The sequence below is a fragment of the Bacillus cereus group sp. MYBK222-1 genome (assembly GCF_051916425.1).
Taxonomy (GTDB): domain Bacteria; phylum Bacillota; class Bacilli; order Bacillales; family Bacillaceae_G; genus Bacillus_A; species Bacillus_A paranthracis.
This window is the reverse complement of sequence record NZ_JBQAGP010000009.1, coordinates 1-55941: the sequence shown is the minus strand read 5'-3', so window position 1 is coordinate 55941 and position 55941 is coordinate 1. Positions and strand designations below refer to the sequence as shown.

The window sequence follows — 55941 nt, the reverse complement described above, 5'->3', positions numbered from 1 at the left end:
GCAAGAAACTCTACGGCTGGAAATAAATATTTCACTTGCGGACCAATTAAAACAACATCAGCATTTTTTATTTCCAGTTTCACAAGTTCTGAATCAACTGCTTTAATTTTATAATCCTTCCCTTGTTTCATTGCCTCTTCTTGCATTTTTCTTACAACCATACTCGTTGACATGCCTGCTGCACAACATAATAAAATGTACATCTTATACTGTCACTTTCTCTTCTATTCGTTTATGAAGAGTGATAAATTCTTCAGCAAGTTCTTTCACTGTAATGGCATTCATTAAATGATCTTGTGCATGCACTAACAGTAAACTGATTTCCGCATGATTTCCTCTTGCTTCTTCTTGAATTAAGTCTGTTTGAATACGATGAGCTGCTGAAATTTCTTCCCTAGCAAGTTTCATCTTTTCACTCGCATTCTCAAAATCTCCCTGTCTTGCAAAAGCAATTGCTTCAAGTGACGCGCTTCTCGCGTTGCCACCGTGTAAAATTAACGCAAATGGAGTTTGCATATCAGTCATTTTAAATTCCCCCAAGCCATCTTTTTTCTATATTGTTATCTTATTATGAAAACGCATACAATTAAACATAAAAAACTTCCGTTGTGTAACGGAAGTTTTTATATACTTTTCTTATAACGTTAATAATATCTCTTGAAAATCTTCAACCACTTCAGCCTGAGCTAATTTCTCTATCGTATTTTGATTAGACATAATATCATATAAAAAATCATAAAGCTTTTGTAAATCTTCATTATTATTGCGCTTTACACTAAATAAAATAATAACTTGTACTTTCTTATCTCCCCAATCAACAGCTTTTTCAAGTGTACAAAACATCAAAAATGTTTTCTCACTTAATAACTGCATCGGATGTGGAATCGCAACTAAATTTCCAACCGCTGTAGGAGATGTATTCTCTCTTTCCATAACAGAGTCATAAAAGTGTTCTGGTACATAGTTTTTCTCAGCAGCTTTCTCACATAAAAATCGGATAACCTCTTCCTTCGTAGAAGCATTGTGATTTAAAAAGATTAAATCTTCCTTCATATATTGCTGTACACTAGTATTCACATGCGTAAATAACTGCTGACCAATTGACTTAATCTCTTTATCATCAAATATTGAGTTTACTTTTATAACAGGCACAGGTAAACCACTTGGTATATGAATCGTACTAATAATACAATCTATCTTTTCTTTGTAGAGATCTTCTACTTTCAATTGATAATAACCGGTAATTCCCACAATCTCTAATTTATCTCGGAACTGTGATAGAATTTTATATTTCAATAGTTGGGCACTTCCTTGACCAGTTGCACAAACTAATAAACATCTTTTCTTTTGATTCTGTTCCTGTAAACGGCTCATCGCTCCGCCGAAGTGAATCGCAATATAACCAATTTCACTTTCCGGAATCGATTCTCCCGTATATTCACCAATTATATCTCCAACGAGAACCGCAATTTCAAAAGCATACGGATAATTCTTTTTCACTTCTGCCAAAAGAGGATTTCTCGTATTTAACTTATACTTCAAACGATTTAATAACGTTTTTAAATGAACACCAAACCCAAATAATAATTCTTCATCATAATAAAAAATAAGATTCCGTTCTTCCGCTACTTTAAAAAGAATATGTTGCATGAATGCATATAGATCTTTTCCTAATAGTTCTTCCACATTTTCATAACGATCTTTCGCTGTAACAGCAGTACTTAATAAATGCATCGTCACATATAAAACTTCTTCTTCTGGAAATGAAAGATGCAACTCTTTCTCTAAATCCCCTAAAATCTCTTTCGCAATTGTATATTCTTTCTTTATTATAAGTTCAGCTTGCTCTACATGTAGTCCTTTCATATAATGTTGATCTTCACAACGCTTTAATGCAATTGCAATATGAATGACTAAATTATCAATTTCTATATCTGATAAGTATATCGTTCCTCCTTCGATATACTTTAATATAATCGAACGGATAAGCGGTATATGAGGTAGCGATAAGTATGTATCATTCTGCTCAAATTGCTCATGAAACGGAGTATGGTCATAACGCGGTAAACCATATTGTGATAAACAAGAACGAATATGAAACTCCTCTCCGACAATACGTATACCATAATACGGTCTCTTTTCAATTTGTAATTGATAGCGACCACATATATCTGTCACATCTTTCATAATTAAATTTACAGTCGATTTACTTACATAAATCTCCTCTGCTAACTGTGAAAGCTTCACATACCCATCTGTCGTTAAAATACGTTGTAGAATGTAAGCTATCCTTTCTTCGTAAGAAATTGGGATCTTTTCCGTCTGTTTTTGAAATAGACTCACGCAAAACTCTTCAAACTTCTTCGCTTGTATAATTTCTAGTTCGTATCCAGTCCCTCTTTGCGATTCAATTTTCGCTCCATTTTCTTCTAATATATCATTTAATAATTTTATATCTTTTTGAATCGTCTTCGTTGATACATGTAAACGGCTCGCTAAAAAAGCTCGATTTAACATCGATTTCTCTTCTAAAAACTCCTCTAAAATAGAAACTAATCGCTGATGCACCTTTGTCATAGCTCTTCCTCTCGCAATTTATATATAAAAAGGAAAAAGCTGCTGAAATCAGTAGTTTTTCCCTTTTATTTTATCTATTTCTTTAATGTAAATCCGAATTTATCCCATGCTTGCAAATAATCTAATAAGAAAATCTCTTCTTCTACAATTCGACCAACTACATTTGTTTTTCCTGTATTCACCATATCTTTTAATGCAATTTGCAATTCACCTTTATATTGGCCATATTGCTCATTATCAATTAGAAGATCGCCGCGCTTAATTTCACGTGTATGATGAGGTTTAAACTCTTCTTTTTTATATTTCACACGGCTTTGTGTAGAGCGAATCATATATTCAGATACATCCCCGCGATAAAAATGAGGTTCGTCTAATACGATAATTTTTTCTAGTTCTGTCGTTGTATCATATAACTCTATATCAAATGTTTGTTTCTCTTTATTTAATGCACCTAGTGCTTGTAATTCTACTTCTGATGCATAAGCATTCGCAATAATAACATCATCAATTAATTCTGTTGCAAATAAATGCTTCGCTTGTGTTGTCATTGGTAATTCACGATGTTGCTCTAACGTACATAATCCTTCTGTTACTGGCCAAGGTCCATATGTTGCATCAAATGATGAAATAAAAGCAGCAGTTCTCATACCGTAATCTTTAAATTGTTTCGAGCATTTCATAAAATGATCATATGATAATCCGGAATAACGATGCGGATAAAAATTATGGCAACCAATTAAATTTTCGCGATTTGGTCTATGACTCATAATGTTATCTACATACTTCGTACCGTTACTCATATTGATCTCAATTTTTAAGCCATACGGATTGTACGTCATAATTGATTCTTCTAATCCTGAGAAACCAACATCTAAACGAATACCGTACGCACCTAGTTCATGGAAAAACGATAAATCGTTATATGAAATACCTAATTGCTCAAAAACAGCTGGACTAATATCAACTAACACTTGGAATCCTAATGCATTTGCATGAGAAATCGTTTCTTTAAACTCTTCTATAATTTTCTCTTTTTCACCATCTACAGATAATAAACATGTAAATACACGAGTAAATCCGTATTTACTTGCTAATGTTAAATACTCTTTATCTTTCTCTACTGTTGAATGTTCTGGATAAATAGAAATACCTAATCGTCTCATATGTACACGCCTCTTTCTTCATCATATTGTAAACCTTTTCAAATATATGTAGCGAAAAAGTATATATCCCCTTCTCATTCACTACTTTTTGAATCCGCTTTCTTTAAAGAAAAAACAATTTCTATCATTCATAACAACTACCAGTCTATACATCTATACTTTACATCTTTTTTTCATAGTTGTGTAGTCTTTCCACAAATTTGTCAGTTTTTTACCTCGAAAATTGTTGTACGTTTTCAAGGCACCTTCCTTGACTGTTACATTGACCAATACATATACTCGAAAGAAAAGAGAAATTTTTTATATAGGGGATGAATATATGGGAGAAGCAATACTCGTAAAACGAGAACCGTTATGGACGAAAGAATTTGTCGCGCTAATTCTAGCAAACTTATGTATGTTTTTAGGATTTCAAATGTTAATTCCGACTTTACCTGTTTATGTGAAAGAAATTGGAGGTACAAGTTCCAATATTGGATTTGTTGTCGGTATGTTTACTGTTGCGGCACTTTTTGTTAGACCGCTAACTGGAAATGCCTTGCAAAAATTCAGCAAAAAAATCATTTTAATGATTGGTACTGCTATTTGTTTACTCGCTATGGGTAGTTATCTTTTCGCTTCAACTGTTTTCCTATTGCTTGCCGTTCGAATTTTACACGGAGCTGGTTTTGGTATTACAACGACTACATATGGAACTGTCGTTTCCGATTTAATTCCGCAAGCTCGCCGCGGTGAAGGCATGGGATATTTCGGTCTTTCTGGAACGATTGCAATGGCGCTCGGTCCACTTATCGGACTTTGGCTTATGCAAACATATAACTTCACGATTCTTTTTTTATGTGCACTTTCCTGTACAATTGTTTCATTAATATTAACGAAACTACTTCAAATCAAAAAATCGCCGCAATCACCACAGCAAACATCTGGTACCTTTCTCGATGGATTTATTGAGCGCAAAGCTTTACTTCCTTCATTATTAATATTATGTATTACATTAATGTACGGGGGAATCGGAAGCTTTATTACGTTATTTGCTACGGAAGTCGGCATTGCTGATATAAGCCTCTTCTTCTTATTTAATGCACTTGCAATCGCTGTTACTCGTCCATTTTCCGGAAAGTTATATGATGCGAAAGGTCATTCTTTCGTAATTATTCCAGGAGTTATTATTACGTTTACAGGGATTATTTTATTGTCGTATACAACTACCATTCCAAGCTTAATTATTGCAGCAGCATGCTACGGAAGTGGTTTCGGAGCGATTCAACCTGCACTACAAGCGTGGATGATTGACCGAGTAGCACCGCACCGACGAGGAGTCGCAACAGCTACATTCTTCTCAGCATTTGACCTTGGAATTGGTGCTGGCGCGATTATTTTTGGATTCATTGCACATTTTACAAACTACGCAACTGTATATCGTTATTCCTCTCTACTACTTATTGCTTTCCTGTTCATTTACATTACAAGTGTAAAAAAACAAAAGCATGGTGATAAAAATACGGAAAAAGCTGCTGGATAATTCCAGTGGCTTTTTTACGTATTTTTGAGTTTATAAAACTACATGCATTTTCCTACATATTTTTTTACCTTTCATCAAAAAATATACGATGAACTCACAGACGCTTTCCTTCATATACAAATGAAAAACACTATTCTAAAGAGTGTGATTTCTTTACAAAAATACGATTTACAAAAGATAAAAACCAATAAAATACAGCTGTTTCTTTAAAGAATTGTAAACTTTTTATCCCTTTGTAAATTTAGTGTAAATTTTACTGATAAATCGTTTACAGTGGCTCACGGTTCAGTTAATAATTACATCGTACATGAAATTTAAGGAGTGGAATGCGTGGAATACAATGTTCAAGATATGATCTTCCAGTTCATTGGTGGATTAGGTATTTTCTTATTCGGAATTAAATACATGGGCGATGGACTGCAACAAGCTGCTGGAGATCGTCTTCGTGATATTCTAGATCGCTTTACAACAAACCCACTGATGGGTGTACTAGCAGGTATGTTAGTTACCGTATTAATCCAATCAAGTTCAGGAACAACCGCTTTAACAGTCGGACTTGTAAGTGCTGGGTTTATGACATTAAGACAAGCAATCGGTGTTATTATGGGTGCGAACATCGGTACGACAGTTACTGCATTTATTATTGGAATTAAAATCGGAGAATATGCTCTTCCAATTATGGCAGTTGGAGCTATCTTACTATTCTTCTTTAAAAATAAAAAAGTACATTCTTTAGGTCAAGTTATATTCGGTTTTGGTATGTTATTCTTCGGTTTAGAACTAATGAGCACAGGTATGAAGCCTCTTCGCTCTTTAGAATCATTCCAAGAATTAACGGTTAGCATGAGTGATAATCCAATTTTAGGTATTGTTGTTGGTACAGTCTTCACTTTAATTGTACAAAGCTCAAGTGCAACAATCGGTATTTTACAAGAACTATTCGGTCAAGGTGCAATCGATTTACAAGCTGCCCTTCCTGTATTGTTTGGTGATAACATCGGTACAACAATTACAGCTGTATTAGCAGCAATCGGTACTTCAATTGCTGCAAGACGCGCAGCATTAGTTCACGTTATCTTTAATATTGTCGGTACAATCATCTTTACAATTTTATTAATACCTTTTACAAATTTAATTCAATACTTCCAAACGTCATTAAACTTAAATCCAGAGATGACAATTGCATTTGCACACGGAACATTTAACGTAACGAATACAATTATTCAGTTCCCATTCATCGCTGTATTAGCATGGATTGTAACGAAAATTATTCGCGGGGAAGATGCTGCTATTGATTTCAAACCGCAACATTTAAATCCAATCTTTATTGAACAATCTCCAGCTATTGCTTTAACTGAAGCACAAAAAGAGATTATTCGTATGGCTGAGTTTTCATTACATGGATTAAAAGAAGCAAACCAATTTTTAAACACACAAGATAAAAAACACGCTGACATGGCTACTCAATTAGAAGGAGCTATTAACAACTTAGATAAAAAAATTACCGAGTATTTAGTTTTACTATCAGAAAAGCCGCTTTCACCTACAGATTCTGAAAAACATTCCGTTTTAGCAGGTGTCGTTGGCGATATTGAACGTGTCGGTGATCATGTAGAAAACCTTGTAGAACTTGTTGATTTCCAAATTTCAAACCGTGTTTCCCTATCAAACGAAGCACTAGCTGAATTAAATGAAATGCTTGAGTTAACGATTTCAACATTACAAGACGCAGTTGAAGCTTTAACAAACTTCGATACTGAACTAGCTCAAACAGTTATTGCAAAAGAACGTAAAATCGACCAAATGGAACGTGTTCTTCGTAAACGTCACGTATTACGTCTGAACGAACGTAGCTGTTCAGGTGATGCAAGTATCATCTTCGTTGATATGGTAAGTAACTTAGAGCGCATTGGCGATCACGCTGTAAATATCGCTGATGGTGTTTTAGGTGAACAAGGTAAAGTCCATTTAAAACAATCATTATAATAGGAAAGAGACGCTAACATGAGCGTCTCTTTTTTCATTTCATATTTACAACCGTTCTACCTTTTAACTTTCCTTGCAATATAAGTGTAAACTTCTCATCTAATTCTTCTAATGTACATTCTTCTGTATAAGATAGTAACTCTTTGTTTTCCCATTCATTTGCTAGGAGCGTCCACACATCCCTTCTCACATCGGCTGGACATTGCACAGAATCTACCCCTAACAGGCTTATGCCTCGCAAAATAAAAGGATATACCGTTGTTTGTAATTCCTGTCCTGCCACATTACCGCATGTCGTTACGCACCCGCCATACTTTACCGTTTTTAAAGCTGTTTCTAACATATGTCCACCTACAGTATCGATAACCCCGGCGTATATTCCTTTAAGCATTGGTCTTCCTGATCCATCATTCAATTCCGCACGATGAATCACTTTTTTCGCTCCTAGACGTAGTAGCATCTCTTCCTCTTCCATTTTCCCTGTCGCTCCTACTACGCTAAACCCTAACTTACTTAAAATACTAACAGCTACACTTCCTACGCCACCTGTAGCACCCGTTACTAGTACATCTCCCATACTTGGCGTTATACCTGCTCTAATAAGCTTATATACTGATAAGGCGGCTGTAAAACCTGCCGTCCCGTACATCATACTTTCCTTTAATGACATTCCCTCTGGTAAAGGGACAACCCAAGACGCCGGCACGCGAATATATTCTCCGAAACCACCAGAAGTATTCATCCCTAAATCATATCCCGTTACAATGACTTGATCTCCTGCCTTAATAGTAGCATCTTTACTACTCACAACCACTCCTGCTGCATCAATTCCTGGCGTATGAGGATATGTTCTCGTAACACCTTTATTACCAGTGGCTGAAAGAGCGTCTTTATAATTTAGTGAAGAATAATGAACCTGTATGAATACGTCCCCTTCAGGTAAACTACTTACTTCTCTCTCGACAACGTTTCTTACAAACTGCTTATTTTCTGTTTCGTTCACAACGATTGCTCGGAATGATGTATGATTCATTATGTTCTCTCCTTTATCCGTCAAATTCTTCTTTATTATATAGAAGAAACAAGTAGACCTATTCATTTCTTCTTGGCTATATTTCAACAAATCTTACTTCTCTATTACTTTCTCACAATACATATTTTCATTTCTACTAAAAAACCTTATACTTATTCTACATCTGAAAAATAAAATATAGAATATCTGACTTTTTATAAATAAATTGAATTTTTACGAAATGTAAATGATTTGTAATGTTTTTTTTCGCTAAATTTCATTATAATAAGTGGATATGAGTGTCGTATTTCAATCCAAATGAAGGAGTACAGGAAATGGAGCAAAACCCATCTTTGCAAGAAAATACACGCAGTAACCCGAAAAAAAATAAGAAAAAAATAAAAGTTATTATAAGCGCTATACTATTCGTTTTATTAATAGGCGGCGGTTATACTTGGTTTTTAGTAAATAAAGCATCTTCTGCTGTTCGAAATGCCGCACATGATTTAGCGCGCGGTGATAAATCTGATTTACGTGATAGAGCTGTAAAACCTATTACAAACAATGTCTCTGTCTTAGTAATGGGTGTTGATGAAAGCGATGTCCGAGGAAAAGAATATGGTGAAGCTATTAGAACAGATGCGCTGTTGCTTGCAACGTTTAATAAAGATAGCAAAACTGTAAAACTATTAAGTATCCCACGTGACACATATACTTATATTCCAATAGAAAAGAAAAAAGATAAAATTACACACGCTCATGCATTCGGTTCTGCTAAAAATGGAAAAAATGGTGGACCACAAGCAAGCATTGATGCAGTTGAAAAATTAATGAATGTTCCTGTCGATTATTTTGTGAAATTTAACTTTAAATCATTTATAAAAATCGTCGATGACTTGGGCGGTATTGAAGTTGATGTACCAGTTGAATTTACTGAGCAAGATAGCAATGATAATGCAGAGGCAATTCACCTAGAAAAAGGTGTTCAAAAGTTAAATGGCGAAGAAGCTCTTGCTCTTGCTAGGACAAGACACATCGATAGTGATGCAATGCGTGGACAACGTCAACAACTCGTTATCGAGGCTATTTTAAAGAAACTAACAAGTGTTGGTTCTGTAACAAAAGTTGGCAACATCATTGATGATATTAACGGACAATTCGTTACAAACTTAACATTTGATGATATGCTTTCATTCTATAAGTACGGATCGGATTCAGAAATCGAGAAATTACAAATTCAAGGTGACGACTGCTATATGGAAAAAGGGGACGATACATGTAGCAAATCCGCTGGTGGCGGCCGAACGTATTACTACAATCCAGATAAAAAAGAATTAGCAAAGGTTACAAACGATCTTCGTACTCATCTTGGATTACCTGCATATACAAAAACAGACTCTGATTCGAAAAAAACAAGTACAGAGAAAACAAAAGAATCTAAGTCTGAAAATACAAGTGAACGCGAATCAAGTAACAATGAAATGAAAAATAAAAATAGCAATGAAGATACAGAAACATCGTCTAACGACAATGAATAATAAAGAAGCAGTTCTCTATGGAGGTAGAGTACTGCTTCTTTTTATTCCGTCACAATTAAAAATCAGAACTTTCTAACTATCTTTTTTAATATTTTTAAATTATAATAAATAGTAGCAATCTATTCCAATTATCAGGGGGCTCATACATATGAAAGCTGCAGTAAAACATAACATCTCAGATTTTAAAGACTACTTAAAGTCAAACGATATATACATGGAAGAAAATATAGATGAAAATGATGGTTCTGTTCATTTTTCAGTAGGATTAGAGACAGAAGCTGGCGCAAAAATTCAACTTATCGCTGCTTTCCAAAACGAACATCCTACTGTAGATATATACTGCTTCAATGTTGCTCACGTACCTAATGAAGCAGCAACAAATGATGTTTTACATACCATTAATGAATTAAATACATCTTATCGATTTGCAAAATTCACATTAAACAAGCAAAATGCAATTGATATTTCAACATCTCTTGCATTCTCAGAGCCAAACTTTAATCCAGCACTTGTCTTTGAACATACGAGAATGCTATATAAATTAGCAAATGACGAATATAAAAACTTAATGAAAGTGATTTGGGCATAAATAAAAGGATGGGCTGCAAGCAGCGCCATCCTTTTATTTCAATATCATATCAATCCACATCTTAATAGCTGTACCTACAATCAAAATCGATAACATATATTGCAGTGCTTTTTGATTGATCTTTTTCCCTACTCGCGCTCCAAGCGGCGCTGCAAAGATACTTGCAATCGCAATAATAAGAGCTGGAATTACAACTACTTGTCCAGTTATTACTTTTCCAGTTGTAATCCCTACTGAAGAAATAAACGTAATAGCGATAGATGTTGCTATCGTTGTACGTATCGGCAATTTTAAAATAACTAGCATAATCGGAACTAAAAGGAACGAACCTCCAGCACCTATAATGCCTGATGCTCCGCCTACAATAAATGCTAACAAACTTGCTATCCATTTATTATATTTCAATTCATCACCATTATTTCGTTTCGGTACGAACATCATAATAGCAGCAATTGTTGCTAACGCTGCATAAACAACATTGACCGTATGTTCCTCTAATGCATTAGCACCAAAACTACCTATGAAACTTCCTATTAATATACTAGCTCCCATATACACAACGAGGGTTTTATCCATATCATTACTTTTCCGATAAGCCCATGCCCCTGCAAAAGTTGCAAAGAATACTTGCACCGCTGTAATACCACTCACTTCATGTGCAGTATAGCCAGTAAATCCTAGCAATACCGGAATGTATAAGATCATCGGATAATTAATAATCGCACCGCCAATTCCAACCATTCCTGATATAAACGATCCTATAAACCCAATTATAAAAAGTAATACGACTAAACTCACCTTATATCCCCCGCCTTCTAAAAAGAAGGTGATTTAAATGAATAAGTTTACATTCCCATCCGAAGCATCTGCTAAATAAGCTCCTACTCCTGCAAACTCTACCCCTTCCATAATCTCTTCCTCTTTTAACCCTAATAAATCTACTGTCATTTGACAAGCTACAAGTTTAATCCCCTGTTCTTTCGCCAAATCAATTAAATCTGGTAACGGCATCGCATTATGTTTTTTCATAATACCTTTAATCATCTTTGGTCCCATACCAGCAAAATTCATTTTAGATAATCCCATCTTATCAGCGCCGCGTGGCATCATCTTTCCAAACATTTTTTCTATGAAAGTTTTCTTTACCTCTACATGTTCATCTTTCCTTAAAGCATTTAATCCCCAGAAAGTATGAAAAATAGTTACCTCTTGATCATACGCCGCTGCACCATTTGCAATAATATAAGCAGCCATCGCTTTATCATAATCTCCGCTAAATAAAACGATTGTTGTTTTCTTCTGTTGTTCCATGTTGTTTTCCCTCCAATTACCTATAGGGGTATTTTTATTTTTATAAAAAATTGTTTCACCCTATTCTACTTTACCTTCCCACGCTAACATACCACCTACCATATTGATTGCTTGAAAACCGTAGCTCTCTAAAAATTGAACAGCTCGTGCACTTCTTCCGCCAGAACGACAAACGATAATATACTCTTTCTTTTTATCCAACTCATGCATACGAAACTCCAATAATCCTAGTGGAATGTTACACGCTTCTGGAATTTTCCCTTCAGCTACTTCTTCTACTTCACGTACATCTACGATATTTACTGCTTCTTTACGTACCAATTTTTCTTCTAATTCTTTTGCTGTCATTTCTTTCATTTACATTTCCTCCTCACAAACCATTCATACCGCCTGAAACATTGATAACGTGCTGAAATCCTAATTTTTTTAATACTTTTGCAGCCTGCTTACTTCTCATTCCACTTTGACAAAGAACAATAACTTCTTTCTGTTTATCTAATTGTTGCGCCTTATTAGCTAGTTCATTTAATGGGATATTCCGAAACCCTTTAATATTGTTCCCTCTATACTCACCAGCTGTTCGCACATCAATAAATTGTTTATTATTTTGTCCCATCATACGTTTTAATTCTTTTCCTGAAATGTTTTTTACTCCTCTAGCTGGTAAGAATCGAGAAATAATAAACCACGATACAAGTACAATTAAGATTATATTCAATATTGTCTTCACATCCATAAAGCTATTCAAACTCCTTCTATACTTTTTTCCTATCCAAATACATACTATAACTTTGAATATGGAACCCCTTCTTTCTTAAAAAGCGTATACTTAAATTCCGATCCACTTTATTATGAACAATAAGATGCAAAGGCTTATTTGGTATTTCATGATAATACCGTTTTAAATACGCATATGGTATACACATAATTCTAGAATTGTTATCACTGTCGCTCTCTGTATAATTTCGTACATCTACAATAACACTTTCAATTTTCCTTACTTGTTCTAACGAAATATATGCAACATTTAAAACGGGAATGTAACGTTTTACTAAACTTCCCAGCACCAATACTATTAGGGGTATAACTATATAGAACATATATGATTATCCTCTTTACTTTCAATAATAAGCAGATGATTTGCTCCTCCGCCTATTATTGAAATGCTATGCTTTCTTGATCCAGAACTTTAATTCACCATCTTCTTCCGTGTGTTTTAACACTTCATGACCGCCTGTTTGTGACCATGCTGGAATATCTTTAATCGCACCTTTATCTGTTACGTGTACTTCTAACACTTCTCCTGATTGTAATGCTTCCATTGCCTTCTTTGTTTTTACAATTGGCATTGGACACGCTAATCCTTTTACATCTAATACTTGCTTTACATTCATCTCATATACCTCCTGTTTTTATCATTAAGCCTTCTTAATCCAGAACTTTAATTCGCCTTTTTCTTCTGTATGCTTTAACACTTCATGACCGCCTGTTTGTGACCATGCTGGAATATCTTTAATCGCACCTTTATCTGTTACGTGTACTTCTAACACTTCTCCTGATTGTAATGCTTCCATTGCCTTCTTTGTTTTTACAATTGGCATTGGACACGCTAATCCTTTTACATCTAATACTTGCTTGGCATTCATTTCATATACCTCCTGTGTTTATTTCATTTGAAACCGAATTAATTATGAACAGCACAACGGTTTGGACCAATCTCCATTTCACGCTCTTCGTCTTCATTTGGATTTAATTGTCCCATATTTGTTTGACGAATTTCTTGATATGCATTCGGTTGAGGTGGTAAATTCTCTGTTACAACTTTACGGAACTCTCCCTCATCCTCAATATTTAAACCTGCATTATGCTCAAATAAATCTTTTAATTTTGCACTAACAATACCACTTTCGTCCATTTCACTTATTTTTGAATAATGAGCCGGTAACACAATTAAACTTTGAGATAGTTCTTTATATCGGCTATACAAAGTATTACGTAAATCACTTACCCAATCTTCAGCTTTCCCAGCAAGATCTGGACGCCCGATTGAATCTACAAATAAAATATCGCCTGATAATAAATAGGAATCATCTACAATAAATGACGTACTTCCAATCGTATGCCCTGGTGAGTATAATGCGTCAATTTCAATTTTAGTACCTCCCACCGTAATAACAGATCCTTCAACAAGCGGTTCGTATGAGAAAACAACTTCCTCCGCATCTTTTGGCGGTAACCAATACGTACCACCTACTTTTTCCGCTAACTTACGTCCTCCAGAAATATGGTCTGCATGTAAATGTGTATCCATTACATTCGTAATCGTAACAGCATGCTCTTTCGCAAATTCTTCATACGCTTCAACTGTTCTTACTGCATCAATAACTGCTGCTTCACCGTTTGAAACGACCATATAAGATAAACAGCCTTTTCCAAGACGGTTAAACTGATACATACTTCCGCCATTTTTTAAATCTCCAACTTTTACAGGCTTTACATATTCACTCCATGCCTTCATACCACCAGCTAAATAATAAATATTTTCTAATCCAGCCTCTGTTAATTGCTCTGCCACAAATATAGAAGACCCTTCTTTTGCGCATACTACTAAAACATCTTTATCTTTAGGTAATTCACTTACAATATGATCTACACCATCTAACAAATCAAAATACGGTTTATTTATAGATGAGATTTGTTTCCCTTCAATTTTCCAATCTTCATAATCCGTCTCATTACGAACATCTAAAATAAACAACTCTCCGAATAAAACTTTCTCTGCAACATCTTTTGCTTGTAATGATTTAACACTCATCTTTTTACCCCCTATGGTATATTTACATTTAAAAAAATTTAATTCTTTATATTCCCTTGCCACTCTAACATACCTGGAATGACATTTTTCACATTTTCATAACCTTTCTCTTTCAACATATGGCAAGCTACATCACTACGGTTACCAGTTCGGCAAACAACATAAATTTGTTTCGTCTGATCTAAAACTGCACTGTCTAACTCTCCTAACGGCACCGAAATGGCCGATGGAATATGACCAAAAGCGAATTCCGCTGCTTCTCGAACATCTAATACAATACACTCTTCATCGCTTAATAATATCTCTTCCAACTCCGTATTCGTAATTGTATGAGGATACTTTGCTACTTCGTTCACTTCATGCTCATGTGCTTTCCTAATGTAATGCATCAAAATATCGCCCTCTTGTTTCGTCCCGATATATTGATGCCCTACTTTATTTGCCCAGCTTTGTATATCTACTGTAGATCCTTTATCTGTTGCCTTAATTTCAATCACTTGTCCTGATGCCAATCCTTCTATCGCCTTCTTCGTTTTCACAATCGGCATCGGACAAGCTAACCCTTTACAATCTAAACTCATATCCACTTTTATACTCATAGTGATTCCTCCATAACTTATATACATATACCTGTAGGGGTATATTAAAATGTTTTTGAAAATCTGTCAACACTTACGTTTGACAGATTATCGGCTTTTTACAAGTAATTGAACAGCTTCTTTAATTAACTCTTCATTTGAACCATTACCACTTTCAAACTGTTCACGCAAGCATTGCTCTAAATTCGTTCCAACAACAAGTCCAATTGTACGATCAAGTGCAGAACGAGATGCCGTTAACTGTGTAATAACCTCTCGGCAATCTTTTCCTTCTTCCATCATACGAAGCACACCACGAACTTGCCCTTCAATACGTTTTAATCTATTTTTCATGTCTTGATTATATTCCATTGTATAATCACCTCATTACCATTATGTCACCATTTATAGCTTATGACAATATATTATACCCTGTAGGGTATTTTGTAAACCCCTATTTTAAACTTTTACCTTATACATTCACAAAATACAAAGCGAAACCTTCATCTATAGGCTTTCATCTTCCACCAAATTTTGAAGTGGAAGATGAAAAAATATCAATATACAATACGTTCTGGTAATACTGTTCCATACAATTTAAAACCACCATCTACATTCTTTACCTTATACCCTTTTTCCATTAACATGCGTGCTGCTACATACCCTCTCATACCAAGTTGACAAGTAATATATATTTCTTTATCTACCGGCACCTCATCCAAACGATCACGTAATTCATCTAACGGAATATTAATAGAACCTTTAATCATTCCTTGTTTTAGTTCATTAGGCTCTCGAACATCAATAAGATATCCACCATTTTCAACAATATGATCTATTTCATGCCATTGGACTGTTTCCACAAAACCATCTACTATATTACTTGCTGCATACCCTACCATGTTTACAGGGTCTTTTGCAGAAGAATATGGCGGGGCATATGATAATTCTAAATCTGGCAAATCAAGTACAGTTAAATTTGCTTTTATTGCCGTTGCGATAACATCCATACGCTTATCTACACCGTCACGTCCTAGAGCCTGTGCTCCGTAAATTTTCCCACTATCTTTATTAAAAATTAATTTTATTAGCACTGGCGTAGCATTCGGGTAGTATCCCGCATGCGAATTTGCCTGTACATGCACTACATCATAGGGTATATTTAATCGTTTTAATATTTTCTCATTTACTCCAGTCGAAGCAACTGTTAAATCAAAAACTTTAGCTACAGAAGTTCCGAGTGTACCTTTATATACAGAATCTGTATGACCATGAATAATATCTGCTAACATACGACCTTGACGATTAGCTGGCCACGCTAAAGGAATCATCGTTTCTATTTCTGTAACAAAATCTTTCACTTCTATCGCATCACCAATTGCATATATATGTGGGTCAGACGTTTGAAATTTCTCATTTACTTTTATCGTCCCTCTAACTCCTAATGCTAATCCTGCATCCTTCGCTAAACTACTCTCTGGTTGTACACCAATTGCTAAAATAATCATATCTGTTTTTATAACTGAGCCACTTTTTAAACGTACAACAGTCCCGTTCTCTTCTAATGCATCTACACCATCTTCAAAAACAAGCTCAACATTGTGCTTGTTCAAATGCTCATGCACATATGCCGCCATTTCATAATCGATTGGTGGCATCACTTGATTTGCCATCTCTACAAGAGTAACATCAATTCCACGTTCTCTTAAATTTTCAACCATCTCCACACCAATAAATCCGCCACCAATAACCGTCGCATGACGTGGTTTCTGCTCATCAACGTATGCTTTAATACGATCTGTATCAGGTACATTCCGTAACGTAAACAACGCCTTCGCTTCTTCAATACCCGGGATAGATGGAACAATTGGTTTCGCCCCTGGTGAAAGAATTAAAATATCATATTCCTCGCTATATGTTTCATTTGTCGTTACATTCTTTATCGTAATTGTTTTCTCTTCTTTATTAATCTTTACTACTTCACTCAATACACGTATATCTAAATTAAAACGCTTCGACATTCTTTCAACAGTTTGTACTAATAATTTTTGTCTTTCTGTAATGACACCGCCAATATAATATGGCAATCCACAGTTTGCGAATGAAATGTATTCACCGCGTTCAACCATAATAATTTCATCTTCCTCACTTAAACGACGAAGCCTTGCAGCTACTGATGCGCCGCCAGCAACTCCACCTACTACAACTATTTTTCTGGACATATTTTAAACCTCCATAGTATTTAATTTTCTCAAACCCCATATAAAACATATACCTGTATGGGTATATAATAAATTATAAAAAAGTTAATTTCAATCAATATGGCTTTCTTTCACAAATTTGAAACAAAAAAGAACTTAGATCTCTCTAAGTTCTTTTACGTATAGTTCTATAGCTTTCTGTACGATTACATCTGCTGTATTTTCCTCCGGTGGCATCAATAAATTTGTAACCGGCCCATACACAACAAGGCTTAATTCCACTTCATAACCACCATATGAAATTTCTTCCTTTGTCGGCAAGTAACCAATATATCCGTTCATATATCCACCAAAGAAAGCCAATTCATTTTGAAGATTCTCTTTCACTTCTAATGCCGTTTCCGAAAAAGGTTCCATCGGTATACCTGAAAACATACCATCATTCACTTGAAACAGTTGCACTTCTAAATCAAATGTAGCTTTTCGTTTCACTCAACATCAAAATATTACAATTTTAGATAGAGAAAGCATTTTCATTGTGATATTATGAATCCATATTATTGAAATTAACGGGAGGATACTATGAAAAATCGCTATTTAAATACTTTATTATTGGGGATTATTGCTGTACTCATCGCAATATTTGTTTTAGGCTATTTTAATATCATTTCTTTACCCCAAAAGAAGTCTGTTGTTGCAAAACCAATTAATACAACAAAAGAAACGAATCAACAAAATTCCAACAAGGAAAAGCAAGAATCCAAAAAGAACAATGAGTTGGATATAGATGAAACAAAAGTTTCTTTACTAACTAAGAATGGAAAAGGAGAAACTATACCACTAGGAAAATCAGATTTAGGCACAACACTTGACTACGAAATTTCGCCTAGCGGAGATAAAATAATTTTGAATAGCCGCGTATTGGCTGATGAGCCAGGTAAGTTATCCTTGTATGATTTTAAGGCAGACAAACAGACAGTAGTGAAAATAGATTCCAAATTAAATAACTCACAGACTTGTAAGAGCGTTACATGGATTGATAATAATCACTTATTGCTTGTAATAGGTGGAGCTGCAGGAAGTGCTAACCACGGTGGAGATTTATACACTTATAACGTACAAACAAAGGAATTCAAACTCTTTAAAAAACATCCTAAAAACATTAGTTATACAAAAGTAGTTGGGGATATGGAATCTTTCTATTTTATCGGTATTCAATACACAGATGACAATTATAATAAATATACTGGTTATGTTGAAACCGTTTCTACAAACGAAATCAAAAATTCTTTATAGTAAATGTGTGCAACAACTTGAATGTGAGTAAGGATTTTTAAGTTTATAGATTTACTAGTATTCTAGTTGTTGGTATAAAAAACACATAATGAAAAACAGATCAAAAAAGCCACTATATACATAGTGGCTTTCCTTATCACACATACTTCCGATGCACCATCTTCCCATCATAAGAAAACACAACACCCTTACTCTCCACAATCGACTCCATATGCACTGTTCTTCCCCACAACTGATGAAGATATGGTAATACCTTTTCTAAGTATTTTAAATCGAGCTCGATTCCTTCGTAGCTATGTTTAATATACAATTCTCCGTTCTTTAAGTAGTCCCCGTCTTCTACTACTAAGTACGGGAAGCCACCATTTGTACGCATATTTACGAGTTGATCACGTACATGTTCCCACTCTTTATCTATTACTTTATATTCTTTTCCTTGGCGCTGGAATAAGTACATATCTTCTCGCATAACAAGATCTTTATTTAAATAGTTTCTTAGGAACGATACATCCCATTCGATTTCGCGTACTTCAAAGATTTTGTCTCGACCAGATCCTGGTTTTACGCCGCGTCGTTTCATTTCTTCAGTAGGGTTATTGTAGCGCTCCTCTATATCTTCAAACATTTTAATACCGAGGTAGTATGGATTAATGCTTGTTTTTGATGGCTGAACGACGCCCGCATTTAATTTCGCAAATTCAATTGCTTCATCAGATGTTAAATCCATTTCGCGAAGTATGCGTTGATGCCAGAAGGATGCCCAGCCTTCGTTCATGATCTTCGTTTCAAGCTGTGGCCAGAAATATAACATTTCCTCACGCATCATCGTTAATATGTCCCGCTGCCAATCTTCTAGCTCACGGCTATATTCTTCAATAAAGAGGAGTAAGTCTTTCTCTGGTTGTGGTGGGATTTTCTTCTTTTTACGTACATTGGAGCGTTCCCTCTTTTTATTGCGATCATCTAAATTCCATAAATCATCGTATTGCGATACCTTTTTCTTTTCTACTTCTTCCTCTTCTAAATCATCAATACTCCACGCAAGTTTTGGACGCATAAGCGACGGATCAATATGCTCTTGAATGGCAAGTACGGCATCTAAAAATGTTTCTACCTCTTCTTTTCCGTACTTATGCTCATATGCTTTCACCCGTTCAGCTGTCGCTGACATACTTTCTACCATATCCCGCTTCGTATTTGAAAAACGAATATTATTTTTAAAGAAATCACAGTGCGCTAACACATGCGCTACGATTAATTTATTTTGAATTAACGAGTTCGTATCTAATAAAAAGGCATAACATGGATCAGAGTTAATAACGAGTTCGTATATTTTACTAAGACCTAAATCGTATTGTAATTTCATTCTGAAAAACTGTTTTCCAAAACTCCAATGTGAAAACCGTGTCGGCATCCCATATGCACCAAATGTATAAATAATTTCCGCTGGACATATTTCATAACGCATCGGATAAAAATCAAGCCCAAATCCAGTCGCAATTTCCGTAATTTCCGCAATTGCATATTGCAGTGCTTTATCGTCACTTGCTCTCATTATTTTCCCTCCTTACACTTTCCCTTAAGAAAGTGTATGATTGAGAACAAGCTTTCATGAGGATTGATTGCATAATAAAAAGACACCCTCATAAAAACGAGAATGTCTCATCTATTAACCTTCAATAATCTCCATCTTCTCCGTAATCGGTGTACGAGCTTTTCCTTCTGGTGCTTTATCGAAATAGCCAAGGTGAAGAATTCCAACGATGCGTTGACCTCTAGTTAAACCAAGTCCTTCTATAAATAATGGATTGTAGTTTAATCCACCTGATTTCCAAACACAACCTAAACCGCGTTCCCAAGCAAGAAGTTGGAAGTTTTGCATAAATGCACATGTTGCAGCGTAATCTTCGTCACGTTGAATTTGACGTGGATCTTCATTTATGTAAACAACAATTTGTGCTGGCGTGCTTAAGAAACGATCCGATAAAATTTTACCGCGTTTCGCTCTTTCTTCTTCTGTGAAAGAGTTTAATACTGCGTCTACTAATTTCTGACGACCTTCTCCAATGTATAATTTACAATTCCATGGTTCACGATGTTTATGATTCGGTGCCCACGTTGCGTCGTTTAATAGTTCAATTAATAACTCTTTGTCTACTGCTTTATCTGTAAATGTACGAACAGAACGTCTTTCTTTAATCACATTTGCGATGGAAGTATATGTAGTCATATTTTTCTCTCCCTTATTTTTATCTATATGTATACGTTTATTGTTGATATTGATTTTCAATTTCGATTATACCTTAGTTTTTTACTATTAATCAATGTTTTATGTTGGAAAACTTCCAAAAACTTCAGTTCATACTGTGAATAAAAAAACTTGATTTGTTCACAAGTATTTCACATTTTATGGAAATGATATGTGTACAGTTTTTCACATTATCCATCTAGGAGGAGTTTACATGTACAAAAAAATCGCAGTAAGTATGACTATGGCAGCATTATTATTCGGTGCAACCGTCTTCCCCACTTTCGCTGCTACGCCAAAAGAAGTCACATTGCATCATCATAAACCAATTTCAGAAGAAGAAATGCAGTCGCTCGAAAAACTCGGCTATAACAAACATGAAATTTGGAAAGCTGCCCACATTGCAAAAATGAGTAAAAAAGAAATTAAGGACGTTTTAGCTTACTATAAGCAAAATAATTCTTGGGAGAAAACAGCAGAGCATTTCGGGGTAGACCCAAGTAAGTTAAAAAAGCATCATATGAATAAAGAAACGAAAAAGGCACTACTGCAAGAATTAGCAAATATGCAAAAATCTACACCAGACGGGCTAAAACAAAAAATGAAAGAATATAATATCGGATTACGTCAGCTCACGGTATTAACAATCATCTCTCAAAAAAGTAATACTCCCCTTGATGATGTACTAAAAATGAAAAAAGACGGAATGGATATGAAACAAATTGCAGAAAAATTAAATGTAAAAAAAGAAGATATACGAGCAGAAATGATTAAATTAGTGAAGTCTATTAAGGAAAAGAAAACAAATTAATATGCCAAAAAGGAAGAGTTTTTCAATACTCTTCCTTTTCTTTATGAACTTTCAATTTTTAAGTATAAATTCCCGTCTTTCCCAAAAACTAACACAAGTAAATGATATATGTTAGGGGGTGGGAAAATGTTTCGTTTATCATCTAAAAAGAAAAAACAAACCTTCTGTTCTATTCCAGATTTTATCCATACGATGAAAAAATCAAGCGACTTTTCTTCTTATAACATTATAGAAGATGGGACATTATGTTTGTTTTATTATAAATCTACAGTAGAATCACTTATTATTAAGCGATTCATTTTAGCACCTATAAAAAATAAATTAGAGGAGATTCAACATATTGATGACATCTTAAATGTCGTATCTATTGAAGACATCCTCATCAATCCGTCCATTGATGATATTCGTGAGAAATTATTAGGTGGATACGTATTATTACAACTAAAAAAAGGTTCAGGGCAAGCAGCGTATGCACTTCTACGCGCCGAGAGTACCGTTTTAGGAACTCGTTTAGTAAATGACACGGAAAATGAATATAGTGTTATTGGCCCTAAAGTTGGTTTTGTTGAAAATGTTGATATAAATATACATTTATTACGCCGAAATATCGTAACCGAGCAATTAATCTTCAAAGAAGTTAGCGTTGGTTCTATGTCAAAAACCAAAATCGTAGTTGCTTACATCGAAGGCATTACAAATGAACAGCATATTAACACCGCAACGCAACGTCTACAAGATATTGATTTTGATTACCCTTTTGATGCAACTATGATTGAACAATTCATTAGTGATAATAGTAACTCTCCATTCCCTGTTTTACTACCTACAGAGCGTTTAGATCGTTCTGTTTATGCATTACTAAACGGAGGAATTGTCATTTTAACAGACGGTTCACCATATGCATTAGCTGGACCAGCAACATTACTCGATTTTTTCGTCTCTCCAGAAGACTATTATTTACCATGGATGGCAGGGTCATTTCTTAGATTAGTTCGCTTTTTTGGAGCGGCATTCTCTCTATTTTCATCAGCTATTTATACAGCTGTATTAACGTATCACTATCAAATGATTCCAGCAGATTTACTCGGCCCTATTATTTATTCCAGAGCCAACGTACCATTTCCACCTGTTTTGGAGGCACTTTTTTTAGAAATCACAATCGAATTACTGCGCGAAGCTGGGGCGCGTTTACCGACTAAAGTTGGTCAAACGATTGGTATTGTTGGTGGTATTGTAATTGGGCAAGCATCAGTTGAGGCTGCTTTAACGAGCACCATCTTACTAATTGCTGTTGCGCTGTCTGCACTAGCTTCTTTTACAACACCGACAGTAAAAATGTCTTCTACTATCCGGATATTACGCTTCCCTCTTATTATTTTAGCCGGAGCATTTGGAGGTGTAGGTCTTATCGTCGGATTTGTATTCATATTGGCTCATTTAATTCGCTTAAAATCACTTGGATCACCTTATTTATTACCTTTATACCCATTTCGCGGTTTAGGTACAGCTGAAGGACTCCTTCGTCTTCCATTTAGTCAAACTGCGGGACGAGCTTCTTTTTTAAGGCCCAAAAAGAAATGGCGCTATGATCCAAACAAAGCGAAAGAAAAACGTGACGGTGAGGAAAAATGAAAAATATTTTTTTATGCTTTTTCATTATCATTTTAATTTTCCAATCTGGTTGTACAGAAGCTCATATAGTTGATACGCAGCGAATGATTCACGTAGGTGGATTCGATATAACAAAAAACAAAAAATTTCGCGGAACAATTTTATATCCGGATTACACAAAAGGCGTACAATCTAAACCAGAAACTCAATCCACTCATGCAGGTACAATTGAAACAATCTCTTCCCTTCTAAACGCCAAATCTCCACATACGATTGCTGTAGGTCAAATGCGTGTTGTCCTATTTGGAAAAGCATTTGGCGAACATGGACTTGGGGATGTTATTAACAACTTACAACGTGACCCTAACATTGGCCGTGATGTACAACTAGCACTTGTGGATGGTTCAACAGAAGAATTACTTAAACATGTGAAAACAAATGGATCGCTATATCTATCTGAATTACTGGAACAAAATATAAAAAACGAGACAATCCCTCGGACAGCTTTAAATATTTTTTTATATAACTTCTATTCATCTGGATGCGATGCATTTCTTCCTTACATTCAAGTATCAGAAGACAAATCTGCTTCCATTAAAGGACTCGCTTTTTTAAAAAAGGATAAAGTGGCTATGTATACAGACAGGAAAAGGTCTTTTTTATTTAAATTACTAATTAATCCAACGAAAAATGGGCGTTACGAAGTTCCGATACGTCAAGGTAAACATAAAGGAGTAATTGCTACTCAAAACTTATCTGGAAATAGTGAGTGCTCTCTTTCGCCAAACGGTGATATTCCGAAAGTTAACATACACTTGAAGTTAAATGGACTCGTAAAAAATGCTCCCAGATGGCTGGATTTATCAAAGAGTAAAAATGTAACTTACGTAAAAAGACATATAGAAAAAATGCTTGAAAAGGATTTAAACGAATTAATAAAACAATTCCAAGAAAATAAAATCGATCCAATAGGAATACGTGAAGAAATTCGTAGTCATTCAAGAAAATGGAGCATGAAACAAATTCAAGATATGTATCCTAACGTAGACATTGCTGTTAATGTGAAAATTAATGTCGTACAATCTGGTATCGGTGAATAGTGAGGTGCTATCATGACTGGACAAGATAAAACACATACTGTTTCCCCTTATTTCACATTCCTTCTATTACACTCCCTTCAAATTGGAGTAGGAGTGTTAGGATACCAAAGGATAATTGCGCAATTTGCCGGTTATGATGCTTGGATTTCTCTTATTATTGCAGGTATTGCAACTCATATCGTTTTATTTTGTATGCTTAAAATGTTAGAAAAAGATAATGATTTAATGAATATTCATACGACATGTTTCGGAAAATGGATTGGGAAAATTTTTTCCGTATGCTTTGCCGCATACCTTTTATTATTTTGTCTTACTGTTCTTCGTACGTATATTGAAGTTATTCAAGTTTGGGTCTTTCCTACAATTAAACCGTGGAAATTAACTTTCCTATTTTTACTTGTAGCCTATTACATAATTAGAGGCGGCTTTCGTTCTGTAACTGGAATTTGTTTTTGGGGCGTTATTATACCGATTTTCGTCCTGTTATTCTTAGTTTTTCCAATGAAATATGCGCATGTCCGTAACATTTTCCCAATTCTAAATCATTCACCTTTAGAAATTCTAACTGCAACCAAAGCATCTGCATTAGAATTTCTTGGATTTGAAGCAATCCTTGTTTTTTATCCATTTATTAAAAAAGGAAAATCGTTAAACAAATGGGCACATGGTGGTATTATTTTTACAACAATTCTATACGTAATACTAGCCATCGTTTCCCTTATGTACTATAGCCCAGGGCAACTACATCATACCATTTGGCCAACATTAACGATGCTAAAAATCATTAAAGTTCCTTTTATCCAAAGGTTTGAGTACATTATTATTTTCCTATGGTATCTTATTATTTTACCTAATCTTTGTTTAACCATTTGGTCTTCTTGTTGCATTAGTAAAAAATCTTTTCACATACCATTTAAAATTACATTGCCACTTTTTATCGCAGTCATATTTATTTCATCCTTATTTTTCACAAACCGTGAAAGTATCAACACATTAAATACAGTACTATCTCAAGCTGGCTTATATATTGTATACGCTTATATCCCGATTTTATTTCTATTCCATTCACTACGATGGCATTTCAAAAATCGGTCAAAAAAATCTTCACCCGACACACCGTAATCTCTGATACAATTTGATTAATACATTTGTAAAGGGGACAAGCGAATGAAAAAGTATGTATTTTCTTTACTTGCAGTACTGAGTTTAATTCTTGCTGGATGCGGAAGTACTAGTACAAATGACCAAAAATCTTCTGAATCAAAAAAAGAAGAACATGACCACGCATCGCACACTCAGCAAGCTGACATTCAAGAGAAAACAAAAGGAGTCGACACACTTCCTACCTTCCTAGACAAGCTTGATCCACAAATGAAAGATATCTACACTGTCGCTGGACAAAATGCAGAACTATTAGATTGGATTCCATGTTACTGCGGTTGCGGTGAAAGTGTAGGACATAAAAATAATAAAAATTGTTTTATTCGTGAACTTAAAAAGAATGGTGAAGTTGTTTGGGATTCTCATGCAACGACTTGCGTCAATTGCCTAGAAATCGCAGTTGAATCTGCTTCGATGAAACAAAAAGGAAAATCAACGCTTGAAATTCGTAACTATATCGATAATAAATACAAAGAAGGCTATGGCAAACCAACACCTACGCCAATGCCAAAAGCTTAAAAAACGAGGACATACCTCGTTTTTTTCATTCACTTTTTTTCTTAACAAATTCTTTCAAGTGTATTTCTCCTTACTTATCACACACTATATATAACTCTCGGTAAGGAGGGTACACAGTGCAAACATATAACGACTATGATAAAGCTCTCTATTACACGTATTGCTGTAATTGGGATAAATTACTCGTTCTCATGGTTCAAACGAACGATCAATTATTTTCTAAGCGTATTGAGCATTTTTTACACGCTTATCAATACAGTAAAGAACTGCCAGAAGTTGATAAACAATTGCAGCTCCTATTTCAATATATTGACCACGCATCCCAAAAGTCACATATAGAAGAAGTAGAGCAAATTCAAATGTAAACTATAGCGCTATTCTCTTCTGGAGAATAGCGCTTTTTTAAAATGTTCATATCAATAAAAGTTTCCCCGTATAAAACTTTTATTGATAAACATATTTTTTCTTTCTTTTCTGTACCACTTCATACTATAATTTAGTATGTAACTATTATAAGAGAGGTATAAAATATGGGACGAGAAAAAAAGCAAGAATATGCTTTATTTACCGCGTGGGGAGCTTCGTTTATTGCTACACTAGGAAGTCTATACTTTTCCGAAATCATGAAATTTGAGCCTTGTGTCCTTTGTTGGTATCAACGCATTTTCATGTATCCATTCGTTTTATGGCTCGGTATCGCTGTAGTAAAAAAAGATTATCGCATCGCAAGTTATTCTTTACCGATCGCAAGTATTGGTGCTTGTATTTCTTTATATCACTATGCAATTCAAAAAGTCGCAGCATTTTCGGCTGCAGGGGCAGCTTGCGGCCGTGTACCATGTACGGGAGAATACATAAACTGGTTCGGCTTTGTGACAATCCCGTTTTTAGCACTTATCGGCTTTATTACAATCGCTGTTTGTAGCTTTATTGTCATCAAAAACAAATAAGGAGATGAAAGAATGAAAAAAATGCTTATATTTGGCGGTATTATTATCGTCTTATTTGCGGCAATCTTTGCTGTAACTCAAATGGAAAAGAAAAACGCATCGACAGATGAAAAAGGTTACTACTCAAATAAAATTTCTCTTGAAGATCTCAATAAAAATATAGAAGATAAAAAAGAACAAACGATTTACTTTTATCAAACCTCTTGCGTTCATTGTCAAAAGGTCTCTCCTATTGTTGTACCTTTAGCGAAAGATTTAAATGTTGATATGAAAGTAATTGATATTGAAAATTTAAACGAGCCTTGGGATAAGTACGATATTAAAGGAACGCCAACGATTATTCATTTTAAAGATGGTAAAGAAGTAAGCCGTATTAGCGGAGAACAATCAAAAGAAAAGTTTAAAGAATGGTTTGAACAAACGAAAAAATAACGAGAAAAGGAAACTCCTTCTACACATGAAATGGACGTAAAATTCCAAACTAATGTATAAGGAGGGGGTTTTATGCCAGAAGTAAGATGCTCTGTTTCCAATTGTTCATTTTGGGGACAAGGTAACTTTTGTCAAGCAAGTGCGATTATCGTTCAGCCAGATGCGGATGAAACTGGTCAAACTGAAAATGAATCGTATACAAGTGCTGTTTTAACGAACGAGACGCTAGAAAGTTCTGTAGCAACAAGTGTAGAGACTTGTTGTCATACATTTAAGCCAAAATATTAAACATAAAAAGCATACGACTAATCGTATGCTTTTTTACATTCCCCTCCAAAAATCATGCATAATAAAAAAGTACAAAATAACGAGAACGGCTGTCCCGCATAACGTAATACGCCGATATATACTTTTCTCCCCTTCCCTTGCCTTAACAAATGCCCAAATAAATCCGAAGAACAATATTAAATCAACGTATGGAACATAAAACGAAAAGACGAGAAACGCATACAAATACACGATAAATAAACAGGTCGTTACTAAGAAAACTTTAAACGCAAATTCACTTTTCATAATGTAACCGCCCCCTATCTGTACTGTATTATATTCAGCAAAGTACAATAGTTGCAGTTAAACTGGAAGTAGAAATAAGCTACCGTCTATAATACGGTAGCCTATTACGGAACTTTATATTTTCGTTTATATATATTACTTAAAATCGAAGAAGGAATTTGCTCATAACGAATTTTTTCTCCTGTTTCATCCACAATATACAAATTGTTTCCTATATAATATATTCCATCTTTTCGTTTTGAGTACACTGCATATCTTTCGTTTGGCAATACCATTTTCACTTTCGTTAGCTGTCCATTCGGTTCTTGCCAATATATATCCACGCGATCTACTAACGTAAGCATACCAATTTGCTCTTCTTCTACTTTACGACCATTCCAGCTTACAACACGATAACCAAGCTTATTCGCTTCATATTCCGGGCTCGTATGAAACCGAGAAATGATTACTTTCGTCTGTAATTGAACTCGGTCATATAACCACTGTATATCCCTGTCATGCATACGAATACAGCCATTTGATTCCCTACTTCCAATTGTCCATTCCCGATTTGTCCCATGAATCGCATATTCATTTTTATCTAGTCCAAGCCATCTCGTACCAAGAGGGTTATTTGGTGCACCACCAGCTATTTTTTTTCGATGGTATTCTTTATTTTTATATTTAGTTATAATACAAAAATTACCTTCAGGCGTAGGTGTACGATCTCTTCCAGTTGTTACGGGGAATGTTTTTGTATAATTTCCATTTTCAAAAAAAGACAACTGGTTTGTCGTAAGATTCACTAATATTAAATGATCTGTACTAGCAAAAGCACTAACCGGTAGAATGAAAAATAATAGTATGACGAAACATAGCTTTTTCATCTATCCCCCCCCTAGCGCTCACTATAATAAGTGGAATTAACTTTACTTTGCTCTTATAAATGAAAACTATCCATTTACAATAACGCCCCCATTTACATGTATCATTTGCCCGGTAACATAGGATGAATCATCAGACGCTAAATATACGTATGCTGGCGCTAATTCATATGGTTGACCAGGTCTTTGCATTGGAACATTGCTTCCAAACTGTGATACTTTTTTCTCATCAAAGCTCGATGGAATAAGTGGTGTCCAAATTGGTCCTGGCGCAACACCATTTACACGAATCCCTTTTTGCACTAATGACTGAGAAAGTGATCTTGTGAAAGCAACGATTGCCCCTTTCGTTGCGGAATAATCAATTAATGTTTCATTTCCTTCGTATGCAACGATAGACGCGGTATTTATAATGACATCCCCTTGCTTTAAATGAGAAAGTGCGGCTTTCGCAACGTGAAAATAAGAAAAAATATTAATACGAAAAGTCTTTTCTAGCTGTTCTGCTGTAATATACTCTAGTCCTTGCTGCGGATATTGCTGCGCAACATTATTTACTAAAACCTGTAAACTACCTAGCTGCTGGACGGTCTCTTGAACAACATCTTTACAATGCTGTTCATCACTTAAATCACCCGGCAACAATACACACTTTACACCTTCTTTCTCAACATACTGCTTCGTCTCATTAGCATCTTCTTCCTCATCTAAATAAGCAATCGCAATATTTGCTCCCTCTTTCGCAAAAGCGATGGAAACAGCTCGTCCAATCCCACTATCTCCCCCTGTAATTAATACATTCTTTCCTTTTAACTTTTCGCTACCTTTATAATTTGGATCTTCAAACTGTGGTAGAGGATTCATTAATGATTCAATACCAGGTTGTTTATTTTGATGTTGCGCTGGCATTGTTACAAAGTTTTTTTGCTGCGGCATAATTTCTTTCAACTCCTTTTTCTTATAATGTGCATAATAAAAACTGAAATTCGCACATCATATTACGATTAATATTCGAATTTAAGACACAAAATATGAATTGTTGTAAACTTTTTATGCAAAACTATTGCAAAATAGATAAAAAACGAATATTATATATAACTGTTGTGAAAATTATTCGTAAACAGAAAGGATGTTTATATGTTTAACCTTTCAAAACATAAAACTTCTATTAAAACTGAAATTATGGCAGGTATTATTACCTTCTTAACAATGGCATATATCATTGTCGTAAACCCAGTTATCCTTGGGGATGCAGGTGTTCCATTTGAACAAGCATTTACAGCAACCATTATCGCTGCTGTTGTCGGAACATTATTTATGGCGATCTTTACAAACTTACCAATCGCAATTGCACCAGGTATGGGATTAAATGCTTACTTCTCTTACTCTGTTGTAAAGGCTCATGAAGGCATGACTTTCGCAATTGCATTCTCTGCTGTATTCGTAGCAGGTATGATTTTAATTTTGTTATCATTCACATCTTTCCGTACAAAATTAATGGAAGCAATTCCTGAAAACTTAAAACATGCAATTACTGCTGGTATCGGTCTTTTCATCGCCTTTATCGGTTTACGTTTAACAGGTATCGTTACAAAAAATGAAGCAAACTTAGTTGGACTTGGTGATCTTCACTCTGCTCCAGTACTACTAGCATTAGCTGGACTTGGAATTACGATTGTTCTTATGTCTTTAAATGTAAATGGCGCACTATTTATCGGTATGTTATTAACTGGTATTATCGCTTTCTTCACGGGACAATTATCATTCTCAAACGGTGTTACATCAATGCCTGGATTACCAGAAGGAATTATCGTTTCAAATCCAATTACTGCTGTATCTGACGTAATTAACTACGGATTATACGGCGTTGTATTCTCATTCTTCCTTGTTACATTATTCGATACAACAGGTACATTACTTGGCGTTGCTCAACAAGGTGGATTTATGAAAGATGGAAAACTTCCAAAAGCTGGACGAGCTCTTCTATCTGACTCATTCTCAGCAACAATCGGTTCTATGTTCGGAACAACACCATCAACAGCTTACATTGAATCTTCTGCTGGTGTTGCAGCTGGTGGTCGTACTGGTTTAACAACTGTTACAGTAGCTGTTCTATTCGCACTAGCAGCATTCTTCGGACCATTAGTAAGTGCCGTTTCTGGTGTATCAGCTATTACTGCACCATCATTAATTATCGTTGGTAGTCTTATGATGGGTTCAGTTCGCCACATCGATTGGGACGCATTTGATGAAGCATTCCCAGCATTCTTAGTAATCTTAAGCATGCCACTTACATCAAGTATCGCAACAGGTATTGCACTTGGATTTATTTCATATCCACTTATGAAAGTGGCAAAAGGTAAATTCCGTGCTGTTCACCCACTTGTATATGTATTTGGAATTTTGTTTGCTTATCAATTGATATTCTTACCACATTAAAAAAGTAGAGCATCGGATTTCGATGCTCTACTTTTCTTTTATAACAATCATTCAAACTATAACGGTCCCTCCAAAATATGAAGGAGCTTATAATCTTTTAATATTTCTCTTCTACCTGTAATTCTTTACTATACTTTTGAATGAAAACTGACGAAACAACCATTACCATTCCTACACTAAATCCAATAAGCTGATCCAGTAGCATTTCATCATGAATGAACCAGCGCAGTAAAAATACCCCACCAAAAATCAGCATCATAATAAATCCAGTATGTCTAAGCCCTTTATATACATTTTCCATATGTATCACCTCTCCACATACTTTTATCCATATTATACCATAATCTAAAAACGTGTATAACCAACATTCAGCATTGAAACCAATAATAAAAAGACTGCAGAGAATTTCTTCTCCACAGCCTAATACTTATTTTTGCAAGAACGCTTTTAAATCTGCAAACTGTCTCTTTGCATCTTCATAGCCTTGCTCATATAGATTTTGTAGTTTTGCTGTATCTTTTTCCATACGATCTACTTGAAGCGGTACTTCTGGACGAATAACAAATAAATTACCCGCTTGTTCTTCTTTTTCAATGTAGTGAAGTGTTTCATTATACACTTCATAGCGATTTAGCATCGTGTTAACAAGATTCGGATATTTTTTATAAGCTTTCGCAGCAATCCACCCAAATCTTGATTTTTTCTTTGCGTAACCGTGATTTCTTGTTAAAATTACGACTGATTTTTTAAATCCATCTTCCTGTGCTTTACGAACTGGAATTGGATCTGAAATCCCGCCATCTAATAATTGCTTACCACGATAATTTACTACTGGTGCAATGAAAGGTAATGAACTAGAAGCTTGTAATAAATTTAGTGCATCGTCATTCGTTCCCTCTTTTTCAAAATAAACAGACTGTCCTGTTTCACAATCCGTCGTTCCTACAAGGAAACGCTCTGGGCTATTAAAGTATGTTTCAAAATCAAACGGCACATGCTTTTCTGGAATTTCATGAAAAATAAAATCCATATCAAATAGCTGACGTTTTCTCCATAAGTTTTTATACGATAAATATTTCGGATGTGATGCATAATCAATATTTACTGTTTTATTTCTATTTCTTTGTCTGGAAAGATACGACGCTGCATGACAAGCACCAGCTGATACACCGATTACATATGGAAAATATAAATCTTGTTCCATAAAGTATTCTAATATCCCGCCCGTATATACACCACGCATACCGCCGCCTTCTAATACTAACCCTGTATTTTCAAGCATGTTACTCTCTCCTCTATATATATTGACTCTTTAATTATTCACCATGTTAAGTATCTGTTTCTATTATATATGAGTTCTTTCAGAAATTATATTTAAAAGACTTGAGAAAACGGAATTTTTTCTTCCAATTATATTTCCAAATGATCAGAGACATCCTTTATAAACCTTTGAATAAAACCTTGTTCTTCTTTCGTATATCTATCTAAGAGTAACAGCCACTTTTCTTCAGCTTGTTTATGCAATTTATCATGAGCTTTATATATTTCATTTCCGCTTTCCGTTAAGCGAAAGAAAATTTCTTTTTGATTGTCTAACATTTGCATCTTCTCAACGAATTTCTTTTGGAACAACTTTGTACAAACTTTAGAGATTGCGCCCTTCGTCATTCCCATTTCTATCGTAATTGCCGTTACATTCATCAGACCATTTTTCCCGATACACTCGATTACATGTAACTCAGATAAAGACATACCACTTACACCTGTCTCACGAAGAAACTTCTCATTTTGTCCTTTCAAATGTTCTTCTCTTTTATGCAAAAGTGTACGAATGTCCGAAAGTATTTCCATTTGTTTCGTTACATAATCCAATCCGTTCGCCCCCTAAGTTTCCAAAGAAACAATTTAACTATATACCATTTTAAAATCATTTTTTCATATTTACAAGTGAGAAAAACATGTTAAAATAAATTTAGTTTCCAAGGAAACTAAAAAAGAGGAGGTTAACATAATGAAAAAATCCAAACTACATTCCATTTTATATGTTGTCTGTATTAGTGCCCTACTCGGTTCCTTCGCTCAAAATATTTACACACCTATCTTACCGATGATTCAAAATTCTTTTCACACTTCTCTTTATCTTGTAAATGTAACAGTTTCACTTTTCACGTTCATTCTTGCAATTATGCAGCTCGTATATGGACCTTTCATTGATACAAAAGGGAGAAAATCTGTCCTTATCCCTAGTTTAGTCATTAGTACAATTGGTTCAATCGGATGTGCTTTTTCGGCAAACATTTATTTATTTCTCTTTTTTAGAGCTGTTCAAGCTATAGGAATAGCGGCTATACCTGTAGTTTCAGCAACGATTATCGGCGATTTATTTGAAGGAAAAGAACGCGGAGAAGCGATGAGCCTATACCAAATGTTACTTGCCCTCGCACCTGCGATTGGTCCTCTCATTGGTGGTTATCTCGGCAGTATAAATGGCCACTTATCTGTATTTCTATTTTTATCTATACTTGGCATTCTTTTATTAATGATAAACCTTTCACTACTTCCAGAAACAAAACCTACTGTAATGAAGCAACCGCAAGCAAAAAAGAATTACTGGTTTATCTTAAAAAATAAAACTGGATTTTCTATTACTCTTATTGGCTTCATTCAATTTTGTATTTACTTTTGCTTTCTCGTTTTTTTACCGAGTATTTTAACAAATTCATTTCATTTAACTGTAAAGGAAATTGGTCTTATGTTTGTACCAATGTCTCTTTCTATCATGCTGGGAAGTTTTTGCTACAAGTTTTTGCAAAAACGCCTCACAACAAAGCAAACTTTATTTATTACGAGTTTCTTCAATATTATATGTGTCGTTTTATTCTCTTTCACATATAGCATTAATATCCCATTCATCATTATCGTTACATCTTTGTACGGTTTTAGTATGGGACTTTCTATGCCAACTCACACTACTTTGTTAACGGAAGAATTCGTACAAGAACGCGCAACAGCTATCGGTATGTACAACTTCATCCGCTATCTTGGTATGGGCACAGGCCCACTTATAGGTGGATTTCTTTTATTTAACCAAAATTACTTTTGGATTTTCTTCCTAGGCGCAATTATATTTTTACTTGTAATCTTATATGCAATGAAAATGCTACGCTTCCCTGCCACACAAAAAGCAAAATAGAGACCTACAGATGGTCTCTATTTTAAACTCTTTGATCCGCAACAATATGAATATCAATATGTTTCGTCTGTCTCATAATTTCATTTACAATAGAACCTTTTTGAATTTCTTCCCACCGCGTTCTCGCTGATTGCCCAAGTAAAATTTGCGTTACTTGCAATCTTTTCGCGACTTCAATAATAACATCCGCAGGCTTTCTCCCTTTTGCTTCTTCTAATACAAAACTTGCATCAAATTGATTCGTGAGCGACTTCCACTCTTCAATTGTTTGTTTTTTACTAGCTGAAAGAGAGTCTATATTTTCTCTTTCAACATTTAATACATACAATTCAGCGTTTAAGCGATCAGCCATGCGCCAGCCCCGTCTTATTAATTTCTCTGCTGTTGAACTGTACTGTACACAAACGAGAATTTTTTCTTTCACTCCGATTGGTTCTATCACTGTTTGACTAATCTTTTCGTCCATATCGTCAGCGACTTCCCGAAGTGATAATTCTCTTAGTGCTCCTAAATTATTAAGCGTAAAGAAATTTTGTAAGCTTTGCTGAATTTTTTCTTCTTTATATATCTTTCCATCTATTAACCTCTTCCGAAGTACTTCCGGCGTTGCATCAACGAGCTGAATTTCATTTGCTTTTTGTAAAATAAAATCTGGAATTCGTTCTCTTACTTTTACATTTGTAATTTGAGCTACAATGTCATGAACGCTTTCTAAATGTTGAATATTAAACGCTGACAATACGGATATACCAGCCTCTAACAATTCTTGTACATCCATATAACGCTTCTTATTTTTAGAGCTGGGAATATTACTATGTGCAAGTTCATCCACTACAACGACTTGCGGCGCACGTTTTATAATGCCTTCCACATCAAGTTCATAAAACACTTTCCCTTTATACTCTATTTCTTTTAAAGGAATCTTTTCTAAATCAGCAATTGCGTCTTCTGTCTCTTTTCTCCCGTGCGTTTCAATTAAACCAATTACAATATCCATACCGTCCTTTTTCATCTCTCTAGCATCATAGAGCATTTTATAACTTTTCCCTACTCCTGGAGCAGCCCCTACATATAGCTTTAACTTCCCACGATTTTGCTGACGAATATATTCTAAATATTCCTCTGGCGTTCGCCTTTGAAACGTCGGTTTATAATCATCTGCATACAAAACACACACAACCTTTCTTTTGAAACAACGCTACCTCAATCCGTTAGATTGAGGTAGCACTGTTACTATTTCAGTAGTTTCTGTAATTCTAAATTTAACTTTAAGACGTTTACGCGGGTCTCTCCAAATAAACCAAGTGCCGCACCTTCTGTTTGATCTTTAATCAATTGCTCTAGCGTTTCTTTCGGAATTTTCGTTAATTTTGAGATACGCTCTACCTGTACGGAAGCTGCCTTCGGACTAATATCAGGATCAAGCCCTGAACCTGAATTTGTCACTAAATCGATTGGTACTTCTGTAACTGGAACGCTCGGATTTTGTTTCTTCCACTCTTCAATACTTTTCTCTACTCGTTTCTCTAAATCTGGATTAGACGGTGCATAGTTATTTGAACCAGACGCTTCTGCTTTATATTCAATACTAGAAACACGCCCATGAAAATAACGTGGATCTGTGAAATTTTGACCGATTAATTTAGAACCAATCACTTCATTTTTATCATTATATATTAGACTTCCATCCGCATTATCCTTCATTACTGCTTGTGCAATACCAGTAATAATAAGCGGATATACAAGTCCACACAACACTAAAAATGTAAAAGTAATCCGGATGATTGGTGATAGTATACTTTGTTTCTTCGCCATCTCTTTCCCCTCTTCCTTATATGAACAAGCCGACAATCATATCAATTACTTTAATTCCAATGAACGGTACAATCACTCCACCAAGTCCATAAATAAGTAGGTTTCGGCCCAGTAGTGCATTCGAACTCATCGGTTTATATGCGATACCTTTCATCGCCAATGGAATGAGTAATGGAATAATAACTGCATTAAATAGTAATGCTGATAAAATCGCTGACAGTGGTGATGTTAGTTTCATAATGTTCAATGCTTCCATTTGCGGAATCGCAAGTGTAAACATTGCTGGAATGATTGCAAAATATTTTGCGATATCATTTGCAATACTAAATGTCGTTAACGCACCGCGTGTCATTAACAATTGCTTACCGATTCCTACTACCTCAATAATCTTCGTTGGATTCGAATCTAAATCAATCATATTCGCTGCTTCTTTCGCAGCTGTCGTACCACTATTCATCGCCAATCCAACGTCAGCCTGCGCTAATGCCGGTGCATCATTTGTACCATCACCTGTCATCGCTACAAGTTTCCCTTTATCCTGCTCTGCTTTAATAACTGCAATTTTATCTTCTGGTTTGCACTCAGCAACAAACTCATCTACTCCTGCTTCTTTTGCAATGGTTGCTGCTGTTAATGGGTTATCCCCTGTACACATAACCGTTTTAATCCCCATTTGACGTAACTGTTCAAAACGTTCACGCATACCAGGTTTTACTGTATCTTTTAAATAGAGTAAACCGTAAATACGATTATTCACTGCAACTACAAGTGGTGTTCCGCCCTCTTTTGAAATGAAATCTGCTTTTTGATTTACATCTTTCGGAATTGTTCCACCTTGTGACTGAACCCATTCAATCACGCTACCGACAGCACCTTTTCTCACTTTCGTTCCGTCCTGTAAATCAACACCACTCATTCTCGTTTCTGCTTTAAATGGAACAAACTCACCTTGTTCCGCAAGTTCTCTATTATATGATATAGATTTCGCTTGCACATACTCGATAACAGATCGACCTTCTGGTGTTTCATCTAAAACTGAGCTAATCGCAGCCCACTTTCCAACTTGCTCAATCGTTTCATTTCCTACAGGTAATAATGTATGAGCCATTCTGTTCCCGAAAGTAATCGTACCCGTTTTATCTAAAATAATTGTATTAATATCGCCAGCAGCTTCTACTGCTTTACCCGACATTGCTAACACATTAAACTTTGTCACACGGTCCATCCCGGCAATACCAATCGCTGATAATAATCCACCAATTGTCGTTGGAATTAAACAAACTAACAATGCTACAAGTACAGCTGTATCAATTTGAAACCCTAAATAATTTGTGAAAATCGGCAGCGTCACAACAACGATTAAGAAAATAAGCGTTAAACTCGTTAATACTGTATTTAAAGCAATTTCATTCGGTGTTTTTTGGCGAGCAGCCCCTTCTACTAAAGAGATCATTTTATCAATAAATGATTCACCAGGATTACTCGTAATGATAATCGTAATCTCATCACTTACAACCATCGTACCGCCTGTTACGGAACAAAAATCACCGCCAGCTTCTTTTATTACAGGAGCTGATTCCCCTGTAATCGCAGATTCATCAACAGATGCTAATCCTTTTATGACTTCCCCATCACTTGGAATCATTTCTCCTTGTTTTACAATAACAACATCACCTTTTCTTAGATCCGTTGCTGAAACTTGAACAATGTTCCCATTTTCTTTTACAACATTGGCAAACACATCTTTCTTCGACTGTTTTAAAGAATCGGCTTGCGCTTTCCCCCGTCCTTCCGCTAATGCTTCTGCAAAATTAGCAAATAAAACTGTAAATAAGAGAATGAAAGAAACTGTTATATTAAACCATCCTGGTACACTACTAGAATGACTTGGAAGAAACGATAAAATGAACGTAATGATAAATCCAATTTCTACAACAAACATAATCGGATTCTTTATCATGACTTTTGGATTCAATTTCGCAAAGGACTGTTTCATCGCATTTGTTACGATATCACGATCCATCGTTTTCGCTTGTCTAACTTCATCTTCTACAACATGCATTTGTGACTCATTTACTCTTTTTTCTTTTACTACTACCGGTCTCATCATTTACCCTCCATTACTTCAATGTAAGAAATTCTGCAATTGGACCGAGTACCAACATTGGGAAGAATGTTAATGCACCGACAATTACAATTGTTCCGATGAAAATGCCGCCAAATAAACTATTATCCGTACGGAACGTTCCGACTGTTTCTGGCACAACCGTCTTCTCTTTCAATGAAGCTGCAACAGCTAGCATCGTAATTAAACTGAAATAGCGTCCTAAAAACATAACTAAACCAGTTGTAATATTCCAAAACGGTGTATTATCTGCTAACCCTTCAAATCCAGATCCGTTATTCGCAGCTGATGACGTATACTCATAAACAACTTGTGTTAAACCGTGGAAGCCCGAGTTAGAAATCGCTTCTGTTCCTAAATGTGTAGAAAGAGCTAATGCCGAAAATCCTAAAATGAGCAATGGATGAAATAGTATCGTTACCGCAATTAATTTCATTTCCTTACCTTCAATTTTCTTACCTAAAAACTCTGGTGTCCGTCCAACCATTAATCCAGATATAAAAACTGCGATGATCGCATACATAATAATGTTCACAAAGCCTGCTCCAACGCCGCCGTATACTGTATTTAACATCATATTTACGAGCGGAACTAGACCGCCAATTGGTGTTAACGTATCATGCATCGTATTCACCGCTCCAGTTTCAGCAGCTGTCGTTACTGTTGCGTATAGTGAAGAAAATACTGTTCCGAACCTTACTTCTTTTCCTTCTGTACTTCCTTGTACATGTTCAATACCCATTTCATTTAGTGCTGGATTCCCGTTTAGTTCAGATGTCGTAATTGTTATAAATCCTAGTAAAAACACCATGAATAGTGAAACGAAAAGGATGCGACCTTGTTTTTTATTTCCTACCATTCGTCCGTACGTAAATGGAAGTGCTGTTGGCAACAACATCATAAGCATCATTTGCAAAATATTACTCATTTGCCCTGGATTTTCAAAAGGATGTGTAGAGTTAGCTCCGAAAAATCCACCGCCGTTATTTCCAAGTTCCTTAATGGAAACGAATGATGCAACTGGCCCGCGTAATATACTTTGCTTCGCGCCATCAATTGTTTGTGCTGTAATGGCACCGTCTAACGTTTGTGGTACGCCAAGTGCAACAAACACTAGTGCCGCCATAAATGCGATAGGAAGAAATACTCTCGTTAGTGCTCTCGTAAAATCAACAAAAAAGTTACCGAGTTCTTTTCCAGCAAGCGCTCTTATAAATGCCATAACGAGCGCTAAAGTCGTTGCCGGTGCTGCAAACATTAAGAATGTAATTCCGATTAATTGTGATAAATAAGATAAACCATTTTCACCGCTATAATGCTGTAAGTTCGTATCAGCCATAAAACTAATTGCTGTATTAAAAGCGAGCGTAGGCTCCATTCCTTCAATGTGTGCTGGATTTAATGGCAATACTCCTTGTAGTCTGAAAATGAAATATACGACAACAATCATAAATCCATTTAATAAAACTAATGATAATGCGTACTGTTTCCACGTTTGATTGTATGCTTTTACACCCGTAATTTTAAAAATAAGTTTTTCAAAAGGCCCGAATACTTTATCTAGCTTTTTACTACCTTGAAAGGCTTTCTCTAAATAAATTCCCGTTGGCTTTGCCACAAGAATAAACAATAGCATTGTAATAACGACTGCAACCCAGATCATAATGAATAACTCCCCCTAATTAAAACTTTTCCGGATTTAATAATGCATACACTAAGTACACCGTAATTGCTGCAACAATAACTGATAAAACAATCATCATGATTGCTTCCCTTCTTTCACAACTTTATCTGACCAACTTGCAAGGCTTATCATCGATGCAACTAACACAACAAAAATCCCGATCATTACAACATCTAACATGGCTATTCCTCATTTCTATTTGTTAAAATTTACCATTAAAATATTAAAAAAGAACACTGAGCTCTACTCAGTGTTCAAAAAATGAACAACAAAAAGTAAACCTCCTCTCTAAACGCTTACGAGGTTAGCTGTCGGATTCGGGCCTAAAGAGTAGCCCTACTTTCAAAACTGAAAGATTCACCCCAAGTGACGATGCACAAAATTGGTTCCCCCGCTCCATTTCCGGAACTCAGCGATTTTAGGTTTTTTTGGAAATTTTATGAATGATTTATGAGAGTAAATATACTCCTCTATATTTCACTTGTAAAGAGCTAAATTACTGAAAATAAGAAAATATCTATCTATTTAAACGCTTACATTAAGTATTATTAATATTATTCCATCTATTTTCTCGTCTTTTCTTACTTTTTCATAGAAATGATATTTTAAATACGAAATAAAAAGAGCGAATGACATGAAGTGCATCGCTTATTGCACTTAGCATTCGCTCTTTTTTATTCACTATTTATTCTCCTCGTAAAAAAGTACGTAAATTTCTCCCGCGAATATAAACTTGTGACAATTCTGCATGTAGTTGCTCATATTCGATCACATCTGTTTTTAAGTATAAAGCGTCTTTCGATGGCAATATGATATAAGGCCTCGGAAAAATAGGATCGAGCACCACCAATTCTTGAACTCGCTCTACCGATACCGCCCAACGATTCGCTATATCTCCTAGTAACAACACTTTCATCTTCTTCTCCCCCGCCCTATTCAAAAAATAAAAAAGTAATATTATCACAATTCGTAAACACGACAAATGTAGCTCCAATTGTTTCATAGAGCCTCGCTGGATATCGTTTATTCCTTGTAACAACAGTAATAGGTGCCTGAAAAGAAAAGCGAATGTGTTCTGTGAAAAAACTAACGATTGGAAGCTCATCCCCTAGTAAAATTACCTTCTTAATACACTCACAAATACTAGTAAAATCCTGCTCCTTACTACAACTATACGTCCAATCAAATCCACAATTCCTCACTTCAGCTGCTATCTCTTCATTTGCTGTAAAAATAATTAACTCATGTTGAAATGCTACTAAATTTCTTAAACTATTTACCTTGCTTTCTTCTCCAACACAAATAAGTGTTAGTTCCATGTACCTCATCCTCCTTAGCATAAAAGAACTCAAACATAGATTGATATTCCCCTATACTAATCAGATCGATGAAGTGATGTATCCATCATGGCACCGTCCTCTCTCAAGACGCTTACGAAGTTAGCTGTCGGATTCGGACTTTGAGAGTAGCCCTACTTTCAAAATTGAAAGATTCACCCCTAGTGACGCTGCACAAATTGGTTCCTCCGCTCCATATAATTGGACTCAGCGTATTACAAAAAATATATTCTGGCTGATATATTACTCCTGCATTTAGAAAAAGTAAACAGAAAAAAAAGCCAGTTATACAACTGACTTTTGTCTACTTATACATGTGCTTTATTCAATTTATATGCAAAATGATTCGTCGGTCCATGACCACTTCCAATATGTAGCGGTTCTTCAATTGCTATACTAATAAATTGTTTTGCTTCTTGAACTGCCTCTTCAATTGAGTATCCTTTCGCAAGTCCAGCTGTAACCGCTGAAGCAAATGTACACCCGCTTCCATGCGTTTGCTTTGAAGGAATTCGTTCACTTCTAAATTCAATAAACTTTTCTCCATCAAAAAGTAAATCAATTACTTCATTACCTTGATATTCTGCATGTCCGCCCTTCATAAGTACATATTTCGCCCCTAATTCATGCAATACTTTTGCAGCCTCTTTACTATCTTCAACGTTATGAATTTCTAGCCCCGTTAACACTTCTGCCTCAGGAACATTCGGCGTTACAACTGTTGCTACTGGCAATAAATATTCTTTTAACGCTTGTACTGCTTCTTGCTGTAATAATGATGCACCGCCCTTAGCAATCATAACAGGATCTAGTACAATATTATTCCAGCCAAATTTATTAATATGTTCTGCTACAATTTGAATAATTTCGCTGCTAAATAACATTCCTAATTTCACAGCATCTGGTGTTAAATCCGTACCAATTGAATTCAACTGTTCCGTAATACCTTCTAACGAAACTGGATATACCCCTTGAACGCCAAGCGTGTTTTGAGCAGTAATTGCCGTAATAGCCGTCATCCCATACACACCAAGCTCTTGGAATGTTTTTAAATCTGCTTGAATGCCGGCACCGCCACCGCTATCAGATCCTGCAATTGTTAAAGCTTTATTTACTTTCATCCCACTCATCCTTTTCTATCCAAAATAACGATGATAAACTGTTTTTGCTTCACTTATATCTTTCGTTCCATGTACAAGTACACGACCATCTTTAAAAGCAACTAATCTCTTTTCTTCCACAGAAAATGATAATAAATATGGATTTACATTTAAATCATTTACACGATCATGCAGCAGCTCTTTGTATCGTTCAAAATCCATTTCCTCTTTATGAGGTGGTCTAATTTGAACTGTATTTCTCCCGCATAAAACTGCTGTTTTCGATGTATTTTCTTTGTTTAAATAAGGATATAATGCATTCTCTCCGCACGAAGGGCAATTATGTTTACGAAGCTTTTGCACATTCATACATGAATATTCATTCTTCCATACATCAAACGATACAAGTCCATCTCGAAGTGATTCGTAATCTTCCACTAACAGTTTAAGAGCTTCCGTTACTTGATGAGAAACGACGAGAGATACAGCAGGTGATATAATCCCCGCTGTATCACATGTCGCTCCGCCAAGCGGAATCGATTGTAATAAACAAGATAAACATGGCGTTTTACTAGGAAGGATTGTGTAAGAAAGACCATAACTTCCTACACATGCTCCGTAAATCCATGGAATAGCATATTTTTGTGCCATATCATTCACAATGAAACGCGTTTCGAAATTATCAGTTGCATCAATCATTACATTAACGTTTGTAACGAGTTCTTCTAACTCCTCAGCTGTTACATCTTGAACGAGCGCTTCTACTCTTACTTCACTATTAATCTCTTCTAGACGCTTCTTCGCTGCTACAGCTTTCGGAAGATTATTTTTCACATCACTCTCTGCATACAATTGCTGCCTTTGTAAATTACTCCAATCGACATAATCCCGGTCAACAATCGTTACTGTACCAACACCAGCTCTTACAAACATTTCTGCATTTGCACTACCTAGTGCGCCTGCACCGATAATAAGCACATGCTTTTCCCTTATCTTTTGCTGTCCTTCTTCTCCAATTGGAGAAAATAGTTCTTGGCGAGAATATCGATTATTCAACTACGCTCATTCCTTCTAAAGGACTACTTGCCGTTGCACAACGTTTACGTGCAATACGACCTGCTTCAAAGCCTAAACGGCCTGCCTCAATACTTAATTTCATTGCTTGTGCCATTTTAATAGGATCTTTTGCTCCTGATACAGCTGTATTTAATAACACACCATCTGCTCCTAATTCCATCGCAAATGCCGCATCAGCCGGGCTACCGATACCAGCATCAACGATAACTGGTACTGTCGCTTGTTCAATAATAAAGCTCAAATTCAATGGATTTACAATACCAAGTCCTGATCCAATTGGAGATGCTCCTGGCATAATCGCATGCACGCCAAGTTCTTGTAATTTACGTGCTAATACAACATCATCAGATGTGTACGGAAGTACGATAAATCCTTCTTCTAGTAACATTTCAGATGCCTTTAACGTCTCTACCGGATCAGGTAATAACGTTCTATCATCACCAATAACTTCTACCTTTATCATGTCGCAAAGCCCTGAAGCTTTTGCTAATTTTGCAATACGAACAGCTTCTTCAGCATTTTTTGCTCCGGCTGTATTCGGTAATAACGTATATTTTTTTACATCAAGTCTCTCTAATAAATTAGGCTGCTTTGCATCAAATATATCCATACGACGTACTGCGAACGTTAAAATTTCTGCCTCAGATACATCAATTGCCTTTTGCTGCACATCAAAATCAGGGAATTTTCCTGTTCCTAATAAAAGTCTAGAATGAAATGAAAATGGTCCAATGTTTAACATAATCAACCGCCTCCTACGAAAGTTACAATCTCAATTTGGTCTCCATCAAAAACAGATGTATCTGTATGATCATCTTTTTGTAAAATATCTTTATTACGCTCTACTACAACAATTCTGTTATCTAACTCTAAATGTGTAAGTAGCTCAGCTACTGTTTTCACACTCTCTGGCACTTCAATTTGATTACCATTAATTTTTAAATTCAAACTTCCATCCCCTTTCTAAACTGTTTTAGAAAGCAATGAATCTAGCAAGTGATTCTCCTGCTTTCCTTCTATTAAATCAGCCATATATTGACCAGAAACAGGACTTAATAAAATGCCGTTTCGATAATGGCCTGTGCAAGCATATAAACCTTTTATTTCTTCATGCTCTCCCATATAAGGAGCTTCATGATTCGACTGTGGTCTTAATCCTGCCCATGCGCTTTCCCATTCCGCTTCTTTTAATGCTGGCAATATTGTATACGCGCGCTCTAATATAGAAGTAATACTCTCTGGTTGCACAGTTTTATTGAATGTACGGGGCTTCATCGTTGCTCCAATTACGTAACGTCCGCCACGCTTTGGTGCAATGTAAAATCTTTCTTGGAAAATAGGCGCCTTTAAAAGTGGTTTTCTACTTCTGACCGCTACTACTTCTCCTTTAACTGGATATGTACCCCATTCGCGGTGAAAATAACCTAGTAACTTCGTGCTCCATGAGCCACCCGCAATAACAACTTTTTCGCAAGTGATCATACCTTCGCTTGTCACAATTCCAGTCACTTTATTATTTTCAATACGGATATCAAATACTTCTGTTTGCTCATATATATCAGCACCCGAGAATGATGCGGAATGTGCGAATGCTTTCGTAAGCTCTGGTGCAATAACATGACCATCTTTCGGATAATATACAGCCCCTATAATTGACTCAGATAGATACGGCTCTTTCTCTCGCAAACGATCTCCCGCTAGGAAATAAGAATCTTCACCGGTTTTCTGCTGCCAATCCATAATGTGAAGAATTCTTTCCTTCTCATCTTCATTTTGAGCAATGCGATAAATGCCTTTCTCTTCATACCCAATATCGATGCCTGTTTTTTCGCGTAAAACTTCTGCAAGTTGTGGAAATATAGCACGGCTTTCTCTCGCAAGTTCAAATAGCGGGTCATATTCATCCCATTCTGCCTGTACCCCAAGTAAACCAGCGGCTGCTTTCGAGGCTTCAGATGCAATCTGTTGCTTCTCTACAATCGCTACTTTATGGCCTCTTTCTGCTAGAAAATGTGCAACTGAACTACCAATTACACCACCGCCAATTATCGCTACATCATACTTCTTACACATGTTTTTCCGCCCACTTTCTTATTGATTCCTTATAAGATTTCGCTTTGCTATACGGGTTACTACTACTTATAATCCCAGACATAACAGCAATACCACTGACGCCGTTAGTAAGAACATCTCCAGTGTTTTCCGGAGTGATTCCTCCAATTGCTGTAATCGGTATGGATAAACACCTTGCAATGTCTGAAATTTCTTCAAGCCCTCTCGCTGGCACACCTTTTTTACAATCTGTCGGAAATACATGACCATAGACGAGTGAATCCGCGCCATTCTTAAATGCATCAATCGCCTCTTCTAAAGAATGCACAGAATAACCGACATGCAAATAAGAAAACTTTTCTTTCACTGACCTTACATCTGCGCTTCGATATCCTAGCTGCACGCGCGGAATATTTAATAAAATAGCAATATCAATTCGATCATTTATCACTATTTTCGATGCTGGAAAGCCCTTCTTCAAAAGACTTTCCACACCTTCATACAATTCCTTCGTACTTTTCTCACGCTCACGAATATGCAAATAATCAATTTCACTTTCAATTTGCATCGCTACATTCACTAACTCTTCGAATGACATGTGACCATTTGAGATTACATGAAGCTCATTTTTCATATTCATTCGCCTACTTTAAAATGTTTTCGAATAACTCATCGGCCGGAACGATTTCTTTCGTCATTCCTTTATCTTTCAACCATTTATTTTGTTTCTCCCATGACTCTTTTGAATCTGATAAAAATGGCTCATCTTTCGTTTCCATCTTCTCTAATAAAATTTTCATACTTTCCTTTTCAACTTCTGGCACAAGTGGGAAGTTTTCTTTTTCTTGATGATTTAATAAAATATTCAATGCTTCATCTGGGTTTTTCTTCATAAAATCATAGCCTTTTTTCGTACCACGCAAGAAAGCTTGCAAAGCTTCTTTATCTTTTTTCAATGTTTTATCACCTGTTACAAATACGAGCTCATGATAATTCGGTACACCATAATCTGCTGGATTAAAGTATGCTGGTTCATGACCTTCATGACGCATAACAGGTACTTCGTGGTTAATATATGCTCCTGTTACCGCATCCACTTTTTTCGTAATTAATGCTGGTACTAAATCAAAACCAACATCGACTACTTTCACTGTATCTGGATTACCACCAGCTTCTTTTACCATCGTTTTTAAATACATCTCACTTAAAGGTGTTCCAGAATACCCAACTGTTTTACCCTCTAAATCTTTTGGCGATTGAATGCCTGCAGACTTCAGCGATACAACATGATTTAATGGTGAACGTACGACAGCTCCAATTGATTTCACTGGAATTTGTTCATTTGCTTTTGCCATGACAACATCTGGCTGATAATATAAGCCAACTGTTACTTTTCCTGCAGCTGCTAACGTTAATGGGTCAGTCGGATTAGAAGGGAATTTAATATTTACCTTTACTCCTTCTTCTTTAAAGTAACCTTTTTCAATTGCCGCATAAATAAAGCTATGTACCGCATTTGGGTACCAATCAAGCATGACCGTTATTTCTTTTTCTTTTTTACTCTTATCCGATGCTGAATTACTAGAACATCCAGCAACTATTGCAATTAATAATGTAAACACAAAGATGCGTTTAAAAAATTTCATGAATGCTTCCTCCAACTAATGAATTTCTTTTCTAATACCGAAATAAGTATGACGAAGAAAATAGCTAATAATGATAACAATACAATGGGTGCAAATACACCTGCCCCGTCTAATTGCGTCATCATTCTCTTACTGAAATATCCTAGCCCCGCTTGTGCACCTAGCCATTCACCAATTGCCGCCCCAATTACACTAAGCGGTACTGCAATTTTTAAAGCTGAGAAAAAATAAGGAAGAGCAGACGGCAATTTTAATTTAAAAAAAACATCTTTTTTCGTTGCCCCATACGTAACTAAAAGCTCTTCCCATTCTTTTTTCGTACTGCGCAGTCCATCATACGTATTAACCGCAATTGGGAAAAACGTAATTAAAACCGTAACAACAACCTTACTCCAGATCGTATATCCAAACCATAAAACGAAAAGCGGAGCAAGCGCTGTAATAGGAATCGTTTGTGAGGCAACTAATAATGGATAAAATGCTCTCTCCATCCAATCACTCGCATTCATTAACATCGCTAGCCCTACCCCAAGTACGATAGAAATAGCCACCCCTATTAAAACGACATATAATGTTGCTGGCAAATGAACCGTAAATAATATGTCTTTTAGTTTCCATATCTTCATTACAATTGCAGACGGTGACGGTAAAATGTACATTTCATCTACAATTCTTGCGCCTACTTCCCAAAGAGCAAGTAAAATACTAGAAAGTGTAAGAGCAGGTAATAGCTCCTTCAACCGGTTCATCATACGAGTACCTGCCTTTGCAACATACTAAGAAGCTCATCTTTCAGCGCTAATACTTCCGGTTTATATAAATCTTTTCTTGTCCGATTATGATCAAGCGGTACAATCCTCTCGGTTAAAGTAGTTATCGGTTGCTGCTCTACCACTAAAATTCGATTAGAAAGAAACAATGCTTCTTCCACATCATGAGTGATAAATAAAATTGTTTTTTTCCACTCTTTCCATTGTTCAAACAACCATTCCTGCAAAGATGCCTTCGTTAAAGCATCCAACGCGCTAAACGGTTCATCTAAGAGCAATATCTCTCCGCCTGTTAATAAAGTTCGAATGAAAGATACGCGTTGCCTCATACCACCAGATAAATCTTTTGGATATTTTGTCTCATATCCCTGTAAACCAAATTTCTGTAACAGTTCCTTTGCCTTTATTTGTGCTTCTTTCTTCTGTACACCTTGGCACTCTAGCGGCAGGGCCGCATTCTCAATAATCGTTCTCCATGGCAGGAGCATATCTTTTTGGGGCATATACCCTACAGGATGGCTCTTTGTTTCTGTTAGTTCTATCTGTCCCGTACTCGCTTCTTCTAAACCTGTAATAAGGCGAAATAAAGTACTTTTCCCGCATCCACTCGGTCCGATAATGCTTACAAACTCTTTATCTTGTATAGAAGCATTTAATTCATTAATGATTGGCTTCTCATCATAATGAAAAGAAACATTATGAAACTGTAGTATGTTCTTGCTCCTCAAATCCCCACATCTCCTTACGATAGGACATATCCCAGAATAAATATTCAAATCGACTGGAATATAGGAAAATCTCCTCTAATCGGTCTAGCTCTTTTTCAGACTTTCCAACTGCCATTTCATTTAATAAATCGATTAACCAAATACAGAGGTTGCCGTACTCTTCAGAACTATATCCTTGAATCCACTCACCAAAAAATTCATGGTCCCTTGCTCCAGGAATATCATTTAAACGCTTTCCAATTTCCCAGTAGCTCCACATACACGGAAGAAGTGCTGCTATTAATTCTGCAAGTGTGCCATTTTGAGATACAGACATCATGTAATTTGTATAAGCTAAATTTTTAGCAGATGGCTTTGCAGACTCTATCTCCTCTATAGAAATTCCAAGTCTTTTTGCATACTGTTTATGAATTGTCATTTCTCCATTTAATATCCCATCAATTTGTTCAGCAAATTTCCCCATAACTTGTGGATTTGTTGCCTTTACAACACCGATCGCATATAACTTTGCATAATCTAACAAGTATAAATAATCTTGAATAATATAATACTGAAACTTATCTTTTTCTAACGTACCATCCCCCATACCTACAACAAATGGATGATTATGACTCATCTCCCAAACTGGTTGTACAGTTTCTAATAATCTATCGCAAAATTTCATTTCTCTATCCCCTTTCAATTTATATATCTAAATAAAAAACCACTTCTAAATAAGAAGTGGTTACAGCAAATAAAATTATAATTTATTCGTTGCTCCACTTCCCTTCGCTAGTATTATCTAGATCAGGTCTGTAAGGGTTAAGGATTATTCCTCTCTCAGCACAACAAGCACCCCTAGTGGTTTCAATATGAAATTTTCAAATAAAAAAGCCCCGTTTCTATACGCAAAGAAACGGGGACTCATTATTAGTGTCCGAATTGCTTCCCTACGCTAGCATAATCTAGATCAGGTAATAAAAAGGATCAAAGACTTAAGGTCTTACTCTCAGCTGGCAACACCAGCTCTCCTAGCAAACTATAAAATTATCACTGTCAGTATAACACCGTAATAAGACATCATCAACTGTTTTAATTTTCCCAATTGTCAACAAAATAACAAAACCATATAATACTTATATTCTATCTTAGAAATTATTATCCTAATGAATTGGATAAAAAGGAATCATTATCCTCGAAAAATTTATTTTTATATTGATTTCATATTACATTTATGTGAATACACCCACTATATTATATCTTTATACTATAATAAAATTACAACTATACAACTAGAGGAGGTCTCTATTATATGAATATGAAAGCTACTGCTTTAACAGCAACTACTGTCGCAATTGCTTCTTTACTTCCTTCTATGGGAGAAACAAATGTACAAACAGCCAACGCTGAACAATTATCTAATGTGAAAACTGGATATGTCAAAGTCGATCAAGTAGCCTTACATACAAAAGATAACACAAATAGCTCAGCAATTGATACAATTCGCTTTAATACGAAAGTGAATATACTTGAAACAACTAATGACTGGTATAAAGTATCTGTTGATAATAAAGTAGGTTATGTACAAAAAGATTCTATTCTACTAAAAAACAAACTTCAATCTAATAATCAATATATCGTCAATGCCAATGCATTAAACGTTCGTTCTGAACCTGATTTAGAATCTTCAATTTTAGATGTATTACCAAATGGAAAATTCGTTACTATTCAAGAAGAACAAGGCGAGTGGTATAAAATTTTACATAATGGCAAAACAGGTTACGTACAAAAAGCATTCGTATCTAATGGTTCACAGCCTTTAGTAAAAGGCATCACAGTTCAAAATAATACGAAATACACAGTTGCAACACCTAAGCTTAATGTACGTAGCAACGCTAGTACAAGTAGCGCACTACTTGGTTCATTGCAAAATGGTACACAATTACAAGTAGTGGAAACTGTAGGAACTTGGTATAAAATTCGTTTTGGCACAGGATACGGATATGTGGCAAAGCATTATGTGGTGCAAAATCAAACGCAATCACAAGCTCAAACGACTCAACCTACTTCCATTCCAGCAGTTTTCAAATTCCCTACTCAAGGAAGAATTAGCTCAACCTTTGATATACGCTGGGAACAAATGCATTATGGTATAGATATTGCAGCTCAGGGTAATGTCTCTATCCAGGCTGCTGCGGCAGGTAAAGTCGTGAAATCATATTATTCAGCTAGCTATGGCAATGTTGTGTTCATCGCCCATCAAATAAACGGGAAATTATATACAACAGTCTATGCTCACATGAAAGATCGCACTGTACAAGCTGGTGATCAAGTACAAGCTGGACAATTAGTAGGTCATATGGGAAACACAGGTCATTCATACGGGCAACATCTTCATTTTGAATTACACAATGGAGAATGGAATTTTGAAAAAACAAATGCAGTAAACCCACTGCCATATTTAGTTAGGTAAATTGTATGCCACGCAATATCAATATACCTCTCTTAATTGAATACTTAGCCTTTTTAGGCTTAATCTGTTGCTTAGTAATTTATAATACAAATACTGTATTTTTATCTATTATCATTGCTTTTGTTGCTTTAGAAATTATGATGGAAGCTTTTCAAGTTCAACTAAAACAAAAAATTGCCCATATTTATAATGCCATTTTTCTATTAAGTGCTTTAATAACAAATATTATTAGTAATGGTTTTTATTTATCTACCGTATTTCCCGTATTTTTTATGGCTGTTTTATTATTCATAGCTAGATACATTCATGTCCCTAATAACAAAAAACACGAACAAGAAGCTTAGAAAGAGGAGACACCGTGTACCAATCTTTCAAAGATAATCCGATAAAATATATATTGAATTTATACAAAAAAACAAATACTTTTTTTGGTATACAAGGAAGCTATACGGCACAATTTCTCCTTTATGGAATGTTATTTCTCGTCTTAATTACATTCTCCTTGCTTTACTAATAAAAAAAGGATCTCACAATTGAGATCCTTTTTAATTTATATAGAAAGTGCCCTTTATCCACAAGCATATTTTTCATAAATAAAGCTAAGATTATATTTTTTCTCTAAGCTCATTCTTTGTTCATCATCACACCAATAGAACAGAATATCATGAATCGTTGCATAACGCTTATTTTTAAGAAACAGTTTAAAGAAAGATGGTAAACAGTCATGTAATTGTATAAATATATAATTGCGTAATATTTCTTCTTTATATTTAATGCCCTTACAAATATACAATAATTCTTCACAATAATATGCATGTTGTGGAACTTGGATCATTTCAAAAAATGGCACATATGATAATAACTTTCCAATAAAATGATCATATCGATCCATTATCCCTATCGTCATATGCTCCATCATATCTTTCATTACATATAAATAATCATCTACATGAGTAGTCTTGAGTGGGTCTAATCGATCTGAAATTTGAGAAAGTACAGCCCTTTGGCAAGCTAACACCGCTTGACTAGGTCCATAATATGATAGAAAGTCTGTACACTTACGATACTTTCGTAATAAATCATATGTATATAAGTCATAAACAAAAGTATTACAATACATCGCTAAACTCATCATATCACTATTTAATTGCTCTTTTGATAGTGACTTAGCTCTCTTACACATATAAAAAAATGTAAATTCTAATACTTCTTTATGGGATAATAAATATTTACAGTCTGTTATACATTTCTCATTAAATTTAACTCTATCCCAAATTTCTACATCTCCATCAGTTAATTCACCAATACGATATTTAATTATTAAATAGTTTAAAGCAACCGCCTGCGTCAAAAGATCCCACGTTTCATATTCCAATGAAGTATGAACAAACTCAGCTAGCCCTTGAGTTACCATAAAAGTATTCGCTTCTTCATACCAACCAATTTCTTGGCATAAGCGAAGAATACGTACTAAAGTTGGAATTTCGTCTTTATGAAATTGCGGTAAATTCTTTGCTTTATTCATTCCATATACGATAAATGCCGCTAAATTTTCTTCTTTATAAAATTCTTTTTCTTTCCACACTAATATAGTTCGTTCTTTCCCTTCACCTTTTGGATGACAAGGTACAAGCAAAGAAAATAATTCAGCGAAATTATTTGGTTCTATATATGTATCTGTAACCAAATTCCAATTTGGATCGCGCTGTACAGCCTTCATATAATTCCCCTTCCCTTTTATCTACATAGGAAATATTAATCCATTATCACATCATTAACAATAAATATTGTTATATTCGAAATCAATCATAATACTTATATCTATCAGTATATCATTTTTTCTCTTATTTATAATTAGGAATGACAAATTTAAATAAACTGTCGAAATTACTAACTGTATACTTATTATATAATGGCTCAGATACATCATGCTAACATATTAGCTTAACCCTATATACTAGAATAATGTATCTGATTTTTATACGTAACGTATTACACTAATTAAAGTCTCACTTCATTCCGTATGCTCTGATATTTCACTTAAAGCAAATCCCGCTTGATCATCTGCCGATTCTTTTATAGCTAAATCTCCTAGTGCTAACATCCCAACGAGTTGACCACTCTCAACTACTGGCAATCGTCTAATTTGATACTGTGCCATTAACTCTGTAGCCTTTTCAATAGGATCATCTGGAGAAACTGAAACAATGTTTTTTGTCATTACATTTGTAATTTTATTAGATCCAGGATGTTTTTCAGCAATCCCTCGAACAACTAAATCTCGGTCCGTAACAAGACCAACAACTTGTTCATTTTCAACAACCGGGATCAATCCAATCGATTCTTCTTTCATCTTTACAGCAGCTTCATATACATTGTCTAACGGTGTACACTGTACAATATGAGTGCTCATCAAGTCTCTCACTCGTGTCATTTGTATCTCCTCCTTTTTATACATACCATAGCTTTTCCTAAATCCCTTTATTTATTTCAGGAAAATCAGTTGATAAAGGAGAATGAACGCACAATAAAAAAGAGTCAGCATATTGCTGACTCTTTTTTTATGACCCGTACGGGATTCGAACCCGTGTTACCGCCGTGAAAGGGCGGTGTCTTAACCACTTGACCAACGGGCCATGGCTCCGCAGGTAGGACTCGAACCTACGACCGATCGGTTAACAGCCGATAGCTCTACCACTGAGCTACTGCGGAATAATATATGGTGGGCCTAAATGGACTCGAACCATCGACCTCACGCTTATCAGGCGTGCGCTCTAACCAGCTGAGCTATAGGCCCATATACTTTACAGGGGCAGTAGGAATCGAACCCACACTGGAGGTTTTGGAGACCTCAGTTCTACCTTTAAACTATGCCCCTAAAGGATGCCGACTAGAGGACTTGAACCCCCAACCTACTGATTACAAGTCAGTTGCTCTACCAATTGAGCTAAGTCGGCATAAAAAAATGGTGGCTCGGGACGGAATCGAACCGCCGACACGAGGATTTTCAGTCCTCTGCTCTACCGACTGAGCTACCGAGCCAAACATAAATGGCGGTCCCGACCGGGGTCGAACCGGCGATCTCCTGCGTGACAGGCAGGCATGTTAACCACTACACCACGGGACCATTTGGTTGCGGGGACAGGATTTGAACCTGCGACCTTCGGGTTATGAGCCCGACGAGCTACCGTGCTGCTCCACCCCGCGATGATAAAATATTTACTTTATAAAAAATGGAGGAGGTAGAGGGATTCGAACCCCCGCGCGACTCTCGCCGCCTGTCGGTTTTCAAGACCGATCCCTTCAGCCGAACTTGGGTATACCTCCATGAAGGAAAAAATATTTTATTATTTATGTCTAAACCATTTTAAAAGAAAATGGAGGAGGTAGAGGGATTCGAACCCCCGCGCGATTCTCACCGCCTGTCGGTTTTCAAGACCGATCCCTTCAGCCGAACTTGGGTATACCTCCGAGACATATAATAAATAAAGTGGAGCCTAGCGGGATCGAACCGCTGACCTCCTGCGTGCAAGGCAGGCGCTCTCCCAGCTGAGCTAAGGCCCCATGTTTTTGGGAATATCGGGAAGACAGGATTTGAACCTGCGACCCCCTGGTCCCAAACCAGGTGCTCTACCAAGCTGAGCCACTTCCCGTTATTAAAAGCGCGCCCGAGAGGAGTCGAACCCCTAACCTCTTGATCCGTAGTCAAACGCTCTATCCAATTGAGCTACGGGCGCATATGGTGCCGAGGGCGGGGGTCGAACCCGCACGGTGGTCACCCACCGCAGGATTTTAAGTCCTGTGCGTCTGCCTGTTCCGCCACCCCGGCATGTCATATTGAAAATTGGAGCGGAAGACGGGATTCGAACCCGCGACCCCAACCTTGGCAAGGTTGTATTCTACCACTGAACTACTTCCGCAAGACATGTATGAGTTATTTTATTAAAAGTGCGGGTGAAGGGAGTCGAACCCCCACGCCAAAGGCGCTAGATCCTAAGTCTAGTGCGTCTGCCAATTCCGCCACACCCGCATATTTTGTTAAAATGGTGAGCCATGAAGGACTCGAACCTTCGACCCTCTGATTAAAAGTCAGATGCTCTACCAACTGAGCTAATGGCTCTTAATGGCTGGGCTAGCTGGATTCGAACCAGCGCATGACGGAGTCAAAGTCCGTTGCCTTACCGCTTGGCTATAGCCCATTAATTAAGAATGGTGGAGGGGGGCAGATTCGAACTGCCGAACCCGAAGGAGCGGATTTACAGTCCGCCGCGTTTAGCCACTTCGCTACCCCTCCGACATATATGGTGGAGGATGACGGGATCGAACCGCCGACCCCCTGCTTGTAAGGCAGGTGCTCTCCCAGCTGAGCTAATCCTCCATTTTGCCTGGCAACGTCCTACTCTCACAGGGACAAGGCCCCAACTACCATCGGCGCTAGAGAGCTTAACTTCCGTGTTCGGTATGGGAACGGGTGTGACCTCTCTGCCATCATTACCAGACTGTATTCATTTAAGACAAGAATCATTATAACTTATTTAACTTTAAAAGTCAATAAGTTTTTTATATTCTTTCAAAACTAGATAACATTGCTTCATATTATATGGTTAAGTCCTCGATCTATTAGTATTCGTCAGCTCCACATGTCACCATGCTTCCACCTCGAACCT

At 36.0% G+C, this 55941-nt stretch carries 62 protein-coding genes, 20 tRNA genes, 1 rRNA gene, 1 pseudogene and 4 riboswitches (1 of these 88 only partly in view); of the genes and pseudogenes, 18 read left to right on the top strand and 66 right to left on the bottom strand.

Annotation, left to right across the window (positions count from 1 at the left end; genetic code table 11):
* The 4 genes from ACTFR9_RS24995 to ACTFR9_RS24980 all read right to left on the bottom strand — a co-directional run.
* Positions 1–203 carry the 5' portion of a PTS sugar transporter subunit IIB gene (locus ACTFR9_RS24995; protein WP_000275647.1) on the bottom strand. Its footprint begins 103 nt before the window's first position, so only the first 203 of its 306 coding nucleotides appear in the window; its start codon is at positions 201–203; its stop codon lies beyond the left edge, outside the window.
* 1 nt (position 204) lies between these two features.
* On the bottom strand, positions 205–525 hold the full coding sequence (locus ACTFR9_RS24990; protein WP_000131335.1) for a PTS lactose/cellobiose transporter subunit IIA: 321 nt from the start codon (positions 523–525) through the stop codon (positions 205–207).
* 111 nt (positions 526–636) lie between these two features.
* A complete protein-coding gene (locus ACTFR9_RS24985) occupies positions 637–2577 on the bottom strand; it encodes a BglG family transcription antiterminator (RefSeq protein WP_193635849.1) in 1941 nt (646 codons plus the stop codon).
* Between the two features lie 74 nt (positions 2578–2651).
* Complete coding sequence (locus tag ACTFR9_RS24980; RefSeq protein ID WP_001253343.1) at positions 2652–3740, bottom strand: DUF871 domain-containing protein; 1089 nt, start codon at positions 3738–3740, stop codon at positions 2652–2654.
* A 319-nt stretch (positions 3741–4059) separates the two neighbouring features.
* Here ACTFR9_RS24980 and ACTFR9_RS24975 point away from each other — a divergent pair, with 319 nt between their 5' ends.
* Positions 4060–5262 (top strand): MFS transporter, encoded by a 1203-nt coding sequence (locus ACTFR9_RS24975; RefSeq protein ID WP_000503265.1) that lies wholly within the window; start codon positions 4060–4062, stop codon positions 5260–5262.
* Between the two features lie 330 nt (positions 5263–5592).
* Positions 5593–7248 carry a Na/Pi cotransporter family protein gene (locus tag ACTFR9_RS24970; RefSeq protein ID WP_000456257.1) on the top strand — a complete coding sequence of 552 codons (1656 nt, stop codon included), beginning with the start codon at positions 5593–5595 and terminating at the stop codon, positions 7246–7248.
* 34 nt (positions 7249–7282) lie between these two features.
* Here the strand turns inward: ACTFR9_RS24970 and ACTFR9_RS24965 are convergent, their stop codons facing one another.
* Positions 7283–8281 carry a YhdH/YhfP family quinone oxidoreductase gene (locus ACTFR9_RS24965; RefSeq protein ID WP_101218511.1) on the bottom strand — a complete coding sequence of 333 codons (999 nt, stop codon included), beginning with the start codon at positions 8279–8281 and terminating at the stop codon, positions 7283–7285.
* A gap of 314 nt (positions 8282–8595) precedes the next feature.
* Between ACTFR9_RS24965 and ACTFR9_RS24960 the strand changes: the two genes are divergently transcribed.
* Both ACTFR9_RS24960 and ACTFR9_RS24955 read left to right on the top strand, forming a co-directional pair.
* Entirely contained in the window at positions 8596–9798 is a 1203-nt protein-coding gene (locus tag ACTFR9_RS24960; protein ID WP_000437431.1) for an LCP family protein, read from the top strand.
* 148 nt (positions 9799–9946) lie between these two features.
* Positions 9947–10387: a YbjN domain-containing protein gene (locus tag ACTFR9_RS24955; RefSeq protein WP_000642365.1), complete on the top strand. Its 441-nt coding sequence runs from the start codon at positions 9947–9949 to the stop codon at positions 10385–10387.
* Between the two features lie 33 nt (positions 10388–10420).
* Here ACTFR9_RS24955 and ACTFR9_RS24950 read toward each other — a convergent pair whose 3' ends face one another.
* From ACTFR9_RS24950 to ACTFR9_RS24895, 12 genes and pseudogenes are all read right to left on the bottom strand, one after another.
* Complete coding sequence (locus tag ACTFR9_RS24950) at positions 10421–11185, bottom strand: sulfite exporter TauE/SafE family protein (protein WP_000060723.1); 765 nt, start codon at positions 11183–11185, stop codon at positions 10421–10423.
* A 33-nt stretch (positions 11186–11218) separates the two neighbouring features.
* A complete protein-coding gene (locus ACTFR9_RS24945) occupies positions 11219–11698 on the bottom strand; it encodes a DsrE/DsrF/DrsH-like family protein (RefSeq protein WP_000437719.1) in 480 nt (159 codons plus the stop codon).
* A 60-nt stretch (positions 11699–11758) separates the two neighbouring features.
* A complete protein-coding gene (locus tag ACTFR9_RS24940) occupies positions 11759–12055 on the bottom strand; it encodes a rhodanese-like domain-containing protein (protein WP_000661803.1) in 297 nt (98 codons plus the stop codon).
* 13 nt (positions 12056–12068) lie between these two features.
* A complete protein-coding gene (locus ACTFR9_RS24935) occupies positions 12069–12434 on the bottom strand; it encodes a rhodanese-like domain-containing protein (protein ID WP_000382692.1) in 366 nt (121 codons plus the stop codon).
* Between the two features lie 19 nt (positions 12435–12453).
* Positions 12454–12798, bottom strand: a complete 345-nt coding sequence (locus ACTFR9_RS24930) for a hypothetical protein (protein ID WP_000499413.1) — start codon at positions 12796–12798, stop codon at positions 12454–12456.
* A 66-nt stretch (positions 12799–12864) separates the two neighbouring features.
* Positions 12865–13092 carry a sulfurtransferase TusA family protein gene (locus ACTFR9_RS24925; protein ID WP_001101369.1) on the bottom strand — a complete coding sequence of 76 codons (228 nt, stop codon included), beginning with the start codon at positions 13090–13092 and terminating at the stop codon, positions 12865–12867.
* A gap of 24 nt (positions 13093–13116) precedes the next feature.
* On the bottom strand, positions 13117–13344 hold the full coding sequence (locus ACTFR9_RS24920) for a sulfurtransferase TusA family protein (protein WP_000992270.1): 228 nt from the start codon (positions 13342–13344) through the stop codon (positions 13117–13119).
* 38 nt (positions 13345–13382) lie between these two features.
* A complete protein-coding gene (locus tag ACTFR9_RS24915; protein WP_000114199.1) occupies positions 13383–14513 on the bottom strand; it encodes an MBL fold metallo-hydrolase in 1131 nt (376 codons plus the stop codon).
* Between the two features lie 38 nt (positions 14514–14551).
* Positions 14552–15112, bottom strand: coding sequence for a sulfurtransferase TusA family protein (locus tag ACTFR9_RS24910; RefSeq protein WP_000023959.1), 561 nt, complete (start codon positions 15110–15112; stop codon positions 14552–14554).
* An 87-nt stretch (positions 15113–15199) separates the two neighbouring features.
* Entirely contained in the window at positions 15200–15463 is a 264-nt protein-coding gene (locus ACTFR9_RS24905; RefSeq protein WP_000456206.1) for a metal-sensitive transcriptional regulator, read from the bottom strand.
* A 185-nt stretch (positions 15464–15648) separates the two neighbouring features.
* Entirely contained in the window at positions 15649–17313 is a 1665-nt protein-coding gene (gene cdr, locus ACTFR9_RS24900) for a CoA-disulfide reductase (protein WP_193635847.1), read from the bottom strand.
* Between the two features lie 135 nt (positions 17314–17448).
* Positions 17449–17778, bottom strand: a pseudogene (locus tag ACTFR9_RS24895) (neutral/alkaline non-lysosomal ceramidase N-terminal domain-containing protein); the annotation flags it as partial.
* Positions 17779–17874: 96 nt separating this feature from the next.
* Here ACTFR9_RS24895 and ACTFR9_RS24890 point away from each other — a divergent pair.
* The gene (locus ACTFR9_RS24890; protein ID WP_193635846.1) at positions 17875–18588 is read left to right on the top strand and encodes a DUF4652 domain-containing protein; all 714 of its coding nucleotides are present in this window, start codon (positions 17875–17877) and stop codon (positions 18586–18588) included.
* Between the two features lie 136 nt (positions 18589–18724).
* Here the strand turns inward: ACTFR9_RS24890 and spoVR are convergent, their stop codons facing one another.
* Positions 18725–20143 carry a stage V sporulation protein SpoVR gene (gene spoVR, locus ACTFR9_RS24885; RefSeq protein ID WP_001202713.1) on the bottom strand — a complete coding sequence of 473 codons (1419 nt, stop codon included), beginning with the start codon at positions 20141–20143 and terminating at the stop codon, positions 18725–18727.
* 114 nt (positions 20144–20257) lie between these two features.
* Complete coding sequence (locus ACTFR9_RS24880; RefSeq protein ID WP_000214810.1) at positions 20258–20818, bottom strand: nitroreductase family protein; 561 nt, start codon at positions 20816–20818, stop codon at positions 20258–20260.
* Positions 20819–21050: 232 nt separating this feature from the next.
* Here ACTFR9_RS24880 and ACTFR9_RS24875 point away from each other — a divergent pair, with 232 nt between their 5' ends.
* The 9 genes from ACTFR9_RS24875 (at position 21051) to ACTFR9_RS24835 (ending at position 27708) form a co-directional block, all read left to right on the top strand.
* A complete protein-coding gene (locus ACTFR9_RS24875; protein ID WP_048558018.1) occupies positions 21051–21647 on the top strand; it encodes a hypothetical protein in 597 nt (198 codons plus the stop codon).
* Between the two features lie 126 nt (positions 21648–21773).
* Entirely contained in the window at positions 21774–23279 is a 1506-nt protein-coding gene (gene gerYA, locus ACTFR9_RS24870) for a spore germination protein GerYA (protein WP_000489325.1), read from the top strand.
* Positions 23276–24358 (top strand): spore germination protein GerYC, encoded by a 1083-nt coding sequence (gene gerYC, locus ACTFR9_RS24865; RefSeq protein WP_000789229.1) that lies wholly within the window; start codon positions 23276–23278, stop codon positions 24356–24358. Before gerYA ends, gerYC begins: the two co-directional genes overlap by 4 nt.
* A 12-nt stretch (positions 24359–24370) precedes the next feature.
* Positions 24371–25480 carry a GerAB/ArcD/ProY family transporter gene (locus ACTFR9_RS24860; protein ID WP_193635845.1) on the top strand — a complete coding sequence of 370 codons (1110 nt, stop codon included), beginning with the start codon at positions 24371–24373 and terminating at the stop codon, positions 25478–25480.
* Between the two features lie 45 nt (positions 25481–25525).
* Positions 25526–26038, top strand: coding sequence for a PCYCGC domain-containing protein (locus ACTFR9_RS24855; protein ID WP_000761038.1), 513 nt, complete (start codon positions 25526–25528; stop codon positions 26036–26038).
* Between the two features lie 116 nt (positions 26039–26154).
* Positions 26155–26403 carry a YhdB family protein gene (locus tag ACTFR9_RS24850; RefSeq protein WP_001195458.1) on the top strand — a complete coding sequence of 83 codons (249 nt, stop codon included), beginning with the start codon at positions 26155–26157 and terminating at the stop codon, positions 26401–26403.
* Positions 26404–26568: 165 nt separating this feature from the next.
* Positions 26569–26988, top strand: a complete 420-nt coding sequence (locus ACTFR9_RS24845; protein WP_000532258.1) for a disulfide formation protein C — start codon at positions 26569–26571, stop codon at positions 26986–26988.
* A gap of 12 nt (positions 26989–27000) precedes the next feature.
* Positions 27001–27420 (top strand): thioredoxin family protein, encoded by a 420-nt coding sequence (locus tag ACTFR9_RS24840; RefSeq protein WP_000738457.1) that lies wholly within the window; start codon positions 27001–27003, stop codon positions 27418–27420.
* Positions 27421–27492: 72 nt separating this feature from the next.
* Complete coding sequence (locus ACTFR9_RS24835; protein ID WP_001115486.1) at positions 27493–27708, top strand: DUF1540 domain-containing protein; 216 nt, start codon at positions 27493–27495, stop codon at positions 27706–27708.
* Positions 27709–27741: 33 nt separating this feature from the next.
* Here the strand turns inward: ACTFR9_RS24835 and ACTFR9_RS24830 are convergent, their stop codons facing one another.
* The 3 genes from ACTFR9_RS24830 to ACTFR9_RS24820 form a co-directional block, all read right to left on the bottom strand.
* Complete coding sequence (locus ACTFR9_RS24830; protein ID WP_000834195.1) at positions 27742–27993, bottom strand: hypothetical protein; 252 nt, start codon at positions 27991–27993, stop codon at positions 27742–27744.
* Positions 27994–28097: 104 nt separating this feature from the next.
* Positions 28098–28859, bottom strand: a complete 762-nt coding sequence (locus ACTFR9_RS24825; protein WP_440049033.1) for a L,D-transpeptidase — start codon at positions 28857–28859, stop codon at positions 28098–28100.
* Positions 28860–28925: 66 nt separating this feature from the next.
* A complete protein-coding gene (locus ACTFR9_RS24820; protein WP_046198878.1) occupies positions 28926–29792 on the bottom strand; it encodes an SDR family oxidoreductase in 867 nt (288 codons plus the stop codon).
* Positions 29793–29993: 201 nt separating this feature from the next.
* On the opposite strand from ACTFR9_RS24820, the gene ACTFR9_RS24815 reads away from it, so the two are divergent.
* The gene (locus tag ACTFR9_RS24815) at positions 29994–31295 is read left to right on the top strand and encodes an NCS2 family permease (protein WP_000482726.1); all 1302 of its coding nucleotides are present in this window, start codon (positions 29994–29996) and stop codon (positions 31293–31295) included.
* Between the two features lie 97 nt (positions 31296–31392).
* Here the strand turns inward: ACTFR9_RS24815 and ACTFR9_RS24810 are convergent, their stop codons facing one another.
* From ACTFR9_RS24810 to ACTFR9_RS24800, 3 genes are all read right to left on the bottom strand, one after another.
* On the bottom strand, positions 31393–31596 hold the full coding sequence (locus ACTFR9_RS24810) for a hypothetical protein (RefSeq protein ID WP_000432811.1): 204 nt from the start codon (positions 31594–31596) through the stop codon (positions 31393–31395).
* 126 nt (positions 31597–31722) lie between these two features.
* Positions 31723–32577: a patatin-like phospholipase family protein gene (locus tag ACTFR9_RS24805; RefSeq protein WP_000892678.1), complete on the bottom strand. Its 855-nt coding sequence runs from the start codon at positions 32575–32577 to the stop codon at positions 31723–31725.
* A 128-nt stretch (positions 32578–32705) separates the two neighbouring features.
* Complete coding sequence (locus tag ACTFR9_RS24800; protein WP_000386828.1) at positions 32706–33167, bottom strand: MarR family transcriptional regulator; 462 nt, start codon at positions 33165–33167, stop codon at positions 32706–32708.
* 139 nt (positions 33168–33306) lie between these two features.
* On the opposite strand from ACTFR9_RS24800, the gene ACTFR9_RS24795 reads away from it, so the two are divergent.
* A complete protein-coding gene (locus ACTFR9_RS24795; RefSeq protein ID WP_000748689.1) occupies positions 33307–34488 on the top strand; it encodes an MFS transporter in 1182 nt (393 codons plus the stop codon).
* Between the two features lie 22 nt (positions 34489–34510).
* Here the strand turns inward: ACTFR9_RS24795 and kdpDN are convergent, their stop codons facing one another.
* The 18 genes from kdpDN to tenA all read right to left on the bottom strand — a co-directional run bounded on the left by kdpDN (position 34511) and on the right by tenA (position 49486).
* On the bottom strand, positions 34511–35665 hold the full coding sequence (gene kdpDN / locus ACTFR9_RS24790; protein WP_082181688.1) for a KdpD-like non-kinase potassium sensor: 1155 nt from the start codon (positions 35663–35665) through the stop codon (positions 34511–34513).
* A 56-nt stretch (positions 35666–35721) separates the two neighbouring features.
* Positions 35722–36303 (bottom strand): K(+)-transporting ATPase subunit C, encoded by a 582-nt coding sequence (gene kdpC, locus ACTFR9_RS24785; protein ID WP_001085545.1) that lies wholly within the window; start codon positions 36301–36303, stop codon positions 35722–35724.
* Positions 36304–36319: 16 nt separating this feature from the next.
* Positions 36320–38410, bottom strand: a complete 2091-nt coding sequence (kdpB, locus tag ACTFR9_RS24780) for a potassium-transporting ATPase subunit KdpB (RefSeq protein WP_001248036.1) — start codon at positions 38408–38410, stop codon at positions 36320–36322.
* Between the two features lie 13 nt (positions 38411–38423).
* Complete coding sequence (kdpA, locus tag ACTFR9_RS24775) at positions 38424–40091, bottom strand: potassium-transporting ATPase subunit KdpA (protein WP_000638337.1); 1668 nt, start codon at positions 40089–40091, stop codon at positions 38424–38426.
* A 19-nt stretch (positions 40092–40110) separates the two neighbouring features.
* Positions 40111–40188 carry a K(+)-transporting ATPase subunit F gene (gene kdpF / locus ACTFR9_RS24770; protein ID WP_223153441.1) on the bottom strand — a complete coding sequence of 26 codons (78 nt, stop codon included), beginning with the start codon at positions 40186–40188 and terminating at the stop codon, positions 40111–40113.
* Positions 40188–40292, bottom strand: a complete 105-nt coding sequence (locus tag ACTFR9_RS24765) for a hypothetical protein (protein WP_000887891.1) — start codon at positions 40290–40292, stop codon at positions 40188–40190. Before ACTFR9_RS24765 ends, kdpF begins: the two co-directional genes overlap by 1 nt.
* A 99-nt stretch (positions 40293–40391) precedes the next feature.
* Positions 40392–40537, bottom strand: a riboswitch (cyclic di-AMP (ydaO/yuaA leader).
* A gap of 260 nt (positions 40538–40797) precedes the next feature.
* Positions 40798–41028: a hypothetical protein gene (locus ACTFR9_RS24760; RefSeq protein ID WP_000866316.1), complete on the bottom strand. Its 231-nt coding sequence runs from the start codon at positions 41026–41028 to the stop codon at positions 40798–40800.
* Between the two features lie 16 nt (positions 41029–41044).
* A complete protein-coding gene (locus ACTFR9_RS24755) occupies positions 41045–41431 on the bottom strand; it encodes a hypothetical protein (protein WP_000424093.1) in 387 nt (128 codons plus the stop codon).
* 93 nt (positions 41432–41524) lie between these two features.
* Positions 41525–41672, bottom strand: a riboswitch (cyclic di-AMP (ydaO/yuaA leader).
* An 85-nt stretch (positions 41673–41757) separates the two neighbouring features.
* Positions 41758–42570: a bifunctional hydroxymethylpyrimidine kinase/phosphomethylpyrimidine kinase gene (gene thiD / locus ACTFR9_RS24750; protein WP_000867406.1), complete on the bottom strand. Its 813-nt coding sequence runs from the start codon at positions 42568–42570 to the stop codon at positions 41758–41760.
* A 15-nt stretch (positions 42571–42585) separates the two neighbouring features.
* On the bottom strand, positions 42586–43605 hold the full coding sequence (gene thiF, locus ACTFR9_RS24745; RefSeq protein ID WP_001065443.1) for a thiazole biosynthesis adenylyltransferase ThiF: 1020 nt from the start codon (positions 43603–43605) through the stop codon (positions 42586–42588).
* Positions 43598–44368 carry a thiazole synthase gene (gene thiG / locus ACTFR9_RS24740; RefSeq protein WP_000931988.1) on the bottom strand — a complete coding sequence of 257 codons (771 nt, stop codon included), beginning with the start codon at positions 44366–44368 and terminating at the stop codon, positions 43598–43600. Before thiG ends, thiF begins: the two co-directional genes overlap by 8 nt.
* A gap of 2 nt (positions 44369–44370) precedes the next feature.
* Positions 44371–44574: a sulfur carrier protein ThiS gene (gene thiS / locus ACTFR9_RS24735; protein ID WP_001049505.1), complete on the bottom strand. Its 204-nt coding sequence runs from the start codon at positions 44572–44574 to the stop codon at positions 44371–44373.
* A gap of 15 nt (positions 44575–44589) precedes the next feature.
* Positions 44590–45699 carry a glycine oxidase ThiO gene (gene thiO / locus ACTFR9_RS24730; RefSeq protein WP_000335190.1) on the bottom strand — a complete coding sequence of 370 codons (1110 nt, stop codon included), beginning with the start codon at positions 45697–45699 and terminating at the stop codon, positions 44590–44592.
* The gene (tenI, locus tag ACTFR9_RS24725; protein ID WP_000787181.1) at positions 45692–46312 is read right to left on the bottom strand and encodes a thiazole tautomerase TenI; all 621 of its coding nucleotides are present in this window, start codon (positions 46310–46312) and stop codon (positions 45692–45694) included. Before tenI ends, thiO begins: the two co-directional genes overlap by 8 nt.
* A gap of 10 nt (positions 46313–46322) precedes the next feature.
* Positions 46323–47324, bottom strand: coding sequence for an ABC transporter substrate-binding protein (locus tag ACTFR9_RS24720; RefSeq protein WP_000667763.1), 1002 nt, complete (start codon positions 47322–47324; stop codon positions 46323–46325).
* On the bottom strand, positions 47321–48073 hold the full coding sequence (locus ACTFR9_RS24715) for an ABC transporter permease (RefSeq protein WP_025991705.1): 753 nt from the start codon (positions 48071–48073) through the stop codon (positions 47321–47323). Before ACTFR9_RS24715 ends, ACTFR9_RS24720 begins: the two co-directional genes overlap by 4 nt.
* On the bottom strand, positions 48073–48822 hold the full coding sequence (locus tag ACTFR9_RS24710; protein ID WP_001256816.1) for an ABC transporter ATP-binding protein: 750 nt from the start codon (positions 48820–48822) through the stop codon (positions 48073–48075). Before ACTFR9_RS24710 ends, ACTFR9_RS24715 begins: the two co-directional genes overlap by 1 nt.
* Complete coding sequence (tenA, locus tag ACTFR9_RS24705) at positions 48791–49486, bottom strand: thiaminase II (protein WP_000666826.1); 696 nt, start codon at positions 49484–49486, stop codon at positions 48791–48793. The genes ACTFR9_RS24710 and tenA overlap by 32 nt, the downstream gene beginning before the upstream one ends.
* Positions 49487–49568: 82 nt before the next feature.
* A riboswitch (TPP riboswitch) is annotated at positions 49569–49671 on the bottom strand.
* A 60-nt stretch (positions 49672–49731) separates the two neighbouring features.
* Positions 49732–49844: riboswitch (TPP riboswitch) on the bottom strand.
* A 269-nt stretch (positions 49845–50113) separates the two neighbouring features.
* Here tenA and ACTFR9_RS24700 point away from each other — a divergent pair.
* Both ACTFR9_RS24700 and ACTFR9_RS24695 read left to right on the top strand, forming a co-directional pair.
* On the top strand, positions 50114–51274 hold the full coding sequence (locus ACTFR9_RS24700) for an SH3 domain-containing protein (RefSeq protein ID WP_001056065.1): 1161 nt from the start codon (positions 50114–50116) through the stop codon (positions 51272–51274).
* 5 nt (positions 51275–51279) lie between these two features.
* Complete coding sequence (locus ACTFR9_RS24695; RefSeq protein WP_001137811.1) at positions 51280–51618, top strand: hypothetical protein; 339 nt, start codon at positions 51280–51282, stop codon at positions 51616–51618.
* 224 nt (positions 51619–51842) lie between these two features.
* Here the strand turns inward: ACTFR9_RS24695 and ACTFR9_RS24690 are convergent, their stop codons facing one another.
* The 23 genes from ACTFR9_RS24690 to rrf form a co-directional block, all read right to left on the bottom strand.
* Positions 51843–52994: a DUF3965 domain-containing protein gene (locus tag ACTFR9_RS24690; protein ID WP_193635844.1), complete on the bottom strand. Its 1152-nt coding sequence runs from the start codon at positions 52992–52994 to the stop codon at positions 51843–51845.
* Between the two features lie 294 nt (positions 52995–53288).
* Positions 53289–53708, bottom strand: coding sequence for a CBS domain-containing protein (locus tag ACTFR9_RS24685; protein ID WP_000199015.1), 420 nt, complete (start codon positions 53706–53708; stop codon positions 53289–53291).
* Between the two features lie 130 nt (positions 53709–53838).
* Positions 53839–53910 (bottom strand) — tRNA-Glu (locus tag ACTFR9_RS24680).
* 1 nt (position 53911) lies between these two features.
* Positions 53912–53986: transfer RNA gene (locus tag ACTFR9_RS24675), tRNA-Asn, on the bottom strand.
* A gap of 8 nt (positions 53987–53994) precedes the next feature.
* Positions 53995–54071 (bottom strand) — tRNA-Ile (locus ACTFR9_RS24670).
* Positions 54072–54081: 10 nt separating this feature from the next.
* Positions 54082–54152 (bottom strand) — tRNA-Trp (locus ACTFR9_RS24665).
* A 6-nt stretch (positions 54153–54158) separates the two neighbouring features.
* Positions 54159–54231 (bottom strand) — tRNA-Thr (locus tag ACTFR9_RS24660).
* Between the two features lie 9 nt (positions 54232–54240).
* A tRNA-Phe gene (locus ACTFR9_RS24655) sits at positions 54241–54316 on the bottom strand.
* Between the two features lie 9 nt (positions 54317–54325).
* Positions 54326–54401, bottom strand: a tRNA-Asp gene (locus ACTFR9_RS24650).
* A gap of 3 nt (positions 54402–54404) precedes the next feature.
* Positions 54405–54481: transfer RNA gene (locus ACTFR9_RS24645), tRNA-Met, on the bottom strand.
* A 27-nt stretch (positions 54482–54508) separates the two neighbouring features.
* Positions 54509–54601, bottom strand: a tRNA-Ser gene (locus ACTFR9_RS24640).
* A gap of 51 nt (positions 54602–54652) precedes the next feature.
* Positions 54653–54745: transfer RNA gene (locus ACTFR9_RS24635), tRNA-Ser, on the bottom strand.
* 20 nt (positions 54746–54765) lie between these two features.
* A tRNA-Ala gene (locus tag ACTFR9_RS24630) sits at positions 54766–54838 on the bottom strand.
* A gap of 15 nt (positions 54839–54853) precedes the next feature.
* Positions 54854–54927, bottom strand: a tRNA-Pro gene (locus tag ACTFR9_RS24625).
* 10 nt (positions 54928–54937) lie between these two features.
* A tRNA-Arg gene (locus ACTFR9_RS24620) sits at positions 54938–55011 on the bottom strand.
* Positions 55012–55014: 3 nt separating this feature from the next.
* Positions 55015–55103, bottom strand: a tRNA-Leu gene (locus tag ACTFR9_RS24615).
* A gap of 16 nt (positions 55104–55119) precedes the next feature.
* Positions 55120–55194 (bottom strand) — tRNA-Gly (locus ACTFR9_RS24610).
* 29 nt (positions 55195–55223) lie between these two features.
* Positions 55224–55304, bottom strand: a tRNA-Leu gene (locus ACTFR9_RS24605).
* A 14-nt stretch (positions 55305–55318) separates the two neighbouring features.
* A tRNA-Lys gene (locus ACTFR9_RS24600) sits at positions 55319–55394 on the bottom strand.
* 4 nt (positions 55395–55398) lie between these two features.
* Positions 55399–55473 (bottom strand) — tRNA-Gln (locus ACTFR9_RS24595).
* Between the two features lie 11 nt (positions 55474–55484).
* Positions 55485–55568, bottom strand: a tRNA-Tyr gene (locus ACTFR9_RS24590).
* Between the two features lie 8 nt (positions 55569–55576).
* Positions 55577–55652: transfer RNA gene (locus ACTFR9_RS24585), tRNA-Val, on the bottom strand.
* Between the two features lie 5 nt (positions 55653–55657).
* Positions 55658–55773, bottom strand: a 5S ribosomal RNA gene (rrf, locus tag ACTFR9_RS24580).
* Positions 55774–55941: the final 168 nt, after the last annotated feature.

Coding starts and splice junctions, on each gene's coding strand:
- ACTFR9_RS24990 (WP_000131335.1), bottom strand. CDS start 525: ATGACTGATATGCAAACTCCATTTGCGTTAATTTTACACGGTGGCAAC.
- ACTFR9_RS24985 (WP_193635849.1), bottom strand. CDS start 2,577: ATGACAAAGGTGCATCAGCGATTAGTTTCTATTTTAGAGGAGTTTTTA.
- ACTFR9_RS24980 (WP_001253343.1), bottom strand. CDS start 3,740: ATGAGACGATTAGGTATTTCTATTTATCCAGAACATTCAACAGTAGAG.
- ACTFR9_RS24975 (WP_000503265.1), top strand. CDS start 4,060: ATGGGAGAAGCAATACTCGTAAAACGAGAACCGTTATGGACGAAAGAA.
- ACTFR9_RS24965 (WP_101218511.1), bottom strand. CDS start 8,281: ATGAATCATACATCATTCCGAGCAATCGTTGTGAACGAAACAGAAAAT.
- ACTFR9_RS24960 (WP_000437431.1), top strand. CDS start 8,596: ATGGAGCAAAACCCATCTTTGCAAGAAAATACACGCAGTAACCCGAAA.
- ACTFR9_RS24955 (WP_000642365.1), top strand. CDS start 9,947: ATGAAAGCTGCAGTAAAACATAACATCTCAGATTTTAAAGACTACTTA.
- ACTFR9_RS24945 (WP_000437719.1), bottom strand. CDS start 11,698: ATGGAACAACAGAAGAAAACAACAATCGTTTTATTTAGCGGAGATTAT.
- ACTFR9_RS24940 (WP_000661803.1), bottom strand. CDS start 12,055: ATGAAAGAAATGACAGCAAAAGAATTAGAAGAAAAATTGGTACGTAAA.
- ACTFR9_RS24935 (WP_000382692.1), bottom strand. CDS start 12,434: ATGGATGTGAAGACAATATTGAATATAATCTTAATTGTACTTGTATCG.
- ACTFR9_RS24930 (WP_000499413.1), bottom strand. CDS start 12,798: ATGTTCTATATAGTTATACCCCTAATAGTATTGGTGCTGGGAAGTTTA.
- ACTFR9_RS24925 (WP_001101369.1), bottom strand. CDS start 13,092: ATGAATGTAAAGCAAGTATTAGATGTAAAAGGATTAGCGTGTCCAATG.
- ACTFR9_RS24920 (WP_000992270.1), bottom strand. CDS start 13,344: ATGAATGCCAAGCAAGTATTAGATGTAAAAGGATTAGCGTGTCCAATG.
- ACTFR9_RS24915 (WP_000114199.1), bottom strand. CDS start 14,513: ATGAGTGTTAAATCATTACAAGCAAAAGATGTTGCAGAGAAAGTTTTA.
- ACTFR9_RS24910 (WP_000023959.1), bottom strand. CDS start 15,112: ATGAGTATAAAAGTGGATATGAGTTTAGATTGTAAAGGGTTAGCTTGT.
- ACTFR9_RS24905 (WP_000456206.1), bottom strand. CDS start 15,463: ATGGAATATAATCAAGACATGAAAAATAGATTAAAACGTATTGAAGGG.
- cdr (WP_193635847.1), bottom strand. CDS start 17,313: ATGTCCAGAAAAATAGTTGTAGTAGGTGGAGTTGCTGGCGGCGCATCA.
- ACTFR9_RS24890 (WP_193635846.1), top strand. CDS start 17,875: ATGAAAAATCGCTATTTAAATACTTTATTATTGGGGATTATTGCTGTA.
- spoVR (WP_001202713.1), bottom strand. CDS start 20,143: ATGAGAGCAAGTGACGATAAAGCACTGCAATATGCAATTGCGGAAATT.
- ACTFR9_RS24880 (WP_000214810.1), bottom strand. CDS start 20,818: ATGACTACATATACTTCCATCGCAAATGTGATTAAAGAAAGACGTTCT.
- ACTFR9_RS24875 (WP_048558018.1), top strand. CDS start 21,051: ATGTACAAAAAAATCGCAGTAAGTATGACTATGGCAGCATTATTATTC.
- gerYA (WP_000489325.1), top strand. CDS start 21,774: ATGTTTCGTTTATCATCTAAAAAGAAAAAACAAACCTTCTGTTCTATT.
- gerYC (WP_000789229.1), top strand. CDS start 23,276: ATGAAAAATATTTTTTTATGCTTTTTCATTATCATTTTAATTTTCCAA.
- ACTFR9_RS24860 (WP_193635845.1), top strand. CDS start 24,371: ATGACTGGACAAGATAAAACACATACTGTTTCCCCTTATTTCACATTC.
- ACTFR9_RS24855 (WP_000761038.1), top strand. CDS start 25,526: ATGAAAAAGTATGTATTTTCTTTACTTGCAGTACTGAGTTTAATTCTT.
- ACTFR9_RS24845 (WP_000532258.1), top strand. CDS start 26,569: ATGGGACGAGAAAAAAAGCAAGAATATGCTTTATTTACCGCGTGGGGA.
- ACTFR9_RS24840 (WP_000738457.1), top strand. CDS start 27,001: ATGAAAAAAATGCTTATATTTGGCGGTATTATTATCGTCTTATTTGCG.
- ACTFR9_RS24835 (WP_001115486.1), top strand. CDS start 27,493: ATGCCAGAAGTAAGATGCTCTGTTTCCAATTGTTCATTTTGGGGACAA.
- ACTFR9_RS24830 (WP_000834195.1), bottom strand. CDS start 27,993: ATGAAAAGTGAATTTGCGTTTAAAGTTTTCTTAGTAACGACCTGTTTA.
- ACTFR9_RS24825 (WP_440049033.1), bottom strand. CDS start 28,859: ATGAAAAAGCTATGTTTCGTCATACTATTATTTTTCATTCTACCGGTT.
- ACTFR9_RS24820 (WP_046198878.1), bottom strand. CDS start 29,792: ATGCCGCAGCAAAAAAACTTTGTAACAATGCCAGCGCAACATCAAAAT.
- ACTFR9_RS24815 (WP_000482726.1), top strand. CDS start 29,994: ATGTTTAACCTTTCAAAACATAAAACTTCTATTAAAACTGAAATTATG.
- ACTFR9_RS24810 (WP_000432811.1), bottom strand. CDS start 31,596: ATGGAAAATGTATATAAAGGGCTTAGACATACTGGATTTATTATGATG.
- ACTFR9_RS24805 (WP_000892678.1), bottom strand. CDS start 32,577: ATGCTTGAAAATACAGGGTTAGTATTAGAAGGCGGCGGTATGCGTGGT.
- ACTFR9_RS24795 (WP_000748689.1), top strand. CDS start 33,307: ATGAAAAAATCCAAACTACATTCCATTTTATATGTTGTCTGTATTAGT.
- kdpC (WP_001085545.1), bottom strand. CDS start 36,303: ATGGCGAAGAAACAAAGTATACTATCACCAATCATCCGGATTACTTTT.
- kdpB (WP_001248036.1), bottom strand. CDS start 38,410: ATGAGACCGGTAGTAGTAAAAGAAAAAAGAGTAAATGAGTCACAAATG.
- kdpA (WP_000638337.1), bottom strand. CDS start 40,091: ATGATCTGGGTTGCAGTCGTTATTACAATGCTATTGTTTATTCTTGTG.
- kdpF (WP_223153441.1), bottom strand. CDS start 40,188: ATGATTGTTTTATCAGTTATTGTTGCAGCAATTACGGTGTACTTAGTG.
- ACTFR9_RS24765 (WP_000887891.1), bottom strand. CDS start 40,292: ATGTTAGATGTTGTAATGATCGGGATTTTTGTTGTGTTAGTTGCATCG.
- ACTFR9_RS24760 (WP_000866316.1), bottom strand. CDS start 41,028: ATGAAAGTGTTGTTACTAGGAGATATAGCGAATCGTTGGGCGGTATCG.
- ACTFR9_RS24755 (WP_000424093.1), bottom strand. CDS start 41,431: ATGGAACTAACACTTATTTGTGTTGGAGAAGAAAGCAAGGTAAATAGT.
- thiD (WP_000867406.1), bottom strand. CDS start 42,570: ATGAAAGTAAATAAAGCTTTAACAATTGCAGGATCTGATAGCGGTGGC.
- thiG (WP_000931988.1), bottom strand. CDS start 44,368: ATGTTAAACATTGGACCATTTTCATTTCATTCTAGACTTTTATTAGGA.
- thiO (WP_000335190.1), bottom strand. CDS start 45,699: ATGTGTAAGAAGTATGATGTAGCGATAATTGGCGGTGGTGTAATTGGT.
- tenI (WP_000787181.1), bottom strand. CDS start 46,312: ATGAAAAATGAGCTTCATGTAATCTCAAATGGTCACATGTCATTCGAA.
- ACTFR9_RS24720 (WP_000667763.1), bottom strand. CDS start 47,324: ATGAAATTTTTTAAACGCATCTTTGTGTTTACATTATTAATTGCAATA.
- ACTFR9_RS24715 (WP_025991705.1), bottom strand. CDS start 48,073: ATGAACCGGTTGAAGGAGCTATTACCTGCTCTTACACTTTCTAGTATT.
- tenA (WP_000666826.1), bottom strand. CDS start 49,486: ATGAAATTTTGCGATAGATTATTAGAAACTGTACAACCAGTTTGGGAG.
- ACTFR9_RS24700 (WP_001056065.1), top strand. CDS start 50,114: ATGAATATGAAAGCTACTGCTTTAACAGCAACTACTGTCGCAATTGCT.
- ACTFR9_RS24695 (WP_001137811.1), top strand. CDS start 51,280: ATGCCACGCAATATCAATATACCTCTCTTAATTGAATACTTAGCCTTT.
- ACTFR9_RS24690 (WP_193635844.1), bottom strand. CDS start 52,994: ATGAAGGCTGTACAGCGCGATCCAAATTGGAATTTGGTTACAGATACA.
- ACTFR9_RS24685 (WP_000199015.1), bottom strand. CDS start 53,708: ATGACACGAGTGAGAGACTTGATGAGCACTCATATTGTACAGTGTACA.